Annotated in this window: 54 protein-coding genes and 2 pseudogenes (2 of these 56 running past the window's edge); 32 read left to right on the top strand and 24 right to left on the bottom strand. The window is 55.6% G+C overall.

The features are described 5' to 3' along the window. Positions 1–1,497 carry the 5' portion of a molybdopterin oxidoreductase family protein gene (locus tag HB779_RS12035; protein WP_188345899.1) on the bottom strand. The gene continues 615 nt to the left of window position 1, outside the view, so the window shows 1,497 of its 2,112 coding nt (coding positions 1–1,497); it begins with the start codon at positions 1,495–1,497; its stop codon lies beyond the left edge, outside the window. Positions 1,498–1,673: 176 nt separating this feature from the next. On the opposite strand from HB779_RS12035, the gene HB779_RS12030 reads away from it, so the two are divergent. After that, positions 1,674–2,321: a glutathione S-transferase family protein gene (locus tag HB779_RS12030; RefSeq protein ID WP_188342635.1), complete on the top strand. Its 648-nt coding sequence runs from the start codon at positions 1,674–1,676 to the stop codon at positions 2,319–2,321. A 2-nt stretch (positions 2,322–2,323) separates the two neighbouring features. Here the strand turns inward: HB779_RS12030 and HB779_RS12025 are convergent, their stop codons facing one another. After that, positions 2,324–3,166: a DMT family transporter gene (locus tag HB779_RS12025; RefSeq protein WP_188342634.1), complete on the bottom strand. Its 843-nt coding sequence runs from the start codon at positions 3,164–3,166 to the stop codon at positions 2,324–2,326. A 101-nt stretch (positions 3,167–3,267) separates the two neighbouring features. Beyond that, a complete protein-coding gene (locus HB779_RS12020) occupies positions 3,268–3,798 on the bottom strand; it encodes an NADPH-dependent FMN reductase (protein ID WP_188342633.1) in 531 nt (176 codons plus the stop codon). Positions 3,799–3,903: 105 nt separating this feature from the next. On the opposite strand from HB779_RS12020, the gene HB779_RS12015 reads away from it, so the two are divergent. The 4 genes from HB779_RS12015 to HB779_RS12000 all read left to right on the top strand — a co-directional run bounded on the left by HB779_RS12015 (position 3,904) and on the right by HB779_RS12000 (position 6,733). Next, complete coding sequence (locus HB779_RS12015; RefSeq protein ID WP_188342632.1) at positions 3,904–4,764, top strand: 23S rRNA (adenine(2030)-N(6))-methyltransferase RlmJ; 861 nt, start codon at positions 3,904–3,906, stop codon at positions 4,762–4,764. Between the two features lie 59 nt (positions 4,765–4,823). After that, positions 4,824–5,273 carry a hypothetical protein gene (locus tag HB779_RS12010; RefSeq protein WP_188342631.1) on the top strand — a complete coding sequence of 150 codons (450 nt, stop codon included), beginning with the start codon at positions 4,824–4,826 and terminating at the stop codon, positions 5,271–5,273. A 13-nt stretch (positions 5,274–5,286) separates the two neighbouring features. Next, positions 5,287–6,036 carry a ribonuclease gene (locus tag HB779_RS12005; protein WP_188342630.1) on the top strand — a complete coding sequence of 250 codons (750 nt, stop codon included), beginning with the start codon at positions 5,287–5,289 and terminating at the stop codon, positions 6,034–6,036. A gap of 100 nt (positions 6,037–6,136) precedes the next feature. Then, entirely contained in the window at positions 6,137–6,733 is a 597-nt protein-coding gene (locus HB779_RS12000; RefSeq protein ID WP_188342629.1) for a glutathione S-transferase, read from the top strand. A 63-nt stretch (positions 6,734–6,796) separates the two neighbouring features. Here HB779_RS12000 and HB779_RS11995 read toward each other — a convergent pair whose 3' ends face one another. Continuing rightward, positions 6,797–7,438, bottom strand: a complete 642-nt coding sequence (locus tag HB779_RS11995) for an outer membrane protein (RefSeq protein ID WP_188342628.1) — start codon at positions 7,436–7,438, stop codon at positions 6,797–6,799. Between the two features lie 502 nt (positions 7,439–7,940). Between HB779_RS11995 and HB779_RS11990 the strand changes: the two genes are divergently transcribed. The 6 genes from HB779_RS11990 (at position 7,941) to HB779_RS11965 (ending at position 12,678) form a co-directional block, all read left to right on the top strand. Continuing rightward, positions 7,941–8,705 (top strand): SDR family oxidoreductase, encoded by a 765-nt coding sequence (locus HB779_RS11990; protein ID WP_188342627.1) that lies wholly within the window; start codon positions 7,941–7,943, stop codon positions 8,703–8,705. Continuing rightward, complete coding sequence (gene uvrC, locus HB779_RS11985) at positions 8,702–10,804, top strand: excinuclease ABC subunit UvrC (RefSeq protein WP_244642354.1); 2,103 nt, start codon at positions 8,702–8,704, stop codon at positions 10,802–10,804. The genes HB779_RS11990 and uvrC overlap by 4 nt, the downstream gene beginning before the upstream one ends. 122 nt (positions 10,805–10,926) lie before the next feature. Further along, positions 10,927–11,511: a CDP-diacylglycerol--glycerol-3-phosphate 3-phosphatidyltransferase gene (gene pgsA / locus HB779_RS11980; protein ID WP_188342625.1), complete on the top strand. Its 585-nt coding sequence runs from the start codon at positions 10,927–10,929 to the stop codon at positions 11,509–11,511. A gap of 4 nt (positions 11,512–11,515) precedes the next feature. Then, positions 11,516–11,770, top strand: a complete 255-nt coding sequence (gene moaD, locus HB779_RS11975; RefSeq protein ID WP_188342624.1) for a molybdopterin converting factor subunit 1 — start codon at positions 11,516–11,518, stop codon at positions 11,768–11,770. Positions 11,771–11,776: 6 nt separating this feature from the next. Next, positions 11,777–12,250, top strand: coding sequence for a molybdenum cofactor biosynthesis protein MoaE (locus HB779_RS11970; protein WP_188342623.1), 474 nt, complete (start codon positions 11,777–11,779; stop codon positions 12,248–12,250). Beyond that, a complete protein-coding gene (locus HB779_RS11965; RefSeq protein WP_188342622.1) occupies positions 12,247–12,678 on the top strand; it encodes an META domain-containing protein in 432 nt (143 codons plus the stop codon). Before HB779_RS11970 ends, HB779_RS11965 begins: the two co-directional genes overlap by 4 nt. Before the next feature lie 68 nt (positions 12,679–12,746). Here the strand turns inward: HB779_RS11965 and ndk are convergent, their stop codons facing one another. Together ndk and HB779_RS11955 are read right to left on the bottom strand one after the other, a co-directional pair. After that, complete coding sequence (gene ndk, locus HB779_RS11960) at positions 12,747–13,169, bottom strand: nucleoside-diphosphate kinase (RefSeq protein ID WP_077114036.1); 423 nt, start codon at positions 13,167–13,169, stop codon at positions 12,747–12,749. 283 nt (positions 13,170–13,452) lie between these two features. Continuing rightward, positions 13,453–14,142, bottom strand: a complete 690-nt coding sequence (locus HB779_RS11955; protein ID WP_188342621.1) for a glutathione S-transferase family protein — start codon at positions 14,140–14,142, stop codon at positions 13,453–13,455. A 66-nt stretch (positions 14,143–14,208) separates the two neighbouring features. On the opposite strand from HB779_RS11955, the gene HB779_RS11950 reads away from it, so the two are divergent. Both HB779_RS11950 and HB779_RS11945 read left to right on the top strand, forming a co-directional pair. Next, positions 14,209–14,721, top strand: a complete 513-nt coding sequence (locus tag HB779_RS11950; RefSeq protein ID WP_188342620.1) for a DinB family protein — start codon at positions 14,209–14,211, stop codon at positions 14,719–14,721. Positions 14,722–14,950: 229 nt separating this feature from the next. After that, positions 14,951–16,848: pseudogene (locus HB779_RS11945) on the top strand (ABC-F family ATP-binding cassette domain-containing protein). Between the two features lie 118 nt (positions 16,849–16,966). Here the strand turns inward: HB779_RS11945 and HB779_RS11940 are convergent. Continuing rightward, on the bottom strand, positions 16,967–18,400 hold the full coding sequence (locus tag HB779_RS11940; RefSeq protein ID WP_188342619.1) for an MFS transporter: 1,434 nt from the start codon (positions 18,398–18,400) through the stop codon (positions 16,967–16,969). Between the two features lie 118 nt (positions 18,401–18,518). Between HB779_RS11940 and HB779_RS11935 the strand changes: the two genes are divergently transcribed. Beyond that, positions 18,519–19,154, top strand: a complete 636-nt coding sequence (locus HB779_RS11935) for a metalloregulator ArsR/SmtB family transcription factor (protein WP_244642353.1) — start codon at positions 18,519–18,521, stop codon at positions 19,152–19,154. Positions 19,155–19,265: 111 nt separating this feature from the next. On the opposite strand, the pseudogene HB779_RS25730 reads toward HB779_RS11935, so the two are convergent. From HB779_RS25730 to HB779_RS11915, 4 genes and pseudogenes are all read right to left on the bottom strand, one after another. Continuing rightward, positions 19,266–19,682: pseudogene (locus HB779_RS25730) on the bottom strand (GNAT family N-acetyltransferase); the annotation flags it as partial. Continuing rightward, positions 19,682–20,275 (bottom strand): hypothetical protein, encoded by a 594-nt coding sequence (locus tag HB779_RS11925; protein WP_188342617.1) that lies wholly within the window; start codon positions 20,273–20,275, stop codon positions 19,682–19,684. The pseudogene HB779_RS25730 and the gene HB779_RS11925, both read right to left, overlap by 1 nt. Before the next feature lie 3 nt (positions 20,276–20,278). Continuing rightward, positions 20,279–20,728, bottom strand: coding sequence for a DNA polymerase III subunit chi (locus HB779_RS11920; protein ID WP_188342616.1), 450 nt, complete (start codon positions 20,726–20,728; stop codon positions 20,279–20,281). A 108-nt stretch (positions 20,729–20,836) separates the two neighbouring features. Further along, a complete protein-coding gene (locus HB779_RS11915; RefSeq protein ID WP_188342615.1) occupies positions 20,837–22,336 on the bottom strand; it encodes a leucyl aminopeptidase in 1,500 nt (499 codons plus the stop codon). A 292-nt stretch (positions 22,337–22,628) separates the two neighbouring features. Here HB779_RS11915 and HB779_RS11910 point away from each other — a divergent pair, with 292 nt between their 5' ends. From HB779_RS11910 to rsmA, 6 genes are all read left to right on the top strand, one after another. Beyond that, positions 22,629–23,819 carry an LptF/LptG family permease gene (locus tag HB779_RS11910; RefSeq protein ID WP_244642352.1) on the top strand — a complete coding sequence of 397 codons (1,191 nt, stop codon included), beginning with the start codon at positions 22,629–22,631 and terminating at the stop codon, positions 23,817–23,819. Then, positions 23,816–24,904 (top strand): LPS export ABC transporter permease LptG, encoded by a 1,089-nt coding sequence (lptG, locus tag HB779_RS11905; protein WP_188342613.1) that lies wholly within the window; start codon positions 23,816–23,818, stop codon positions 24,902–24,904. Before HB779_RS11910 ends, lptG begins: the two co-directional genes overlap by 4 nt. Before the next feature lies 1 nt (position 24,905). Beyond that, positions 24,906–27,254: an LPS-assembly protein LptD gene (locus HB779_RS11900; protein ID WP_188342612.1), complete on the top strand. Its 2,349-nt coding sequence runs from the start codon at positions 24,906–24,908 to the stop codon at positions 27,252–27,254. A gap of 156 nt (positions 27,255–27,410) precedes the next feature. Then, complete coding sequence (locus HB779_RS11895; RefSeq protein WP_188342611.1) at positions 27,411–28,358, top strand: peptidylprolyl isomerase; 948 nt, start codon at positions 27,411–27,413, stop codon at positions 28,356–28,358. Between the two features lie 15 nt (positions 28,359–28,373). Then, a complete protein-coding gene (gene pdxA / locus HB779_RS11890; RefSeq protein WP_188342610.1) occupies positions 28,374–29,399 on the top strand; it encodes a 4-hydroxythreonine-4-phosphate dehydrogenase PdxA in 1,026 nt (341 codons plus the stop codon). Then, the gene (gene rsmA / locus HB779_RS11885) at positions 29,389–30,216 is read left to right on the top strand and encodes a 16S rRNA (adenine(1518)-N(6)/adenine(1519)-N(6))-dimethyltransferase RsmA (protein ID WP_188342609.1); all 828 of its coding nucleotides are present in this window, start codon (positions 29,389–29,391) and stop codon (positions 30,214–30,216) included. Before pdxA ends, rsmA begins: the two co-directional genes overlap by 11 nt. Before the next feature lie 226 nt (positions 30,217–30,442). On the opposite strand, the gene gmk is transcribed toward rsmA, so the two are convergent. The 7 genes from gmk to fabD form a co-directional block, all read right to left on the bottom strand. Then, entirely contained in the window at positions 30,443–31,060 is a 618-nt protein-coding gene (gene gmk / locus HB779_RS11880; RefSeq protein ID WP_188345898.1) for a guanylate kinase, read from the bottom strand. Between the two features lie 41 nt (positions 31,061–31,101). Beyond that, positions 31,102–31,989 (bottom strand): YicC/YloC family endoribonuclease, encoded by an 888-nt coding sequence (locus tag HB779_RS11875; protein ID WP_188342608.1) that lies wholly within the window; start codon positions 31,987–31,989, stop codon positions 31,102–31,104. A 54-nt stretch (positions 31,990–32,043) separates the two neighbouring features. Beyond that, positions 32,044–33,303: an endolytic transglycosylase MltG gene (gene mltG / locus HB779_RS11870; RefSeq protein WP_371823923.1), complete on the bottom strand. Its 1,260-nt coding sequence runs from the start codon at positions 33,301–33,303 to the stop codon at positions 32,044–32,046. 63 nt (positions 33,304–33,366) lie between these two features. Further along, positions 33,367–34,629 (bottom strand): beta-ketoacyl-ACP synthase II, encoded by a 1,263-nt coding sequence (gene fabF, locus HB779_RS11865; protein ID WP_188342606.1) that lies wholly within the window; start codon positions 34,627–34,629, stop codon positions 33,367–33,369. Positions 34,630–34,743: 114 nt separating this feature from the next. After that, positions 34,744–34,980, bottom strand: coding sequence for an acyl carrier protein (locus HB779_RS11860; protein WP_091880344.1), 237 nt, complete (start codon positions 34,978–34,980; stop codon positions 34,744–34,746). A gap of 267 nt (positions 34,981–35,247) precedes the next feature. Then, positions 35,248–35,985, bottom strand: a complete 738-nt coding sequence (gene fabG / locus HB779_RS11855) for a 3-oxoacyl-[acyl-carrier-protein] reductase (RefSeq protein ID WP_188342605.1) — start codon at positions 35,983–35,985, stop codon at positions 35,248–35,250. A 13-nt stretch (positions 35,986–35,998) separates the two neighbouring features. Continuing rightward, positions 35,999–36,943 (bottom strand): ACP S-malonyltransferase, encoded by a 945-nt coding sequence (gene fabD / locus HB779_RS11850; RefSeq protein WP_188342604.1) that lies wholly within the window; start codon positions 36,941–36,943, stop codon positions 35,999–36,001. A 1,256-nt stretch (positions 36,944–38,199) separates the two neighbouring features. On the opposite strand from fabD, the gene rpsF reads away from it, so the two are divergent. The 11 genes from rpsF to HB779_RS11795 all read left to right on the top strand — a co-directional run bounded on the left by rpsF (position 38,200) and on the right by HB779_RS11795 (position 49,849). Continuing rightward, positions 38,200–38,625, top strand: coding sequence for a 30S ribosomal protein S6 (gene rpsF / locus HB779_RS11845; protein ID WP_091880349.1), 426 nt, complete (start codon positions 38,200–38,202; stop codon positions 38,623–38,625). Beyond that, positions 38,625–38,873 (top strand): 30S ribosomal protein S18, encoded by a 249-nt coding sequence (rpsR, locus tag HB779_RS11840; protein ID WP_027229803.1) that lies wholly within the window; start codon positions 38,625–38,627, stop codon positions 38,871–38,873. Before rpsF ends, rpsR begins: the two co-directional genes overlap by 1 nt. A 266-nt stretch (positions 38,874–39,139) precedes the next feature. Beyond that, complete coding sequence (locus HB779_RS11835; RefSeq protein ID WP_188342603.1) at positions 39,140–40,111, top strand: DUF2232 domain-containing protein; 972 nt, start codon at positions 39,140–39,142, stop codon at positions 40,109–40,111. A 38-nt stretch (positions 40,112–40,149) separates the two neighbouring features. Further along, positions 40,150–40,719: a 50S ribosomal protein L9 gene (rplI, locus tag HB779_RS11830; RefSeq protein ID WP_188342602.1), complete on the top strand. Its 570-nt coding sequence runs from the start codon at positions 40,150–40,152 to the stop codon at positions 40,717–40,719. Positions 40,720–40,910: 191 nt separating this feature from the next. Further along, the gene (locus HB779_RS11825; protein ID WP_188342601.1) at positions 40,911–42,191 is read left to right on the top strand and encodes a cyclopropane-fatty-acyl-phospholipid synthase family protein; all 1,281 of its coding nucleotides are present in this window, start codon (positions 40,911–40,913) and stop codon (positions 42,189–42,191) included. Positions 42,192–42,522: 331 nt separating this feature from the next. Then, positions 42,523–44,022: a replicative DNA helicase gene (locus tag HB779_RS11820; RefSeq protein ID WP_188342600.1), complete on the top strand. Its 1,500-nt coding sequence runs from the start codon at positions 42,523–42,525 to the stop codon at positions 44,020–44,022. A gap of 243 nt (positions 44,023–44,265) precedes the next feature. Beyond that, positions 44,266–45,432 carry an alanine racemase gene (alr, locus tag HB779_RS11815; RefSeq protein WP_244642351.1) on the top strand — a complete coding sequence of 389 codons (1,167 nt, stop codon included), beginning with the start codon at positions 44,266–44,268 and terminating at the stop codon, positions 45,430–45,432. Further along, a complete protein-coding gene (gene radA / locus HB779_RS11810) occupies positions 45,432–46,832 on the top strand; it encodes a DNA repair protein RadA (protein ID WP_188342598.1) in 1,401 nt (466 codons plus the stop codon). The genes alr and radA overlap by 1 nt, the downstream gene beginning before the upstream one ends. 61 nt (positions 46,833–46,893) lie before the next feature. Next, the gene (locus tag HB779_RS11805) at positions 46,894–47,484 is read left to right on the top strand and encodes a CvpA family protein (RefSeq protein WP_188342597.1); all 591 of its coding nucleotides are present in this window, start codon (positions 46,894–46,896) and stop codon (positions 47,482–47,484) included. Between the two features lie 140 nt (positions 47,485–47,624). Then, complete coding sequence (gene purF / locus HB779_RS11800; RefSeq protein WP_244642350.1) at positions 47,625–49,085, top strand: amidophosphoribosyltransferase; 1,461 nt, start codon at positions 47,625–47,627, stop codon at positions 49,083–49,085. An 11-nt stretch (positions 49,086–49,096) separates the two neighbouring features. After that, positions 49,097–49,849 (top strand): SDR family NAD(P)-dependent oxidoreductase, encoded by a 753-nt coding sequence (locus HB779_RS11795; protein ID WP_188342595.1) that lies wholly within the window; start codon positions 49,097–49,099, stop codon positions 49,847–49,849. 182 nt (positions 49,850–50,031) lie between these two features. Here HB779_RS11795 and HB779_RS11790 read toward each other — a convergent pair whose 3' ends face one another. After that, positions 50,032–51,102, bottom strand: a complete 1,071-nt coding sequence (locus HB779_RS11790; RefSeq protein ID WP_188342594.1) for an AraC family transcriptional regulator — start codon at positions 51,100–51,102, stop codon at positions 50,032–50,034. 162 nt (positions 51,103–51,264) lie between these two features. Here HB779_RS11790 and HB779_RS11785 point away from each other — a divergent pair, with 162 nt between their 5' ends. Then, complete coding sequence (locus HB779_RS11785) at positions 51,265–52,263, top strand: alpha/beta fold hydrolase (RefSeq protein ID WP_188342593.1); 999 nt, start codon at positions 51,265–51,267, stop codon at positions 52,261–52,263. A gap of 235 nt (positions 52,264–52,498) precedes the next feature. Here the strand turns inward: HB779_RS11785 and pssA are convergent, their stop codons facing one another. The 5 genes from pssA to HB779_RS11760 form a co-directional block, all read right to left on the bottom strand. Beyond that, positions 52,499–53,350, bottom strand: a complete 852-nt coding sequence (gene pssA, locus HB779_RS11780) for a CDP-diacylglycerol--serine O-phosphatidyltransferase (RefSeq protein ID WP_188345897.1) — start codon at positions 53,348–53,350, stop codon at positions 52,499–52,501. A gap of 10 nt (positions 53,351–53,360) precedes the next feature. Continuing rightward, entirely contained in the window at positions 53,361–54,125 is a 765-nt protein-coding gene (locus HB779_RS11775; RefSeq protein ID WP_256440647.1) for a phosphatidylserine decarboxylase, read from the bottom strand. 256 nt (positions 54,126–54,381) lie between these two features. Next, the gene (locus tag HB779_RS11770) at positions 54,382–56,280 is read right to left on the bottom strand and encodes an ABC transporter ATP-binding protein/permease (protein WP_371823846.1); all 1,899 of its coding nucleotides are present in this window, start codon (positions 56,278–56,280) and stop codon (positions 54,382–54,384) included. Between the two features lie 2 nt (positions 56,281–56,282). Further along, complete coding sequence (locus HB779_RS11765; protein ID WP_188342591.1) at positions 56,283–56,648, bottom strand: helix-turn-helix transcriptional regulator; 366 nt, start codon at positions 56,646–56,648, stop codon at positions 56,283–56,285. A gap of 92 nt (positions 56,649–56,740) precedes the next feature. Continuing rightward, positions 56,741–57,671 carry the 3' portion of a LysM peptidoglycan-binding domain-containing protein gene (locus HB779_RS11760; protein WP_188342590.1) on the bottom strand. It continues 350 nt past the right edge of the window, so 931 of the gene's 1,281 nt are visible here — the last part of the coding sequence; its start codon lies beyond the right edge, outside the window; it ends in the stop codon at positions 56,741–56,743.

The following is a 57,671-nucleotide window of genomic DNA, read 5'->3' as shown; positions in this document are numbered from 1 at the left end:
CATCATGTTGTCGATCAGCGTCTTCGCGTCGAGATCAAATCCCGGCATGTCACCAACACCAAGGCGTTTGGCCAACTCATTGATAACATAGAGGTTAGGTCGTGTTTCGCCGGGGCCATCGATTAGTTTCGGCCCAAGCACGATGTGCTGCTGACCGCCACCCCGATAAATATCGTCATGCTCCATGAACATGGTCGCGGGCAGCACCACATCCGCCATCTTGGCCGTATCGGTCATGAACTGCTCATGCACGACCATGAACAGATCCTCGCGCAGCATACCCTGTTTGATCAAGCGCTGCTGCGGTGCGACATTGGCTGGATTGGTGTTTTGCACCAGCATCGCCATGACGGGCGGGCCGCCATAAAGCGTATCCTTATCACCAGTCAGCGCGAGACCGATTTTGGACTGGTCAATATGACGGATCGAGGGATCGCTGAAAGCCCGGCCTTCAATCTCACGCTTGTCCATGCGGAAAATACCGGAATTGGAATGAAACGCGCCGCCGCCCTCATGTTTCCACGCGCCGGTCACCGCTGCGATACATAAGGCCGCGTGCATATTGACGGCGCCATTGCGCTGGCGCGTAAACCCATAGCCCAACCGGAAGAACGTCTTCTTCGTTGTGCCAACAAGGCGGGCAAATTCTTCGATTTCAGCGACCGACAGGCCGGTCAGAGCTGCTGCCCATTCCGGCGTCTTGTCGCGCAGATGCGCTTCCAGTCCCTCTGGATCGTCAGTGTAGGTATTGAGATAATCCCAATCCGCCAGCCCATCGCGGAACAGTACATGCATGACAGCGCAAGCCAGCGCGCCATCAGTTCCAGGCTTCAGCACAAGCCCGAGATCGGCCTGGCGAACCGTTGCATTTTCATAAATGTCGATGGCAACGATCTTGGCACCGCGTTCTTTACGGGCGCGCACCGCATGGGTCATCACATTGACCTGCGTAGCGGCGGCATTGGTACCCCAGATGACCACGCAATCCGACTTGGCCATTTCGCGCGGATCAACGCCGCCCAGCTTGCCGGTTCCGGCAAAGAAGCCGGTCCACGCCATATTGGTGCAGAAACTGTCGAACTGGTTCGAGTATTTTTTGGCGTGACGCAAACGGTGCATGGAATCACGCTGCACCAAGCCCATTGTGCCCGCATAGATATATGGCCAGATACTTTGCGAGCCATAATCCGCTTCAGCCTTGAGGAACCGCTCCGCTACAAGATCAAGTGCGGCATCCCAACTCGCCTCTTTCCAGACGCCCTCACCCTTCGCGCCAGCACGAATAAGCGGCTTCAGCAAGCGGTCGGGATGATGAATACGCTCGGCATAACGCGCAACCTTGGCGCAGATGACACCCGCTGTATAGGTATTTTCCTTGGCACCGCGCACACGGCCGATCTGACCGGAATCCAGAATTTCAACATCCAGCGCGCAGGTCGATGGACAATCGTGGGGACAGGCTGAATGGCCCGTGCGGAGGATAACGGCTTTGTTCATGGTCAATGCATAGCGCAGTTTAAGCGCCACTGAAATGCCCTCGATAGTACCCGGTTGCAATCAGGAGCGCGCGAAATGTCACGACGATGCTTGACGGGCGATCACCGGGTTGATACTTAAGCAAATACTTTAGTATCTTTAAGCAGTGTCTTTGAGCATGACCGGGAGGTTTGAAAATGTCGCTGAAACTCTATTTCCACCCACTATCTTCGTTCTGTCAAAAGGTGCTGACGGCGCTGTATGAGAATGGCACCGCCTTTGAACCCTGCATTGTCAATTTCATGGATGAGAAAGAAAGCGCGGATTTTGGTAAAATTTGGCCGATCCGCCAGTTTCCGGTTTTGCGCGACGAAGCCAGAGAACTAACAATTCCCGAATCCAGCATGATCATTGAACACCTCGCCCGGCATTACCCTGGAAAGGTGCAGCTTTTGCCTGACGATGCGGAACTGGCATTTGAAACGCGTCTCTATGACCGTTTCTTCGATCTGCACGTGCAGGTGCCAATGCAAAAAATCGTCACCGACAACTTCCGTCCAGAGGGCCAAAACGACGGGTTTGGTGTCGAAGAGGCCAAGCGGAAACTTACGACCGCTTATGGCATTCTGGAGCAACGTTTAAAAGGAAAGGAATGGGTGACCGGAGGCAATTATACAATGGCAGACTGCGCCGCGTCGCCCGCCCTTTTCTACGCCAATTTTGAGGTACCGATTGACAGTAACTACCCCAATCTATCGGCCTATCTGGACCGGCTCATGCATCGGCCGTCTTTTGCCCGCGCGGTAGAAGAAGCCAAACCCTATTTCGATCTGCGGCCGGAATAAGTTCAGGCGAGCCGCATCACGGCGGCACCTGCGGCAATCAAAGCCACGGCGACAAGGCGTTTGGCACCGATGTTTTCCTTGAGAACAAGCGCGGAAATGGCAACTGCGAAAAGAATGGACGTCTCGCGCAGAGCCGCAACAGCGGCAACGGGTGCCATGGTCATCGCCCACAAGGCGAGGCCATAAGAGCCAAGCGTACCGACGCCGCCAATGATTGCGAGCGGCACTCGGCGGATGAAATGTGGCCAGAGTTCGCCTTTGCGCATGACAATGGTCCACAGGAGTAATGGTATAGCGTTCAGGGCAAAAACCCACATTGTATAGGCCGCCGGCGCACCCGAATGGCGCACACCAAGTCCATCAATCAATGTGTAGGTGGCGATAACCAGCGCGTTCAGCAGCGCGAAGACAGTCGTCGCACGATTGGCACCAGCACGTCTGCGCGCCTCCAGCGCAAGAACCAGCACGCCGCAACAGATCACGGCAATGCCGGTCCATTTCTGGATTGAGAGGAATTCACCGACCAGTGGACCGCTGGCAATCGCCACGAACAGCGGCGCAGTGCCACGCATGATCGGATAGGCCTGGCTCATGTCCCCGCTGCGATAGGCGGCCGCGACGAGCGCCAGATAGACAAGCTGGACAATGCTTGAGCCAGCGAGATAAGGCCAGCTTTCGCGTGCCGGAGCGGACAAAAACGGCAGACAAAGAAGGGCAATCACTCCGGCTGCGGTGACCACGATAACCGTATTGAGGAACTTGTCGCCTTCCGATTTAACGACAGCATTCCAGCTCGCATGCAGAAAAGCTGCAAACAGCACGATGAGAACAACGGTTCCAGACATGATCAAATCCCGGCACGCCGGTTGTTTGCGTGCTCTATGCGCTCAATGACATATCTGGAAGGGATCGCAAGTTCGATAAACTGATGTTCAACATCAGAAGTTTACACAGCATTTATTGCATCGATAAAATTGGTAAGGCTTGCGGTCAACGCCGGACCAAATTCCGCATGTTTCGCAATGCCCTCACCGTCCAATTTTTTCCCCTTGAGCGGCAGCGTCAACGACGCATTGCTGACCACTCTTGCGGACATGGTCATCAGCACTTCCATTAGAAGAGGCGTTATGCGTTCCGAATGCGGTGACGTATTGATCAAGAATACCGGTTTTTCCGGAAATTCGACTGAAGACACCAGCCAGTCCAGCATATTCTTCAAACTGCCGGGTATTCCATGAGCATATTCCGGACTGGAAATGATCAGGCCATCCGCAGTGCCAATTGCTTTGCGCAAAGACAATATCTTTTGGGGCGGTTTAGGTCCGTCCAGATCCGGGTTGAATGGCGGTAAACCTGCCAAACCCTCATACATCGAGACACTCACGCCGGACGGTACAAGCTTTTGACATGCCTCAAGCACGGCCTTGTTGACGGAGACGGCACGCAGGCTGCCGGAAACAGCGAGAAGCTTTGTCATTGAATAACCCTTGAGAGACAGGTCTGGGAGAGGGAATCAACTTGAGGAACCAGCATAGCATTGAGACGCTTGCGATAGCGCGAACATCGTGAAACAAGCTGTTTTATGAACTACCGTCACGCCTATCACGCCGGCAATTTTGCCGACGTTATCAAACATATCATTCTCACGCGGATCATCCTTTATCTGCAGCGGAAGGATCAGGCTTTTCGTGTCGTTGATACCCATGCGGGTGTCGGGCGCTACGATCTGCATGGTACTGAAGCTGGCAAGACAGGCGAATGGCAAAGCGGGATCGGGCGTATGCTTGACACCAAATTTGATGCCAATGTTGCCGATCTGATCAAGCCCTATCTGCACATTGTCCGTGCTGAAAACACGGATGGTGCGATACGTCATTATCCCGGTTCGCCAATGATCGTGCGGCATCTTTTGCGCCGTCAGGATCGTCTTTCGGCACTGGAACTACATCCATATGATGCAAAAATGCTCGCCGCGCTGTTTGAAAGCGACGTTCAGGTGAGAGTAATACCACTTGATGGCTGGCTCGCTCTCGGCGCGCATCTGCCGCCAAAGGAAAAACGCGGCCTTATTCTGGTCGACCCACCTTTTGAGGTGGCGGGTGAGTTCGACCGCATGGTCGAAGGACTCATAAAAGCCTACAAGCGATTTTCCGGCGGCACCTATGCATTGTGGTACCCGGTCAAGGACTTGCCGGAAATCAAGCGCTTTGTTTCTGCCCTGCATGCGACAGGCATTCCTAAAATCCTGCGCACGGAGCTGATGATTCGCGGCCCTTCACAGGAGCCACGACTTGATGGCAGCGGCATGATCATCGTCAACCCGCCTTTTACGTTGGAAGCTGAGTTGCGAACACTTTTACCCGCGTTGTCGAAAGTCCTCAGTGACGGACAGAATGCTGGTTTCCTTCTCGATTGGATACGCGGCGAGCAAGTTGGTGCTTGACCGCGGGCATTGGCTGTTCGACATTGGTCGCATATTGATACCTCATGGAGAGTGACCCTATGGCACGCGTTTCCACCCTTCTCGCCACAACACTTGGCGCAGTTCTAGCAATTTCGTCGGTCGCACCGGCTTTCTCGGCCGATTATCTCGAGCAGGCACCCACTCAGCAATATGACGATACATGCGGCAAGTCGGGCGTACTCAACCGCATTGTCAGCCGGTTCTCCTATCAGGTGCATCACGTACCGGGGCTGGAACAAGTCGCCATCAAGGATTTCAGCAACGTTCAGCAGCAGCGCTATGAGCCCAGCGCCGATCCGCAGATGTCAGCCGTTGCACGGCATTATTGCCAGGCCACTGCGCATCTTTCAGACGGCAACCAGCGTCCGGTCTGGTATGTGGTCGAAGAAGGTCAGGGTTTTGCTTCCATCGGCAATAATGTCGAATTCTGCGTTGCCGGTTTCGACCGCTGGAACGTCTATAATGGCGCATGCCGCAGCCTGAAATAAGCCGGCACGTTCGATGTTGATCGGTCGACTGGCCCGGTTTGCCCTGATTGCGGCATTGCTGGGCCTGTCGATTCTGACATATTGGCGCGAACAACAGCCACGGGAGAACGTGGCAACAGAAGCTGTTCCAGTAGCAACTCCAACAAGTGAGCGGCAATCATCAAGCAGCACATCATCCGCTGTGCCGATTGGCAGCGGTTTTGACTTCTATGTCCTCTCCCTGTCCTGGTCTCCCAGCTACTGCGCGGCAGAGGGATCAAACGCCAACAGGCAACAATGTTCGACCGGCCGGCCATACGGCTTTGTTGTGCATGGGCTCTGGCCGCAATATGAACAGGGCTATCCGCAGGATTGTGAAAGCGAAGAGCCACGCGATGTGCCGTTCTCTCAGGCAAAACAACTATCGGATATTATGCCATCGGCCGGGCTTGTGACCTATGAGTGGCGCAAGCACGGGATTTGTACCGGACTGAACCAAAAGGACTATTTTTCCGTGATGCGGCAGGCAGTTGCCCGCGTCTCCATTCCTTCCGCCTACCGGCAGCCAACCCAGCGGGCACCGGTTAATCCGCAAGTCATCGAACAGGCTTTTGTTGCTGCTAATCCCGGGCTCAGTGCCGCGGGCGTTGCAGTTACCTGCGACAGGGATTTTCTGCGCGAAGTTCGCGTTTGCCTGACAAAAGATCTGCAGTTTCGCGATTGCCCGGAAGTCGATCGTTCATCATGCCGCAAGCGTTCGGTCGATATGCCGGGAGCACAGTAGGTTCGGCTGCATAAGAGTGGTGCGAGGTTTGAACGCTTTGCTAAAATCCCGCAGAGGTTTACCGTCCGGCATCGAATCGTAATGTCAGTGGAGCGTCATCGTGACGAAAGTTCTCTATTCCCCCGCCTCGCCTTACAGCACCAAGGTCCGCATGGCCGCCCACTATGCCGGAATGCCGGTTGAAAGCGTGCTGGTCGACACCAATTCGGCACCGGCGGAATTGATCAACGCTAATCCGCTGGGCAAGATTCCCACATTAATATTGGACGACGGCAAAGCACTGCATGACAGCCGCGTCATCACCCAATACCTCAACCGTATTTCCGGCAACAAGATTTTTCCGCGCAATCCGGAAAAACGCCTCGAAGCAGAGCAACTGGAGTCCATCGCGGACGGGCTATGCGATGTCTTGCTGGCACATGTTTATGAACGGCGTTTTCATCCGGAAGAAAAAATCCACCAGCCTTGGCTCGACTGGCAGTGGACGAAGGCAATCCGTGTTCTGGATCATCTGAATGCGGCACCCCCACGTCTTGGCAAGAAACTGCATGGCGGCCACATCGCGCTTGCGGCGGCCCTTGCCTATGCAACGTTACGATTTGAAGGCAAATGGGAAAAGGGCCGTTCAAAATTGAAGCGCTGGCAGAAGCGGTTCGAAGAACTGCATCCTGAATTGGCCGCCCTGCTGCCAAAGTAAAATTTGAGCAATAAAAAAGCCGGACAGTTTCCTGTCCGGCTTTTTTTGGAGGTCAAGACTAGATTAGAACTTGTAGCCTACACCAACACGAACTTCGTTCGTGGTGATCTTGTTCGATACGCTGTCGAGGCCGCCGAGATCATAGTCCTTCTTACCAAAGTCGGTGTAGCGGTATTCAACGCGACCAACGATGTTCTGAGTGATCTTGGCTTCTGCACCGGCACCGGCTGTCCAGCCGACGTGAGTCTTGCTTTCGCTGCCGAGAGGACCGGAGAGCTTGCTATCGGTAAGAGCAACACCGCCTGTACCGTAGAGCAGGACCGGGTCAAGAGCGATACCGGCACGGGCACGGACTGAGCCTTCAAGACCCTGCTTTGCCTTGTAACCGAAATTGCTTTCCTTAGCGCCGGAATAACCGAGGTCAGCTTCCGCACCATATACGAACTGGCCGTTCTGGAGGTTGTAGCCGCCGTAAGCGCCACCCTTCAGGCCATCGGCATTCAACTTGCCGGCATCTGTCTTGTTCTTGTTCCAGCCGTAGCCACCGTAAACACCGAGGTAAGCGCCGGACCAATCAGCCTGAGGCGCCTGGTATGCAGCTTCAGGCGCAGGAGCCTGCTCGGTGATGATGTCAGCAGCGAGAACTGGGGCAGAGAGCGTCAGCACAGCCGCCGAAGCGAGGATCATTGTCTTAAGAGTGCGCATGGCAATCTCCTTGTTTATAAACTCTTTTACACGGAGCGGGCACTGGCCGGGGATATAGACCAAATAAGCGTCCGCTGAACGAGACAAACAATGGCCGGTCATTGTGGCGGCACTTGCGCCGGAGTGTGGAAAGAAACTGTCGAGAAAATGGCAGAAATGCGATGTGTTTTTTATGCAACATCTCGAATTTCCAAACCATTTCAATAGGATAAAAATAACCCAACAAAATAGAATTCGTTCAATATTTCGATAAATTTTATTGCAAAGTGGCAATTATCCCGACTCCAATATAGTATACTTAACCATTACTTAAACTGTTCATTCTTCTTGACCCCTCAGCGATTTTTCTGACGCTATACGTACTTTTAGGCAACGAAACCCAACCAACAGCAACGAATGACTATGTTACCGCATTTGTCAGCACACCCGCCGTCCTACCCTCGCGCTTTTCGCTGATCGCACCTATATTCCCCCAGTGAATCACAGCATCAGGGAGAGTCGCTTGCACACGGATAAGACAGTTGTTCTTGTAACGGGCGGCGCAAAGCGCGTTGGCAAAGCGATTGTTGAAAATCTGGCTGCCGACGGATTTGCCGTGGCGATTCACTGCAATCATTCGCTTGATGAAGGCGAAGCGCTGCTGAAAACAGTGGTTGCCACGGGTGGTACGGCCGTGCTGGTCCAGGCAGATCTCACAAACAGCGATGCGGTACGTCGCCTCGTTGGCAGCACGCAAGATGCGCTCGGACCGGTGCAGATTCTTGTCAATAATGCTTCGATCTTTCACGAAGATGGGTTTGGTTACTTTGATGATGAGCGATGGGACCGGCATTTTACAATGCATGTAAAAGCGCCGGTCTTATTGGCGGATGCGATGCAATCTGCCCTGCCCGAAGGCCAAAATGGGCTCATCGTGAATATTGTTGATCAACGCGTCTGGAAACTGACGCCGAAATTCATCTCCTACACGTTGTCAAAAGCGGCTATGTGGACCGCAACCCAAACGATGGCGCAGGCGCTTGCCCCGCGTATACGCGTCAACGCGATAGGTCCCGGCCCCACTTTGCAGGGCGAGCGTCAGGAGAAAGCCGATTTCCAACGGCAAATCGACGGTCTTCTGTTGAAACGAGGTCCCGATCTGGCAGAATTCGGCAACACGATCCGCTATCTCTGGCAGAACCAGTCCATTACCGGACAAATGATTGCTTTGGATGGCGGGCAGCATCTGGCATGGGAGACGCCGGATGTCACAGGAATGGCAGAATGAGCAAGACTTCTAATCATCAATCAATCGATCTGGTACAACCTCTTTCTGTAGATGCGGATGAGGTTGATATCGATGTCGCTGGTGAGGATGAAGACACTGTTAAAATTGATAATAGTGAGCCGATCCGTGACCTCGCTGCGCTGATCGGTGCGATCGAGTGGGATTCAAGTATCGAAAGTGACGGGACCAGCGGCGCCGATGTTATCGCCGAACTGGTCAAGCGTCTGCCGAATAAACCCGGTGTCTATCGCATGTTCAATCAGGACGGCGTTGTGCTGTATGTGGGTAAAGCCCGCAGCCTGAAGAAGCGTGTTTCGAATTATGCGCGCGGACAGGGACACAACAATCGTATCGCTCGGATGATCCGCGAAACCATGAAAATGGAATTTGTGGTCACGCGCACCGAAACCGAAGCCCTGCTTCTGGAAGCGAATCTGATCAAGCGTTTACGGCCGCGCTTTAACGTATTGATGCGGGACGATAAGTCGTTTCCCTACATTCTGCTGACAGCTCCAAAACAGACGGATCGCCGTCTCGCTCCCGGTATTTTCAAGCACCGGGGCGCGCGATCATCAAAAGGCGATTATTTCGGCCCCTTCGCTTCCGCGGGCGCGGTTGGACGCACTATCAACGCCTTGCAGCGCGCCTTTCTGCTGCGGACCTGCACGGATTCATTTTACGAGAACAGGACGCGTCCCTGCCTGCTCTATCAGATCAAGCGTTGCTCCGGTCCGTGCACCGGCGAAGTCAGCGAAGCTGATTACAATGAACTTGTAACCGAAACAAAAGCCTTTCTTTCCGGCAAGAGCCAGGCGGTGAAGACACATTTGGCGGATGCCATGCGCGAAGCATCCGCGGAGCTCGACTTTGAACGCGCCGCCGTCTATCGCGACCGTCTTTCGGCGTTGTCGCATGTTCAGTCGCATTCGGGGATTAATCCGCAATCAGTTGAAGAAGCTGATGTCTTCGCCATCTATCAGGACGGTGGCACCACCTGTATTCAGGTCTTCTTCTTCCGGACTGGGCAGAACTGGGGCAACCGCGCCTATTATCCCAAAGCCGATTCATCCCTTTCGACTGCCGAGGTTCTGGGTGCGTTTCTGGCGCAGTTTTACGACGACAAGCCCTGCCCTTCATTGATCATGTTATCGGAAACGGTAGAAGATCAGGAACTGCTGGGTGTGGCGCTGACGGCCAAATCGGACAAGAAAGTCACCATCACAGTTCCACAGCGCGGCGAGAAGAAGGAATTGGTCGAGCATGCGCTCAGCAATGCGCGTGAAGCGCTTGGCCGCCAGCTTGCCGAAACCTCTTCGCAATCGCGCCTTCTCAAGGGTGTGGCCGAAACGTTCGGCCTGGAGAAGACGCCGCGCCGTATTGAAGTTTACGACAACTCCCACATCATGGGCACCAATGCCATTGGCGGGATGATCGTCGCGGGTCCGGAAGGTTTTGTCAAAAACCAGTACCGCAAGTTCAACATCCGCTCGACCGACATCACGCCTGGCGACGATTTCGGCATGATGCGCGAAGTGATCGAGCGGCGCTTTAGCCGGCTGGTGAAGGAACATGGCACCCCTGAGAGCAAGGATGTGCCGGAGACCGACAGCGAGATTGACGAATTTGACGATGATTCCGACGCGTTTCCAGCATGGCCGGACATTATCCTGATCGACGGCGGTCAGGGACAGATGAGTGCCGTTCGGGGCATCCTGCAGGAAATGGGGCTTTCCGATAAGGTAACAGCCATCGGCGTCGCCAAAGGTGTCGACCGGGATGCGGGCCGCGAGCGGTTTTTCATCGAAGGCAAACAGGCTTTCACCTTGCCGCCGCGTGATCCGGTTCTCTACTTCCTGCAGCGTCTGCGCGACGAGGCCCACCGGTTTGCTATTGGCACACACCGTGCCAAGCGCAAAAAGGAAATGATCAAGAATCCGCTGGATGAAATTGCCGGTATTGGCCCATCGAGAAAGCGGGCTCTCCTTCATCAATTTGGTACTGCGAAGGCGATATCACGGGCCGCTGTCGAAGATTTGATGAAGGTGGACGGTATCTCGGAAGCAATGGCCATTACAATTCGCGATCATTTCCGTACTTAACATTGGAACCGGCGTACTTACTTATTGATAACGGGACATAATTGCGCCTGACTCCACGACGATGAGCTTGACGTTTGATGGACAAGCCCGTTTGATCGGCACTGATTTGATTGGTTGGAAATATGCCCAAGAACAACGCCTACTCTTTGCCGAATTTATTGACTTACGGACGCATCCTTGCGGTTCCGCTGGTGGTTCTGTGTTTCTTTCTGGAGGGCAGCTTGCAATCGAGCGACGCGGCCCGTTGGGGTGCACTTGTAATCTTTGCGATTGCCAGCATCACCGACTTCTTTGACGGCTACCTCGCGCGCATCTGGAAACAGACCTCGACCATTGGCCGTATGCTTGATCCCATTGCTGACAAGCTGCTGGTTTCGGCATGCCTGTTGTTGCTGGCTGCGGACGGAACAATCGCCGGCTGGACGCTGTGGGCGGCAATTATCATTCTTTGCCGCGAAATTCTGGTTTCCGGTCTGCGTGAATATCTGGCTGAACTGAAGGTCAGCGTTCCAGTCAGCCAGTTGGCAAAATGGAAGACAACCATCCAGATGTTTGCCGTGGCTATTCTGCTTGCTGGCCCGGCTGGCGACAAAGTCATACCTTATACGACGCAATTCGGCATCGCTCTTTTGTGGATCGCGGCTTTGGTCACGCTTTATACGGGCTGGGACTATTTCCGCGCCGGTTTGAAACATGTGGTAGACTAAGGTCATGACCAAGCTTGTCTATTTCGCGTGGGTACGTGAGCGCATTGGTAAAGGCGAGGAAGAAATCGAGCTTTCCCCGTCGATTGTTACTGTTGACGATTTGCTGAGCCACCTCAAGACACGCGGCGAGGAATATGAAGCAGCGCTGGAATATCAGGATGTTATCCGCGTTGCCATCAATCAGGAACATGTTGATCACAAGACACCCATCCGTGGCGCGCACGAGATTGCCTTGTTCCCGCCCATGACCGGCGGTTGAGCTGAAATGGCCAAAATCGATCCGCTTATTCTGATCCAGAGCGACGATTTCGATACTGCGGCCGAAATTGCCCGGCTGACGAGCAGCCGTCATGACATTGGCGCCGTCGTCACCTTCAGCGGCCTGTGCCGCGACGAGGCAGGCACCCTCTCCGCGCTTGAAATTGAACACTATCCCGGCATGGCATCCTCTGAAATTGGTAGAATTGCCGACGAGGTTCTGGAGCGCTGGACGTTGACGGGGCTTACCGTCATTCACCGCTATGGCATGATCCGGCCCGGCGAGAATATTGTGCTTGTTGTTGCAGCCTCGGCGCACCGCAGCGCGGCGTTTGAGGCAGCCTCCTTTCTGATGGATTACCTGAAAAATGCCGCTCCGTTCTGGAAGAAAGAACATCTTGCCAATGGCGCAACCAGCACATGGGTTGAAGCCAAGACCACCGACGCGGATGCGTTGAAACGCTGGCAGCTGCAAAAATGAGACGCCTCGCCATCTTCTCGCTGGTTATTGGATTTATTGGCGTCATTGCTCTGTTCGTGCTGTCATTTTCAGCGCGCAGCGCGGAGCGAACGCCCATTCTAACAGATGCGAGCTGGCTGGCTGAAGACATTAACGGCGGCGGCGTGATTGATTTTGCCCAGACGACGCTAACCATCAATCGTGATGGATCGGCCATCGGCTCCGGCGGTTGCAATCACTTCCGGACAAAGGCAGCTTTGAAGAAACAAAAACTCCGTTTCAAAGCCGTGGCAGCAACCCGCATGGCCTGCGCCCCTGCCCTGATGAATCAGGAGCAGAAATTCTTTGCCGTGCTGGAACGAACCCGTTCGTTTGCCATCATCGAGGGCAAGTTGTTCCTGCGTGACAAGGCAGGCAAATCAATCGCCCGGCTGACACGTCAGAACTGATTTCAGCTTCGTCAGAATACAAAAAAGCCGGGACATGCCCGGCTTTTTCATTGGATGTGTCGAGCCTATCAGCCAACAACTTCGGTGCCGGAGAACCAGTAAGCGATTTCTTCCGCAGCGGTTTCAGGTGCATCCGAACCGTGAACCGAGTTTTCACCGATCGACAGAGCAAATGTCTTGCGGATCGTGCCTTCGTCAGCATTGGCCGGGTTGGTTGCGCCCATGACTTCGCGGTTGCGTGCAATGGCGTTTTCGCCTTCCAGAACCTGAACGATGGTTGGAGCAGAGGACATGAATTCAACGAGTTCGCCGAAGAAAGGACGTTCCTTGTGAACTGCGTAGAAGCCTTCAGCTTCGCGGCGGCTCATCCAGACGCGCTTGGAAGCAACAACACGAAGACCAGCCTCTTCCAGCTTCTGTGTGATGGCACCGGTAAGGTTACGACGCGTTGCGTCGGGCTTGATCATCGAGAAAGTGCGTTCAATCGCCATGGAATAATACCTTGTCATTAGGAGAATTGGATGGCGGCTCTATACCGTCAGGCGGCTCCTTTGCCAAGGGGCGGGAGCAAGAAACAGGGCAATCATATTTCGAGCTGCATCCCCATGGCGCGTGGTTCGACAAGCTCACCATGAGGGAAAGCGTAGCTGCAAGGCTCATCGGGAATATTGCAGGATATGGCTCCCTGCAATCCTCACTCTCCCTCATGGTGAGCTTCCTGAGCTTGTCGAAGGGCGAACCACGCACTCTGTTCGGGCAACTCACTATTCGTCACTAGGCAGCGCTGATCTCGCGGGCAATACCGCCGTGCAAATCAAGGCAACGCTCGAACCAGTCATAAACCGGATCTTTCTCATCCAGCAGCTTGAAGGGCGTCAGTACACGCACCCATTGAAATGCACCGAACACGATATAATCGCTGAACAATGGGCCTTCGCCGCCAATGAACGGCTGTGAAAGCAGCATCTTGCGCATAGGTTCGAGGCTCTTGGTGAATGCGTCATGTCTGGCGTCGCGTTCAGCCGCAACGTCCTCAAGCGGGCGCCCGAAGATTTTCTCACGGCTCTCGCGAAAATAGGCCTTGTTCGGCTCATCGAGAATATCATGCACGGGCATGAGGATGACCACGTTGATATACGGATGGAGGGTCATCTGTGACCAGCCTTCAACGAAACGGGCCATGGCGCGGCCACCCTCACCTTTGAACAGCGATGGCCGGTCCGGATAAGCGTCTTCAAGATAAAGCGCAATCTCGAACGAATCTGTTACGCACTTGTCGCCGTCGCGAATGATGGGAACCTTGGGCGAAAATGCACCTTCGAGCTCGGGAATGCCTCTGAACGATACACGGTTACGATTGAACGGAAGGCCCTTGTGCGCCAATGACATGACGGTTTTCCAGCAATGCGGGCTGAATGGACGGTTCATATCCGTACCAACGAGCTCGTGCAGAATGATTCCCATGGAAAGACGTCCTTGTTCCGATATTATGGCAACAAGACTGACTCATTCCCGCAGAAAGTCAATTTGATGGAACAGCATTTTCGCATGCTTGCGGCTTATAACCGCTGGGCGAATGAACGGTTGTATGAAGCCGCTCTTGCACTTGATGACGAAGCATATCGCCGCGACATGGGTGCCTTCTTCAAATCCATGCATGGAACGCTCAATCATCTCCTTGTCGCGGATCGCATCTGGCTGCATCGCTTCACCGGTGAAGGTGATGCGCCGAGGGCGCTCGACACTATCCTGTTCGAAAATTGCAATGAATTGCATACAGCGCGGATGAAGGAAGACGCCCGACTGATTAAATGGGTCAATCATCTGGATAGCAATGACATCGCCGGGCGCTTTACCTACACAACGATCAGCGACATGCGCACGATTAGTCAGCGCATTGCGCCTGCCCTTGCCCATATGTTCAATCATCAGACACACCACCGGGGGCAGGCCCACACCATTCTGACGGCACTCGGCGTTTCTGCACCTTCCCTCGATCTGATGCACTTCCAGAGAACGGAAGAAGGCAGGCCCTACGCTTGAGTATTGCATGAACAGCGTGCGTGGTTCGACAAGCTCACCATGAGGGAGAGGGAAGATTGCAAGGAGCTGCTTTCCGCGGCGGCGCCGATTGGCTTTGCAGCTACAATCACCCTCATGGTGACCTCGTCGAACCACGCACACTATTTTTGCAATCCATCATCATGCAATTATCGCTATCAACTCCAAGCACCGCTTGCGAAATGTGCATTTCCCGTGCAAAAGCGCGGCCATGCTTATTCTCAACGATATATCCGTGCGTATGGCCGGACGTCTGCTGATTGATCACGCCAACCTGAATCTGCCATCCGGCACGAAGGCAGGTCTGGTCGGACGCAATGGCGCAGGCAAATCAACACTGTTCAAAGTGATCACGGGAGAACTGCCGGCAGAAACTGGCGACTTCTTCCTGCCGAAGAACATCCGCATTGGTCAGGTGGCGCAGGAAGCGCCCGGAACCGAAGATTCCCTGATCGAAATCGTGCTTGCTGCCGATCTGGAGCGCACTGCGCTTTTGGCTGAAGCAGAAACAGCCACCGATCCCCACCGGATCGCTGAGATCCATATTCGTCTCGTTGATATCGATGCCCACTCCGCCGAAGCGCGGGCCGGTGCCATCCTTTCCGGTCTTGGGTTTGATTCCGGGGCGCAGAAGCGTCCCGCTTCATCTTTTTCGGGCGGCTGGCGCATGCGTGTGGCTCTGGCTGCGGTGCTGTTTGCGGAACCCGACCTGCTGCTGCTCGACGAGCCAACCAACTATCTCGATCTGGAAGGCACGTTGTGGCTGGAAGATTACGTGCGGCGCTATCCGCACACGGTTATCCTCATCAGCCATGATCGCGACCTGTTGAATTCCGCCGTCAATTCGATCGTGCACCTTGAACAGACAAAGCTGACGCTTTGGCAGGGTAATTATGACCAGTTCGAGCGGTTGCGCAGCGAAGCGCTGGAATTGCAGCAGAAGCAGCGCACCAAGCAGGAAGCACACCGCAAGCACATGGAGGCGTTCGTTGAGCGTTTCCGTGCCAAGGCGTCAAAGGCCAAGCAAGCGCAGTCACGCCTGAAAGCCCTGCAGAAGCTGAAGCCGATTTCCTCTGTTATCGAAGACCACGTGCAGCCCTTCCACTTTCCGGAACCGGAAAAGGTCGTGGCTTCGCCAATCATCGCCGTTGAAAGTGGTGAAGTTGGCTATACGCCCGGCAAGCCTGTGCTCAAGCAGCTTAATTTCCGTATCGATGCCGATGACCGGATTGCACTACTCGGCTCGAACGGTAACGGTAAATCCACACTTGCCAAACTGATCAGTGGCCGTCTGCCCCTGCAAAATGGCCGTATGACCGTTGCGCCCAACCTGAAGATTTCGTTCTTTGCCCAGCATCAGCTTGACGATCTGATACCGGAAGACAATGCCATTGAGCATGTGCGCAAACTGATGCCGGAAGCGCCGGAATCCAAGGTGCGCGCACGCGTCTCGCAAATGGGACTTGCCACGGTCAAGATGAATACGGCCGCCAAGGACCTTTCCGGTGGTGAGAAAGCGCGGTTGCTGATGGGTCTTGCAACCTTCCAGGGTCCCAACCTGCTCATTCTCGATGAGCCGACCAACCATCTGGATATCGACAGCCGCGAAGCCCTGATGCATGCCCTGAACGATTTCGACGGCGCTGTGATCCTGATTGCCCACGACAGGCACTTGATCGAGGCAACCATGGACCGGCTTTGGCTGGTGCGTGACGGCGGGGTTGCGCCTTACGATGGCGATCTCGATGCTTACCGCTCACTGGTTCTGGCGGATGCCAAGGCCGAGCGATCCGGCAACAGCAAGATATCTGTCGATGAAGGCCAGAAGCTGACCAAGGCCGAGCAGCGCAAGCTCTCAGCGCAAAAGCGCGAAGCCCTGAAGCCGTTGCAGAAAAAATTCAGGAAGCTGACGCCATGGTGCAGCGTTTCCAGAAGAAGATTGAATCCTTGCAGGATCAACTGTCCGATCCGATCATTTACAGCCGTGAGCCTGCCAAGGCGACACAGATCGGTAAGGAAATTGGTTATGCGAAATCCTCTCTCGCCCGGGCGGAAGAGGAATGGCTGACGCTTTCGACGGAATATGAAGAAGCGATGGCCGACCTCTAGGAATCGCAAGAGAGGGGATTTGCAGGTCGAAATCCTCCCCTCTCCTGGATTTTCCGAGAGCTTGGCCATGCGGGCCCTCGAAATATTGCTCCGCCGTCAATGCACGGCGGAGATATCGTCAAAGCCCGGACAGGTCTGTTGCCAGTATTGTTTTCCGGCGCATTGGCAAGGCAAACACCGCGATCAGGCCAGCAAGGCCGATCATTGTCGAGACAGCGAAGATCGTCATTGTCGCGTTGCGTAATGCCTCCGCACTTTCCGCCTGCGGATAGTTGACGGAATTCGCAACCAAACCTGCCACGGCTGCACCGATCGCGTAACCGGCCGATTGCAATGTGGGGAGTAGCGCCGATGCCCGGTCACGCTCGCCTTCTTTCGCGGCTTCCATGACGGTCTGGCTCAAAAAGCCCCAGCTTATGCCAAATCCAGCGCCGATGCTCATCTGGCCAGCAAGAACGACCAGCGGCAGATCAGCCGAGAAGCCGAGAACGAGCACCCCCAGACCTGTGACCAGCAATGTCGGCCCAAAGCGGATCATCCAAGAGCGCCGGCGCGGGTCCTGCACATTTGCAACGAGAATGGCAATCGTGCTCCAGGCGACGGCAAAGCTCGCACTGAAAGCACCAGCCATGGTCGGACCGTACCCCCAGAGATTCTGCAGCGTCATGACCAGATAGACAGAGGTCGATGCCTGAGCCACTGGCATAAGCAATACGACCCACAGACCGATCCCGACAGTTGAGGTCAGGGAGAATGCATCGGATGGAAAGAGCGGTATGCGGCTACGCCGGTCCACCAGCACGACAACGGCGAGAACTATGGCAGCTGCGGCAACAAACAATATTTCCATCGACAATGTCTGCATGATGCTGGCAAGCGCCACGAGCATGATCCCACCGCCAATGGCTCCCAGACGCAGGAACGGCACTGACAATCCCTCTACAAGGTTGGTTGAACGCGGCACGATCCTGAAAACGAGCGCAATGAAGATCAATGCCATCGGTACGTTGACGAGGAAAGCCGCGCGCCAGGACACAGTCTCGGTCAGGATACCAGCCACGAGTGGTCCGCCAAACGCAGCGACCGCCCAGACCACGGCTTCTGCGCCAAACACCTTGGCCACAAGCCTTGATGGAAAAAGGTCGGGGATGAGTGCGTAACATATAGCGGCGATGACACCCTCACCTATGCCCTGCAAGGCACGGCCGATCAGCACTTCGGTCATTGATGAAGCGAATGCTGCGATTAATGTTCCGGCGAGAAACACCAGAGCTGCTCCTACAAGCGCCCGGCGCGGCCCGAGCCTGCCTTTCAGCAGCGCACCACTGGCACCCCCGACAATGGAGAGCACAAGATAGAGTGTGAATGCCCACGAAATGAGCTGCAACCCGCCGATCTCACGCACCGCCGTTGGCAAGGACGTAGAAACAAGAAATCCGTTGAACGCAAACAGCGCCACGCCAAGGCAAAGGGTTGTCGTCGCGGCTGAGAATTGCGGACTGATCAGTTCGGACCACCGGCCATCGCCGGTTGTTTCCTGGGGGTCATGCATGGTGTCACCTTAATTAAACAAGTTTTGTATTTTTATATTCTGCCCAATAAAATAAGCAATGGCTTTTTAAAAACATTCTCGTTATTCTCACAATATGCAAGATCGCACGACAAACCGCATGCTCTATTCGCTCAAGGTCAGCGGAACGCAGACAGCTGCATCGCTGGCGGATCGCCTCGGCATTACTTCGGTAGCAGTGCGTCAGATGCTCGGACGGCTGCACGAAGACGGTCTGGTGGACTTTGAGGACAGCCGCGAGTCGGTCGGCCGGCCAAAGCGTTTCTGGCATTTGACCGAGAGCGGCAACCGGCAATTCCCTGATAATCACGCGGTGCTGACGACCGATATTCTGGCTTCGGTTTCTGCGGTGTTTGGCAAAGAAGGTCTGGACCGGCTGATTTCACACCGTGAGGCAGCAACGCTCAATCACTATCGGAACGAATTGGCTGGGGTAAACACCATTGAAAAACGTGTCGAGCGGCTGGCGGAAATACGTTCAGCTGAAGGCTATATGGCGGAGACAGCCCGCGACGGTGATGGTGCTTTTGTCCTCATCGAAAATCATTGCCCGATCTGCGTGGCAGCCAAAGCATGCCAAAATCTTTGCCGTTCCGAGCTTGATGTATTTCAGGCGGCCTTGGGACCGGATATCGAAATCAAACGGTTTGAGCATATTCTGAAAGGCGCCCGGCGTTGCGCCTATCGCATCACCGAGAAGAAATCGGATGATTCTCAGCTGGTAATGAGGCTGTAAAGCATCGGGCTGAGATATGTCTTCCCGACACGCCAGTAGTCGCGCATGGGTCCCCCCCTCGCATTGAAAGCCCAGCCGCTCGGCCAGCCTGATTGATGCTGTATTATCCGGATGGATAATTGCAGTGATGCGATGCGCTTTGAGATTTGCCACACAATGTTCGATGAGCGCCTGAACTGCCTCCGTCATCAGCCCTCGCCCATGCCACTCACGGCGCAGGATATAGCCAATCTCCAAGCGGTGATTGCTGACCTCGCGGTGATGGTAGTTGACCATACCGATGCACTCGCCACTGTTTTTGTCGGCGACAGCCCAGGCAATGGAGTCGTATGGCGACGTTGTCTTGGTGAGAAGGCGCAAACAGCGGCGTGTTTCTTCAATGGTTTCACAGGCGGTGAAACCCCAATATCGGGTCAACTGCTCGTCCCCGAGGCAGGCATGCAGACCCGCCTCATCCCGAGAGTCGAACTGGCGCAAGGTCAAACGCGGTGTGATCAGCGTCGGGCAAGAGCTGGATGAGTGTGCCATCACCGGCCCCATTTGGGTGGAGGCGGCATGTCAGGTGTCGCAATCCTGCGCCTGCGGCCAAGACGGATCAGGCCAAAAAGGCTGACCGCAATCATGGTGAGGCCTGCCGGTATAATGCGTTTGTCCACCGTGGCAGCGCCTTTCCGCAGAACCACATCAACCTGCGCTACCTCAAGGCCATCAACATCGCCCGGCCCGATCGCGATTGTATAGTCACCGGCTTCTACCGGATCGATATCGCCGATCCTGTCGCGATAGACGCGTGGCCCTTGCGGTGATCCGCGGTTGGTCGCCTTTGCATCGGCATAAGAAAGTGTTTTGACCAGCACATCCTTGCCGCCACGCGTGACAATCGAGGTCAATGCTGTACGCCCTTCGGCCGGAATGAAACTGCGCAGCGGTTGCATATCCGCAAAAATCCGAACCGGTCCATCGCTCGCCTTCAACGGCACGGTAACAGGCTTATACGGACCGGGTCGATCAAAGACCCGCCATGAGCCTATCTCCACACCGGAAAAATTGTAGACGTACCAAGGGTATCCAATACCAAGCCCAACACCCGCAATCAAAAGCAGCAACAACAGCTTGCGCATGGTTCAGGCCTTCTTTTCCCAACGGCCCTCGGCATTCTGCTGCCAATAGGTCAGCGCATGCCCTTGCGCCTTCAGAAGCTTCCATTGCGCGCGCGCCTGTTCCAGCTGCTGCTGATCATGACCGTCAAACATCAGGACAAGCCGCTCATAGGATTCGACGTTTGCCGGTTCCGCACCATCAACCAGAAAGCGTACCGTCGCTCCATTCGGGTTGCCCTCGCCTGTCGTCAGGATAACAGGCTGTTCCGCCGGATGCGGTTCCTGATCTGTGGCATGGGCAAGAAAGGAAGCATCCGACCAGGTCCACAGATGATTATCCAGCGTATCGCGCCGTTCTTCCGATCCGGTCTGAATGACGACTTTCCATTGGCGGCTGAGCGAACGCTCGACCAGACCCGGCAGAGCACTCTCCAGGGTCGATTCGGTCAGGTGATAGAAGAGGATATCAGTCATTGTCGCCTGTCAGGTGAGCTTCGCGTCGTCCGTTATCGACTTGAAAGCACTGTTACGCCGGAGCGACGCCAGATACAATTATCCGGCATCGCCTTAAACTGGCTGATATCAGCCTTCGAAATTATCGTGGACCAGCCGGTCAAGCAGACGAACACCGAAGCCGGACGCCCAAGACTGGCTGTATTCCGTTGCTGGAGCCCCCATGGCTGTGCCAGCAATATCGAGATGCGCCCAAGGGGTTTCGCCAACAAAGCGCTTGAGGAACTGGGCAGCGATGATAGCGCCGCCATAACGGCCGCCAATATTCTTCATATCGGCGTTCTTGGTGTCAATCAGCTTGTCATAGTCAGGACCAAGCGGCATGCGCCACAACTTTTCACCCGTGGACTGGCCGGCGTCAAACAATTGTCCTGCAAGCGTGTCGTCATTGGAAAACAGGCCTGCATGATGGAGACCCAACGCGACCATGATTGCTCCGGTCAGCGTGGCGAGATTGATCATGAACTTCGGATTGAAGCGTTCATTGCAATAGTAAAGCGCATCTGCAAGCACGAGACGGCCTTCCGCATCGGTGTTGAGCACTTCGATAGTCTGACCCGACATGGAGGTTACAATGTCGCCCGGCCGCTGTGCATCGCCGTTGATCATGTTCTCAACGAGCCCAACAACACCCACAACATTCACTTTGGCCTTGCGCGTTGCCAGTGTGTGCAAAAGGCCGGTGACGGCTGCCGCGCCACCCATATCGCCCTTCATTTCCTCCATGCCCGCCGCCGTCTTGATGGACAGACCGCCGGAATCGAACACTACGCCCTTCCCGACAAAAGCAATCGGCGCATCTTTGCCCTTGCCGCCCTGCCATTCCATGATGGCGAGGCGTGCCGGACGTGCGGAACCCTGCGCCACTCCGAGCAGCGAGCCCATGCCGAGCTTCTTCATATCCTTCTGATCAAGGATTTCGACTTTGACGTCCAGCTTCTTCAGCTCTTCGATTTGTTCGGCAAATTCGATCGTTCCAAGAATGTTGGCAGGCTCATTGACGAGATCACGGGCGAGAATGACGCCTTCCGCTACAGCTTCGGCATGGGCAAAGGCCTTCTTTGCCGCATGGGGATCAGCAACGAGAATAGTGATCTTGGCTGAGGACTTTTCAATCGAGGCGTTTTCGGTGGGCTTGCCCTTTTTTGTTTTGTATTTATCGAAACTATAGGCGCGAAGGAGAACACCCAAGGCAAAATCCGCAGCGTTTTCGGCTGAAACGTCACCGCCCGGCAAAGCAAGAACGACAGAGACATGTTTCGCCTTGCCGATTTTTGAGAATGCTGCACCACCAATTTTGAGCCAGTCATCAGCCTTCAACTTGGCTGGATCGCCAGTACCCACAAGCACAAGACGCTCAAGTTGCGTGTCAGCAGGCGCAATCGTGCTCAGGCCTGCGGCAAGTTTTCCCTTGAAATCCGAGACATCAATGATACGCGACAGCAATGCATGCCCGACCACAGATTCGGCTTCGGCGGCAGCTTTGCCTTCAGCGGCCAAAAGCAATACTGCGGTTCCCTCTTCAACGGCGGCGAACTTAGCAAAACTGATGGATGGGCGTTTAGACATGATATCTCCACATTGAACAAATTGTGACTTCCTTATTCATCGCAGTTGATGAATGAAGTGAATAATGACGATGACCGTTTGCTAACACCTTGTTAACCAGCTTTCTTCGCCTATTTTTAGCCAAGCCTGACTAGATTGAACATATAACGGGTTCGTCCCATAGTGCGGCAAAATAATGCCATGGATCCCATGGCATAAATCAAAGGTCGGTCATTCGTGAGCGGCAAGTCGACAAACAAGGTGGCGGAACTCTTTTGCGAAACACGATATGCGCCTGATTGAGATATACATCTTGCGACGTATCGTCGTCATGTTTTTAGCTGTTCTGCTGTCCGCAGTCGGCATTACATGGATCGTACAGGTGCTCCAGCGGATCAACTTCCTGACCACGAGCGGCCAGTCGTTTCTGTATATTCTCAAGTTCAGCTCCAACCTTTTGCCCTCTGCATTTCCGGTTGTGATGCCTTTTGCGCTGGTTATCGCCGTCACACAGACGCTATCGACAATGAATCAGGATTCGGAGCTTGTCGTTATCAATGCGTCCGGGGCGCCGCGAACGGCGGTGATCAGGCCGGTGATGCTTTTTGCATTTGTGATTGCGATCAGCTCGTTTTTGATTGCAAACTTCATTGTTCCCTACTCGCAGCTGAGCATGCGGCAGATGATTGCCGATGCCCGGTCTGACGTGATCAATCTGGTCGTCCAGCAGGGCTCGTTTCAGCGCGTGGACAAAGATCTTTATCTGCAGGTTGAAAGCCGCGATTCAAACGGCGCAATCAAGGGCCTTTTCGTTTCTGATTCTCGCGATCCTACAACCGATCTCTTGTACTACGCGAAAGACGGCCTCGTCGTTGATACGGGCAATCAGAGTCTGCTGGTTATGAAGGATGGTGAAATCGATCGCCGCGATGTAAAGACCGGTAACGTATCCATTATCAAATTCAACACCTACGCACTTGATCTTGCCGAATTTCTGTCGGCCGATGACAAGGATAGCGTTAAAATATTTCCGAAGGATCGCCCGCTGGACTACCTCATGAATCCAGATCCGAACGATCCATACTTCCAGACACAACCGCAGCGTTATACGGCCGAGCTGTCAAAACGCCTGACGGATTGGTTGTATCCGATCGTTTTTGCCTTGATTTCACTGGCGGCCGCAGCGGACTCGCGTTCGCACCGGGAAGCACGCATTTCTGCATCGTTCACTGCCATTACCCTGAGCATGATCGTCTTCTGGATCAGCTATTCCAGTGGTCAAACTGCAGAAAAGAATGCGGATGTCATACCATTCCTCTTCATTTTCCCGGTTCTGGTTTCTGCCGCGGCGATTTATGCGCTGGCAACAAACCGCCAGATTGGCGTTCCGGCAACACTCAGCAACCTTTTCAAGAACGGTGCAATCACCCCACAGGCGGCACTTGCGGGCGTGAAGAAGACGCTGCTCAATCCGCGCTCGGAAAATGGAGCGCCCAAAGAATGATTGGCTGGACACTCGGACGCTATTTCTTTCTGCGCTACGTGACGATCACCTTCTATTTCCTTTTGGGAAGTTTCGCACTGACGCTGATTCTTGATTTTACCGAATTGTCGAGCAAGCTCGCGGCCTTGCCGGGCTACTCGGCCATTCAGGCTTTTGGCCTTTCGCTGTTGCGCGTCCCCAACATCATGCAGCAGGTGTTTCCGTTCATCGCGCTGTTTGCCGCAATGACGACACTCATTTCGCTCAACCGCAAATACGAGCTCGTCGTCGCGCGCTCAGTGGGCGTTTCTGCCTGGCAGTTTCTTCTGCCTGCCTGCGCAGGCGCATTCCTGTTCGGCCTGTTTGCTGTCCTCGTCGTCAACCCCCTCGCCGCTTACGGTACAGAAAAGAGCGACGCTGTTCAGGCGGCCTGGCGCAGCGGCAAGATGAACGATACGCCGGATGACCGCGTGCCATGGCTTCGTCAAAAGACCGACGAGGGCGAGACCATTATCGGCGCCAAGAGCATCATCAATCGCGGTCTGCGGCTCGTCGATGCATCCTTTATCCGGCTAGATAAGAATAAGGACATTATCGAGCGTCTGGATGCCAAGAATGCCGATCTTGAAGACGGCTACTGGCAACTGTCAGATGTGACGAGATTTGTGCTTGGCGAGACACCTACTTCGCCAGGGGATGTGCGGATTCCAACGCACCTTCGCCCTGAATTCGTTGAAGAAAGCCTCGCCCGGCCCGAGACAATTCCTTTTTTTGAGCTGCGTAACAAAATTGCCGCAGCTCGCTCTTTTGGCTATCCAGCCAATGCTTTTGACATGCATTTCCAGTCTTTGCTGGCTTTGCCTGCACTTTTAATGGCGATGACCCTAATCGCTGCGACAGTTTCTCTCAAATTTGTTCGCTTTGGACAATCCGGAACCATGATTCTGGGTGGCGTCCTTGCGGGCTTCGTGCTTTATGTCGTCACAGTTGTGGTCAAGGCATTCGGAAATGCGGGCTTCGTTCCGCCTTTCGTTGCCGCTTGGACTCCGGTCCTGATCGCAACTTTTTTTGGGGTCTCCTTTCTGCTGCACAAGGAGGATGGTTAGAGTGGGATTGAATGTAACGCGCTCGGTGTTGCCGACGTGGCTCGCACGGCTTATGTGCGGGACGGCCGTGCTATGCCTTGCAGGCGGGATTTCGTTCCCGGCCTTGGCCCAGACAAAAGATGCCCTCGCGGGTAATTTCAAGACGAATCCAAATGCGCAAATGCTGCTGGAATCGGATGAGCTTGTTTATGACATCAACGCCAAGACGATTTCTGCCGTCGGTGGTGTAAAGATTGATTATGACGGCAACCGTCTCGTTGCCCGGCAAGTCACCTATGATCAGAAGACCGGCCGCCTGAAGGCCATGGGTAAAGTCGAGATCGTCGAGAAAGACGGCAACCGCATCTATGCGGAAAATCTCGATGTCACCGATGATTTCAAAGAAGGCTTTGTCAACACGCTGCGCGTTGAAGCAGCTGACAATACCCGTTTTGCTGCTGAAAGCGCTGAGCGCATCGGCGGCGAGATTACAAAATTCAACAACGGTATCTATACTGCCTGCGAACCATGCCGCGATAAACCCGGCAAGGCCCCGCTGTGGCAGGTGCGTGCCCAGAAAATCATCTGGAACGGCAAGAACAAGACCATCCGGTTTGAGCGCGGCCGCTTTGAGCTGTTTGGCATGCCTTTGGCTTTCCTGCCTGCATTCGAAATTGCCGATCCGACGGTGAAGCGGAAGAGCGGCTTCCTGATGCCGAGCTATCGCTACGAATCCAAACTTGGATACGGCATCAGTGTCCCCTATTTCTGGGCTTTGGCTCCGAACTATGATCTGACGCTGACCGGCACCGGGTATACAAAGCAGGGTTTCCTGGCCGAGGCTGAGTGGCGTCATCGTTTGGAGAACGGCGAATACAGCATCAGAGCTGCTGGTATCAGCCAGAATGACCCGAAGGCATTCGACATTGGACAGGATCAGGAAGACCGCGATAATACCGCTCGCGGCATGATTGGTTCGAAGGGCGCGTTCCAGATCAATCCTCGCTGGTCTTTCGGCTGGGATGTGATGGAGCAATCCGACAAAGCTTTTGCTTATCGCTATGGTATTCAGGACTATTCAAACTACAACAAGACAGACCAGATTTATCTGACAGGCTTGCACGACCGTAACTATTTCGACTTACGGCTCTACAAGTTCCATGTGCAGGAAGGCTGGAGCGATTCCAATCCCAATTCCTCTGAACCGAAGCAGCCTTGGGTTCTGCCCTCGCTTGATTATGCTTATACACCGACACAATCCATTGCTGGCGGTGAGCTGAATTTCAACCTCAACCTGCAAGCCTTGAGCCGCGATAAGACAGATTCTAATGCCGGATACACAGGTTTGCCGCGCTCCGGTTATCTATCAGGTGTCAAAGGGACCGACGGACGAATAACAGGTGAAGCCGAGTGGAAGCGTACATTCATTACCGATAGTGGTCTTGTGATTACGCCTCTCCTCGCCTTGCGTGGCGACGGCATGTATGTTGACTCGAATGACCCTGGCGTCAATCGCGATCAGGCATTCCGCGGGATGGCCACTGCGGGACTTGAAGCCCGCTATCCCATCCTGTTCACCGCAGCCAACTCCACCCATGTTCTTGAGCCAACTGCTCAGTTGTTTATCCGCAACAACGAGTCCTATGCGGGCCAGATGCCGAACGAAGACGCACAGAGCTTTGTCTTCGATGCATCGAGCCTGTTCGAACGGGACAAGTTCTCCGGTTACGACCGTGTTGAAGGCGGTACGCGCGCTAATCTCGGTCTGCGCTATTCCGGTACGTTCAACAGCGGCTGGTCACTCAATGGTATTGCCGGTCAGTCATTCCAGCTTGGCGGCGTGAATTCCTTTGCATCGCCTGATTTTGTCAATGCCGGTGCAGAATCCGGACTGGAATCGGCACGCTCTGACTATGTTGCAATGATTGGTGCCAATAAGGGTGCATATACACTGACGACAGGCGGACGTTTCGACAAGGATACGTTCGAAGTTCGCCGCGCCGAAGTTGCTGCTACTGCCGCCGGGAAATACGGCACTGCTTTCGTCAAGTACGCATTCATTGATGCGCAGCAAACTTATGGCTTCCCAACGGACAGGCAGGAAGTAACGCTTGGCGGCTCCGCCAAGGTTGCACCGAACTGGCGTGTTCTGGGCTCTGGAACATACGATCTTGTTTCGGAAACATTGGTCAAACGAACCGCTGCTCTTGCTTACGATGACGAGTGCTTCACATACCAGATGTACTACACGCAGGAACAGCCAGTTACCGGTTTGGGTACGCGTGGTGACAAGACAACAACCTTCGGCTTCAATATTTCCTTCCGTACTCTGCTGGAATTTGGCAAACCGGTCGATATTGGCGGCATTTAAATCAAGTCTTTTCAACTGGCCGCACTTGCGGCCAGTCATGCTTTTGCCTTAGTAAAGCGGCAAGAGGGCGGATAGCAGATTTACGGGAATGGATTTTTCCGGCCATTTTTGTCAAAATGGCTGCATAAATTCACAAATGATCGGACAACGTGAGACATGATGGTGAGGAAGCATATTCTTGCGGCGGCGATCGTTACCGCTTTGGGTTCCGGCATTGCTGCAGGCATATCCCTGCCCGCGCAGGCCAGCGACGTCAAAGTCATCGTCAACGGAACGCCCATCACCGATTATGATATTTCCCGGCGTGCAGCCTTTCTGAAATTGCAGCACAAGAAGGGCAATCTTGTTCAGATGGCCCGCGAAGAGCTCACGGACGAGATGCTGAAGCGCCAGGAAATGCGGCGTTTGAATATCACGGTTTCCGACACTGAAGTGACCGATGCGTTCAATCGCTTTGCGACAAACAACAAGATGACCCTTGCCCAGTTGACCGGGGTTCTCGACAAGGCAGGCGTTACAGCTGACCATTTCAAAGAATATATCCGCATGCAGATGGGTTGGGGCCGTGCTCTTGGTACCCGCAACCGGTCGCAGGGCGGCACCCGCGTTTCTGAACAGGATGCCGTACAGCGCATGTTGAAAGACGGCGGCAAAAAGCCCGTCTCGACTGAATATACGCTGCAGCAGGTTATTTTTGTGGTTCCGGCCAGTGATCGCGGCAATCTTGCCAAGCGGCGCAATGAAGCCAATGCCCTGCGGGCACGTTTCTCCGGCTGCGAGACCACACGCGACATGGCAAAGGGCACACTGGATGTGACCGTGCGTGACCTCGGGCGTTTTGTTACACAGGAATTGCCGCCAGAATGGTCCAAGCAGGTACAGGCAACCTCTGCCGGTCATGCGACGACAACGCTGGATACCGATAAAGGCGTGGAATTCCTGGGCGTTTGTGCGTCGCGTCAGATTTCTGACGACCGCGTTGCCCGTCTCGTCTTTTCACAGGAAGCTGCTGCAGCCAATGGAAAGCCGGATGCCAGTGCCGAAGCAATCAACAAACAATATGTTGACGACCTGAGGAAAAAGGCAACCATCGTCAATCGATAATGGTATTGCCTGTCCATGAACAATATTCTTGCCGTCAGCTCTGGTGATCCGTCCGGAATTGGGCCGGACGTTGCGCTTAGCGCATGGCTGCTGCGCCAATCAACACGTTTACCAGCCTTTTTCCTGTTGGCAGATCCGGATCTGATCGCAGCGCGCGCCAAGCAATTAGAACTCAATTGCCCCCTCGAAATCACAACCCCTGAAGACGCGTATCGTGCATTTGATCGCGCTTTGCCCATCGTGCCGCTCACCAACCGGCAGACCAATGCTCCGGGCGTCCCTCTTGCTGCCAACGCTGCGGGAACGATCGAGGCAATCGAGACGGCTGTCGCGCTGACGCTGTCGGGACGCGCCAGCGCCGTTGTGACCTGCCCCATCGCCAAGAAACCACTCTATGATGCTGGTTTTCGCTTTCCGGGTCATACGGAATTTCTGGCGCACCTTGCCGAAGAGCATCTGGGTCAAGCGGTAACGCCGGTCATGATGCTGGCAGGACCGCTGCTGCGCGCTGTTCCGGTGACCATCCATATTGCACTGGCCAGAGTTCCCGAGGTTTTGGACATGGCCAAGATTCTGAGCATTTCGCGTATCACCGCCGAAGCGCTCAAAAACCAGTTCGGCATCGCAAATCCACGCTTGGCAATCGCCGGTCTCAATCCGCATGCGGGTGAAGACGGTTCCATGGGGTTGGAAGACGAGGAAGTGGTCCGGCCTGCGGTCGATATCCTGCGTTCAGAAGGCATCGATGCACGCGGGCCCTTGCCAGCGGATACGATGTTCCATCCCGCTGCGCGAGCCACGTATGACGCCGCCATCTGCATGTATCATGATCAGGCATTAATTCCGGCAAAGACCCTTGGGTTTGATGATAGCGTCAACGTCACGCTCGGCCTTCCCTTTGTTCGCACGTCGCCAGATCATGGTACGGCATTCGACATTGCGGGATCGGGCAAAGCCAAGCCAGACAGCCTGATCGCGGCACTGCGTTTGGCGGATGAGCTTGCATCCCATCGCGCCAGACAGAAGAATAATGCCGCATGAGTATCGACAGCCTCCCCCTTTGCGTGATGTGATCGAACGTCATGATTTGATGCCGAAGAAATCGCTCGGCCAGAATTTTCTGTTCGATCTGAACCTGACGGCTAAGATCGCGCGTCAGGCCGGTGATCTGCAGGGGCAGACGGTTATTGAAGTTGGTCCCGGACCGGGTGGCCTCACCCGCGCCTTGCTCGCACAAGGTGCCAATGTGATTGCCATTGAACGGGACGAGCGATGCCTGGCCGCCTTGCAGGAAATTTCCGATCATTATCCCGGCCGTCTCAACATCGTTCCCGGCGATGCGCTGGAGGCCGATTTCAAGGCATTGGCGGGCAATAACAGGGTAAAGATTGTTGCCAACCTTCCCTACAATGTCGGCACACAATTGCTGATTGGCTGGCTGCTCAGCGAGCCATGGCCCCCGTTTTACGATTCACTGACGCTTATGTTCCAGCGTGAAGTGGCAGAACGCATTGTGGCAAAACCTTCAGCCGATGCCTATGGCCGTCTTGGCGTACTGGCAGGCTGGCGGACTGAAGCAAAGATTACTTTCGACGTACCACCACAAGCCTTTACGCCACCACCCAAGGTGACATCGTCGGTTATTCACCTCGTCCCGCGCGCCACACCGCTGCCATGCGATGCCACCACCCTTGGGCGCGTCACTCAGGCCGCGTTCGGGCAGCGGCGCAAAATGCTGCGCCAGAGCATCAAACCGCTGGGCGGTGAAGCGCTTCTGGCAAAGGTTGGGATTGATCCCACACGCCGTGCCGAAACATTGTCTATCGAAGAATTCGTGGCGCTGGCAAACGCGGTTTAATTCTACTTTGGAGGGTATAGGTTGAAGACACCCCCCTCTGTCCTGTCGGACATCTCCCCCACAAGGGGGGAGATCAGCCTTCATGACGGTTTTGAATAGTTCTGAGACATTGCATTAAAAGCAAAAGCGTTGATGTCGATGGGATCTCCCCCCTTGTGGGGGAGATGTCCGACAGGACAGAGGGGGGTGAGTTTCTAGATCAACTCGCTACCTCAGCCTCTATCGGTTAATCGATCTTCTCGTCCAACAATGTGCTGACGAAATCAAACAGGCCGGGGCAACGGTCGCGGCGAAGACGCTCGGCTGTCACAATCGACTGGACCTGATGATAGGCGCGATCCAGATCTTCATTGACGATGACATAGTCATAGGAGCGCCAGCGCTCGATCTCGTTGCGTGCGTTGCGCAGGCGGACGTCGATAACTTCTGCGGTGTCTTCGGCCCGCCGATGCAAGCGATGCTTCAAGGCAGCCATTGAGGGTGGCAATATGAAGATGCTGACAACATCGCCCTTCATCTTGTCCTGCAATTGCAAAGCGCCCTGCCAGTCGATGTCGAACAGCATGTCCTGACCATCAGCAAGGGCATTCTCCGCAGCTTCGCGTGGCGTGCCATAGAAATTGCCGTGAACTTCCGCCCACTCGATCAGCTCATCACTGTCACGCAGGCGTTCAAATTCGCGCACCGAAATGAAATGATAGTGGACACCTTCAATTTCGCTGGCGCGGCGCGTACGGGTGGTCACGCTGACCGACAGAGCCAACTCAAGTTTCTCTTTGTCATTGAGCAACAGCCGGGCAATCGTAGACTTGCCGGCACCGGATGGGGACGACAAGACCAGCATGAGGCCGCGTCTTTTGATGCTGTTCGATGCGTTGAGCATGATTACTCCAAATTCTGTATTTGCTCGCGCAATTGATCCACAACCGCCTTCAGGTCAAGCCCAATCGACGTGATCGAGGCTGCGTTGGCCTTTGAACACAATGTATTGGCCTCACGGTTAAATTCCTGTGTCAGGAAATCGAGCTTGCGTCCGACGCCATTGCCATCGCGCAGCAGCGTCCGTGCAGCAGCGACATGCATGTCCAGCCGGTCAAGCTCTTCCTGAATATCAGCCTTGGTTGCAAGAAACGCCGCTTCCATGTGCAGGCGCGCTTCATCCAGCGCAGGCGACGCCTCGAGCAGCAAGGTTACCTGTGAAGCCAACCTAGCTCGAACCGCATCCAGCGAGCGGCTGGGATCGAGCCTTGCCTGCTGGGTCAGCACTTCCACCGCATTGACCTGCGCGCTCAGAATATCGCCAAGGGCCTTGCCTTCCGTCTCGCGATTGCGCTTCAGCTGCAAGAGCGTTTCATCGAGAACGGCCAGCACGGCCTCTTCGGCCTCTGCCTGGCCCTCTTCCGTCAGAACATCCTGCGGCGCTTCCAGCACGCCGCGCAGGGCCATCAGGCCCTCGGGTGTAGATGGCGCCAGATTGAAGTCTTCGCGCAACTGTTCGGCAATGCGCGCCAATTGTTTCAAAAGCGGTTCGTTGATCAGTGCCTTGGCATCGCCGGCATTACGATCCACGGTCAACGCAGCTTGAAAATTCCCGCGCTTGAAATACTGGTTGAACAGCGCACGCGCCTTCGGCTCGATGGTTTCCAGCCCGGCGGGCAGCCGAAACCGCACGTCGAGGCCCTTGCCATTAACGGATTTGATTTCCCATGAAATCTGCGCCCCGGCACTGTTCCGGAGGTGACGGGCGAAACCCGTCATGCTTTGCAAAGACATATTTCCCCCAAGTCCAAAGGACGAAGGCCTGATCGCAGTCAGGCCTTTTCTGAATTATTGCTGTACCGGTGCGTCGTCGCCGTCATCAGCGTTCGGCGTCGCATTCTTGTCGCCGGTAGCAGCCTTTGCGGCTTCATCGACACGGTTTTTCTCAACCTGCCGCCAACGTTTTACGTTGTCGTTGTGCTCGTCAAGCGTCTGGGCAAAAACGTGTCCGCCCGTACCATCGGCAACAAAATAAAGATCCTTGGTCTGCGATGGATGGGCAACAGCTTCCAGTGCATCGCGGCCCGGATTGGCAATAGGTCCCGGCGGCAGACCATTGACCGTATAGGTGTTGTAAGGCGTCGGCTTTTCCAGATCCGACTTCAGGATAGGCCGGTCGGCAGGTTTGCCCTTGCCACCAAACAAACCATAAATGATCGTCGGATCGGACTGCAGACGCATCCGCTTGTTCAGCCGGTTGATGAACACGGCTGCAACGCGCGGACGCTCGTCGGCCTTGCCTGTCTCTTTTTCGACAATCGACGCCAGCGTGACGAATTCCTCGATCGTCTTGAGCGGGATGCTTGGATCACGGCGGGCCCAGATATCCTCCACGAGTTTTTTCTGGTCGGCCTGCATCTTCTTGATCAGTTCTTCACGCGTGGTGCCACGGGAGAAGCGCAGGGTGTTGGCGAAAAGTGTTCCTTCGCTCGGCATCGCTGCAGGCAGCGCGCCCACCAGCACATCGTCTTCACTCATGCGTTGCAGAATCTGGTCGACGGTAAGACCCTCTGGCACTGTCAGCGAATGCAGAACGGACTTGCCGCTGCGCAACAAATCCATGATATCGCGCATGGAAGCCTGCGCCTTGATCTCGTATTCACCGGCCTTCATGTCGCGCTGATAGCCGTAGGCCTGAACGCCATATTTGAAAACACGCGCATCGGTGATGATGCCGCGACGTTCCAATCCATCGGCGATTTCGACGATACCCGCTCCGGGCTTGACCAGATAATCGGTCGTCACCTCGGTCGGGCCAGGTTCATTGAACGCAACTTTACCGAAATAGACGGCGGCTCCGGCGGCGATAACCACCAGTACGACCAGCGACAGCATAAAATTGGCAAAGACAACGATCTGGCTGCGCGCGCGGCGCGACCGGCGTTTTGGCGCAGGCGGCGGCGTGCCGGGTTCAGGACGCAATGCTTCAGAGGCCGACTGCGGAACAATCGGTTTGCGCTCCGGCGCATTCGCGGCGGCTGAACCGTTCGTCTCTTCAGACTGCTGATCTGAGCTCACGCAAACACCTCGGGCATGTTTTTCCGACAGAATGCCGGTAAATTTGATTGTGAATGTGGCGAAAGCGCGAAAAACGCTTCCGCCACTATTCAATCACTGTTGAAAACGCCGCAAAACCAGCGAAGCGTTGGTCCCACCAAAGCCAAACGAGTTGGACAAGGCGATATCGATCTTGCGATGCCGTGGCTTATGCGGAACCAGATCGATCTTCGTATCGATGGAGGGCTTATCCAGATTAAGCGTCGCCGGTGCGACATTGTCACGAATGGCAAGGACGCAGAAGATGGCTTCGGTCGAACCAGCTGCCCCAAGGAGGTGGCCGATGGACGACTTGGTCGATGACATCGATACTTTCGAAGCGGCATCGCCTACAACGCGTTCGACAGCGCCGAGCTCGATTGTATCCGCCATGGTCGATGTGCCATGCGAATTGATGTAATCGAGATCATCAGGTGTAATGCCTGCACGCTTCAATGCCATTTCCATCGAACGCTGAGCACCTTCGCCGCTCTCTGATGGAGCAGTGATGTGATAAGCGTCGCCGGACAGGCCGTAACCGATGACTTCGGCATAAATGTTCGCGCCGCGTGCCAGAGCATGTTCGAGCTCTTCAAGCACAACGATGCCAGCGCCCTCGCCCATAACGAAACCATCACGATCATCGTCATAAGGACGCGAAGCGGCAGTTGGATCGTCATTGCGTGCGGTCGACAGCGCCTTGCAGGCGGCAAAGCCCGCAAGCGAGATACGGCTGACAGGCGATTCGGTACCGCCTGCGACCATCACGTCGGCATCGCCGAAAGCAATGAGACGCGATGCATCGCCGATTGCATGTGCACCGGTCGAGCACGCTGTGACCACCGAATGGTTGGGGCCGCGCAGCTTGTGCTTGATCGATACCTGGCCGGAAGCCAGATTGATCAGACGGCCGGGAATGAAGAATGGGGAAATGCGCCGAGGGCCCTTGTCGCGCAGCGTATAGCCCGCTTCAACGATGCCTTCGAGGCCACCGATACCAGAACCGATAAGAACACCGGTACGGATCTGATCTTCGTCGCTTTCCGGTGCCCACTTGGCATCGGCAAGCGCCTGATCGGCAGCAGCCACAGCGTAAATGATAAAGGGGTCAACCTTGCGCTGGTCCTTGGGTTCCATCCAATCATCCGGATTGAACGTGCCATCAGAACCATCGCCAACCGGGATACGGCAAGCGATCTTGCAGGGCAGATCATCGACTTCAAATTCCGTCACGCGACGGGCGCCGCTCTGGCCGGCCAAAAGCCGTGACCATGTATGCTCAACACCCGATGCAAGAGGAGAAACCAGCCCAAGGCCGGTTATGACAACGCGCCTCATGGCCGATCCTTCAATGTCATATGCAGCATGATAGTTTCCGACGGCCCCGCGCACGCACCGAAAGAGGCAAGTCGCCTCATTTCACGATCCATGCGCTGCCGGGCCGAATGAAAATCAGGCAGATGCTTTGTCGATGAACTTGACGGCATCGCCGACTGTCAGAATCGTCTCAGCAGCATCGTCCGGAATTTCGACGCCGAACTCTTCTTCGAAAGCCATCACGAGCTCGACTGTATCAAGGCTGTCTGCGCCCAGATCGTCGATGAAGCTCGCACCATCGGTGACTTTCTCGGCATCAACGCCCAGATGCTCAATAACGATTTTCTTGACGCGTTCTGCAGTATCACTCATGTGGAAACCTCAACCTGTTGTTTTTCTCCATGCCTTGGTTAGCGGCACGGATGACTCTAATCAAGCAATAAGATAGCAGGTAAGCCGTGTTTAACAGCTAAAACCCTCATCTTTGCCACTTATTCCTCGCGGAATGGAAAAGGTATCAAATCGATTTGACACCCTGACTTCTGCGCGACTTATCATGCTTTATTCGCCGTCTCAATCGCATAAATGTGATTGCGACGTAAACGCCCGGCGCAAAGTTGCAGCCGGGCATCCGCTGCATCAGATCATCGCCATACCGCCATTGACGTGGATGGTCTGTCCGGTGACGTAAGACGCCTCGTTGCTGGCGAGATAGACCACCGAGGATGCAACCTCTTCGCCCGTACCCATGCGGCGCATCGGGATGGCCGACATGATGCCTTCCTTCTGCTTGTCGTTGAGCTTGTCAGTCATGGCCGATTCGATGAAACCCGGGGCAACGCAATTGACCGTGACATTGCGGCTGGCGATTTCCGCAGCCAGTGCCTTGGAAAAGCCGATCAGGCCGGCCTTGGAAGCCACATAATTTGTCTGGCCGGGATTACCGGTTACACCGACGACGGACGTGATGTTGATGATACGGCCATAACGGCGGCGCATCATCGGATGGGTCAGCTCACGGGTCAGGCGGAACACGGCGGTCAAGTTGACCTCAAGCACATTGTCCCAATCGGCGTCGCTCATGCGTACGAACAGGCCGTCCTTGGTAATACCTGCATTGTTGACAAGGATTTCCACGCCTTCGAGATCGGCTTCGGCCTTTTCGCCCAGTGCCTTGACCTCATCGCGGTTCGACAGATTGGCCGGGAAAATCTTGACCCGCTCGCCAAGCTCGTTGGCCAAAGCTTCAAGCTTTTCGACGCGCGTGCCGTGCAGACCAACGATTGCGCCCTGCGCATGCAAGGAGCGGGCAATCGCCTCGCCAATACCGCCGCTGGCACCAGTAATGAGAGCCTTGCGGCCTGTCAGGTCAAACATTGCCCGTTCCCTTTCAAACGTTCAGCGCAGCAACAGCTGCATCAATATCGTCCGGGGTGCCGACGGCAACACCGGATATGTCTTTATTAATACGGCGGGCAAGACCAGTAAGCACTTTGCCTGCGCCAATTTCATAGAGTGTCGATACACCATTGTCACCAAACCACTGGACGGTTTCGCGCCAGCGCACCTGACCTGTGACCTGTTCGACCAGCAATGCAGCGATCTCATCGGCGGATGTTACCGGCGCCGCGCGCACATTGGCGATCAGCGGAACAATGGGATCATTCTTGGACACATTGACAAGGGCGGCGCGCATGGCGTCAGCGGCCGGTTCCATCAGGGTCGAATGGAATGGCGCGGAGACCGGCAGCATGATGGCGCGCTTGGCGCCCTTGGCCATTGCCAGCGCGGCAGCGGCCTCCACCGGCGCCTTGGCACCCGAAATCACGATCTGGCCACCGCCATTGTCATTGGCGATCTGGACGGGACCCTCGAGCGCGGCATCGGCGCAAATGGCTTCGACATCTTCATGCTCAAGGCCGATAATCGCGGCCATGGCGCCAAGACCTGCCGGAATAGCCTGCTGCATGGCGTTGCCACGGATACGCAACAGCCGCGCAGTATCAGCGAGTGAGAATGTACCGGCAGCACACAGCGCCGAATATTCTCCCAGCGAATGGCCTGCCACAAACGCCACCTTGTCCTTGATCGAAACGCCTTTGGCTTCCAGCACCCGGATAACGGCGATGGAAACCGCCATCAGCGCCGGCTGGGCATTGGCTGTCAGTGTCAGCGTTTCTTCAGGGCCATCCCAAATGGTGGATGACAGCTTTTCGCCGAGTGCCTCATCGACCTCATCGAACACGGCTTTGGCCTCGGCAAAATTGTCAGCCAGAGCCTTGCCCATACCAACCGCCTGACTGCCCTGACCGGGAAAGGTGAATGCAATGGACATGAGGGGCGCCTCCAGATTTTGCTTTATAGTTGTCAATCTGCCGCGCGATGTGCCTATCAGCAAGCCCGAAGTCAAGCTTTCATGCGCAGTTGGCCCTATACATACACATGATAGCAGGGGCCGTTGCCACGCCCGCTGATGCGTCTGGCTGTTGAAAGGTGGGAAAGACGGGCGGTCCTTGGAACGCGGTCTTGGATTGGTAGAATGGGGGTTTGCGATCTTTCGGACCACCCGCCCGGCGATTTCTGTTTCCGTCCGTTCCACCGTGGCGCACTGACCGATATCAGGCATTTTCGCCTGATTGGGACATTTGCGTCCCGTATCGCGCGACTTTGCCGCGAGTGTCCGTCAAGACACATGCCGGCCATAGTACCGGCCCTGGAACATTGGACGGAACCTCCCCGGAGCTTCGGGTTCCGTCGACCCGAAGCGCGGAGGCGCCGGTCCTTTCCGACTTTCGAACGGTTCCGGAAGCATTCCCGCCGGAAAGGACATGCGGATAATATAACGGGTTTTGGCAGCGTGGATAAGTTTGCAGATTATTTTTGGGTGAGCGCAATTTTCTGCGTATTTGCAATGGTTTACAGAAGTTGTAGAACCATTGTGCGTGGTTCGACAGGCTCACCATGAGGGAGAGTGAGGGTTGCAATAACGACCGCACTGACGGTCAAAAGGCAACTCTGTTATCTCCCCCCTTGCGGGGGAGAAAGCGATTTCAGCATCTTAGCGAGCGCAGCGAAGCTCAAGTGCTAGAAATCGCAAGAGAGGGGATTACCGCTAAAATGATTCCCCTCACTTGGATTTTCTAAGGATTTAGCAAAGAGGCTAAATCCAAGAAAATCCTTTCTCTCCCGCAAGGGGAGAGATAAGGCGGCATCATCTGTTGCACGAACCAATCATCTGCAGCCGACAAGCTCCCTCATGGTGAGCTTGTCGAACCACGCACAATGCTCATGGAGGCCTGTTCAATTGAAGTGGTAAAATACCACCACCACTGCACTGCAATATAAAACCACTCTTTGGGTTGCGTCTTTGAATAAATGCCCGTATAAGCCGCCCGTTCATTGCTCGGCGTCAGCTGGGGGCTGAACGGAGGGCCGGATTTCGATCCGTGGAAGCGTCAAAGCTTCAGCCTCCCGTGTCTCCGCTCTCGATCGTCTCCATCAGCGTCCTTTCTTCGCCGGTCTTCCGGCAGAGAGATTCGCAGAGGTTTACCGTTGATTCCGGGCAATATTAACGAAGAAAGGCAAAAACAAATGGCTCTTTACGAACATGTGTTCCTTGCTCGACAGGACATTTCGCAGCAGCAGGTCGATGCGCTTGTAGAACAGTACAAGGGTATCATCGAGGCCAATGGCGGCAAAGTCGGGCGTATTGAAAGCTGGGGCCTCCGCGCCCTGACATACCGCATCAACAAGAACCGCAAGGCGTATTACTCGCTTCTCAACATCGATGCTCCGGCAGCTGCTGTTGCAGAAGTTGAACGCCAGCAGCGCATCAATGAAGACGTTCTGCGCTTCATGACCGTTCGCGTTGAAGAGCACGAAGAAGGCCAGTCGGCCATGCTTGCACGCCGTGACGATCGCCGCGAACGCGACGACAAGTTCGGTGGCCGTGATGACGATCGTCCGCGCCGTCCACGCCGCCCGCGTGACAACGAAGCCGGTGAAGGAGCAGAATAATGGTTGATATCAATCAGATCCCGACCCGCCGTCCGTTCCATCGCCGTCGCAAGACCTGCCCGTTCTCGGGTGCCAATGCGCCGAAGATCGACTATAAGGACATCAAGCTCCTGTCGCGCTACATTTCCGAGCGTGGCAAGATCGTTCCTTCCCGTATTACAGCTGTCAGCCAGAAGAAGCAGCGCGAACTCGCCCAGGCGATCAAGCGTGCCCGTTTCCTCGGCCTGCTGCCTTACGTTGTGAAGTAAGACGTTTCGAAGGCGGCAGGATTTATCCCGCCGCCTTCAGCCCTTTCCGGGCACACTATGCCTGCCGCGATGGGCGCGGTTATGGCAAACCCAAAAACCCAAGTTGAGGGATTGGTTGAAAAACCACCTCTAACTGCTCGTTATTGCGCCACACGTCTTCTTGGACGTGTAAAGGACGCAATAACATTTTGAATGGCGCATAATCCTTATCCAAAAATTAAAGACGATTTTTGGGGTTATGCGCAATAAGCAGGACAGCGAGCGAAATGAAACCGACTGGAACAGATATCGGCGTTGGAGTGTTGGCAGGCCTTGCGGCCGCGCTGCTCACGGCTGGCGTTATCGCAAATTCCAGCTTCGCGATGCTTCTGCTGTTGATCTCGCCGCTTCCCATTTTTGTGGCAGCGCTCGGCTGGGGTACAGCCTGCGGCTTTATCGCCGCATTGACAGTCGCCGTTGCCGTATCGGTTATCGCTGCGCCTACTGTCGCAGTTGTTGTTGTTCTCATCACCGCTCTGCCCGCCGCTGTCGGCGCGTATTTTATCGGTCTTGCCCGGCCAGCCGACGAAATTGGCGGTCCTAAGGACGTTTACGTCTGGTATCCCCTTGCCGATGTGCTGCTCCGCCTTTCGCTTGTCGTTGCCGCGAGTTTTATCGTCATCGGCATGATGATCGGATATGGCGAAGAACTCGCAACGCAGCTGGCGCAGGCTTTGAGCCAGCAGATTGTTGCAACCAATCCGGAGCTTGGCACCAATCCCAATCTGACCAAAGAAACGATTCAACTGGTTATCCGGGTGCTGCCAGCTTTGCAGCCAGCCGTCTGGCTCACAATTATCATCGCCAATCTGTACATCGCCCTGCGCCTGACGGCAGCATCGGGCAAACTGCGCCGTCCAAGGGACGACTGGCCGCGTGCACTGCGCATGCCACGTCCGGCACTTGTCGTCTTCGCTGTTGCCTGCGCCATGGCTTTTCTGCCGGGCGGTATCGGCTATGCGGCGACAGCCGTTGCCGGTGCTCTCGGGGCAGGTTTCATCATGGCCGGCTTTGGCATGCTGCATGCCCGCACGCGTGGCGCGCCTTGGCGTCCATTCGCGCTGTGGTTCGCTTACCTTGCAGTGCTTCTCTTTGTTTTTGCGCTTCTCGTCTTCCTTCTGGCCGGTCTGTTTGACACATCGCGCAACGCGCCGGTTTCGAAGGCTGTGAATACAACACCACCCAATAACGACAATTAACCCGATAACGACCAATTGAACTTGAAAGGAAAACTCAAATGGAAGTCATTCTTCTCGAACGTATCAGCCGCCTCGGCCAGATGGGCGAAACAGTCAAGGTAAAGGACGGCTTTGCCCGTAACTTCCTGCTGCCACAGGGCAAGGCTCTTCGTGCCAACGAAGCCAACAAGAAGAAGTTCGAAGGCCAGCGCGCACAGCTCGAAGCCCGTAACCTCGAGCGCAAGACCGAAGCTCAGTCCATTGCTGACAAGCTTGACGGCAAGTCCTTCGTCGCCGTTCGTTCGGCTGGCGAAACCGGCCAGCTCTACGGTTCAGTTTCGACCCGTGACATTGCTGAGCTGATCACGGCTGAAGGTTTCTCGATCAACCGCAACCAGGTTGAACTGAACACACCGATCAAGACAATCGGCCTGCACAAGATCGTTCTGACTTTGCATCCGGAAGTTGAAGCAACGGTTACCGTGAATATTGCGCGTACAGCCGAAGAAGCCGAACGTCAGGTAAAGGGTGAAGACCTCACCTCTGCCGAAGCGATCTACGGCATCGAAGAAACACCGCTTTCTGACGAATTCTTCGATGAAGACGAAGAAGGCGAAGAAAACGCCTGATTTTAAAGCACAAACCACTTCACAAAGTGGTGTTTGCTTTACCATAAAACACCCGGCAGAGATGTCGGGTGTTTTTTTGCTTTTCAGAATCAAAAAAACGGGTACATTTATTTATCCTACCCACGCCCGACCTTGGCTCAATCCCGAGCCTCACAATGGCCGAGCTCTATCGTCAATGATGGAGATTGTTCATGAATGCCATTCTTAAGGCTGTTCTTTCGCGACTTATTCATACCGGCACACTTGTTGTCACGGATCCCTCCGGCCAGAACCGAACCTTTGGTGACGGTACGGGAGAGCCAATACACTTCCGCATCAATACCGCTGCGGCCGAACGGCGGATCGCTTTCGATCCGTCCCTGCATTTCGCCGAAGCCTATATGAACGGTGAACTGGATGTTCTGGACGGCGATATCTACGACGTCCTGAAGATGATCTTCGAAAATACCGGCGCATCGGTCGCCCGTGAACCGTGGATGCTGGCGCTGGAGGGCATTCGCCGTGCCACCCGACGCCTGCATCAGATGAATAATCTTGCGCGCTCCTCCAACAATGTGCACAGGCACTACGATCTGTCGGAGGACCTCTACCGGCTGTTTCTCGATACGGACATGCAGTATTCCTGCGCCTATTTCGAGCATCCGGATGCGACGCTCGAAGAGGCGCAACTGGCGAAAAAGCGGCACATTGCTGCCAAGCTGCTGGTTGAAAAGGGTCACCGCACCCTCGACATCGGCTGCGGCTGGGGCGGCCTTGGCCTTTATCTTGCCCGTCACCTTGATGCTGATGTGATGGGTGTAACCCTGTCGCATGAGCAGCATGGCATCGCCAACAAACGCGCCATCGACGAGGGTTTGTCGACCCGTGCCCGGTTCGATCTGCGCGATTACCGGACGATTGAAGAGAGTTTCGACCGGATTGTGTCAGTCGGCATGTTCGAGCATGTCGGCGTTGGTCATTTCGGTGAATACTTCCAGCATACGGCGCGGCTTTTGAAGAAGGATGGCGTCTTTCTTCTGCATGCGATCGGCCGTTCCGACGGCCCATCATACACCAACGCCTTTATCCAGAAGTACATTTTCCCGGGCGGTTATATCCCCGCCCTTTCGGAAGTGCTTCCGCATATCGAAAAGGCCGGGCTCATTGTGACTGATATCGAGATCCTGCGCCTGCACTATGCCGATACGCTGCGCATCTGGCGTGAGCGTTTCATGGAAAACCGCGACAAGGCCAAGGCGATCTATGACGAACGCTTCTGCCGCATGTGGGAATTCTATCTGGCAGCGTCGGAAGCAGCGTTCCGCTGGCAAAACCTGATGGTGTTCCAGATTCAGCTGGCACACCGCCAGGAAGCGGTCCCGCTGACACGCAGCTATATCGAGAAAGAAGAAAAACGGTTGAAGCGCCTGGAAAGCGAGCGCAGTTGCGCCAATACCCAAGTTGATAGCCGGGAATCGGCTGTCGGACGGTAAGTCCGGCTGGATTTTCTATCAAATGGATTTGGCCCGCCGTGATTGTAATGATTGCGGCGGGCCAATATTTTATAGCTGGAATGATCCCCGTAGCAGACCAGGATGTGCCCTACCTCATAATGCCTAGTGGACATTGGCAGGAGAACGCGCATAAGGCTCCCTTCCGGCTGCCAGATGGCCTAGAATCATCGCGGCGCGAATCACGCAAGACACAAAGCCAATCTTTTTCCCGTCTGTGGATAGCGGGGTATAAGACGGCGCACCGCCGTTGTTCCATTGCTTAAGATTTGCGCCACAGGCCATAGTCAATTCGAACGGGAAACACATCACGATGGCTGAGGCAGCACGGAAATTTCTTGAGGTACGCGACAGCGGCGACAAGCTCTACCGCGAAGCACCCAACAACATTGAGGCCGAGCAGGCGCTTCTGGGCGCTATTCTCATCAACAATGATGCGTTTTACCGCGTTTCCGACTTTCTGAAGGCTGTGCATTTCTACGAACCGCTGCACCGGAAGATTTTCGACGTCTCATCCGACATGATCCGCATGGGCAAAATGGCCAATCCGGTCACGCTCAAGACCTTTTTGCCGACAGATGAAAAAGTCGGCGAGATGACGGTGATGCAATATCTCGTCCGTCTGGTCACGGATGCGGTTACGGTCATCAATGCGGAAGATTATGGCCGCGCCATTTATGATCTTGCCACACGCCGCGCGCTGATCACCATCGGCGAAGACATGGTCAATATCGCCTATGACGCACCGGTCGACGTGATGCCGCAAGGGCAGATCGAGGATGCCGAGCGCCGCTTGTTCGAACTCGCCGAAACCGGCCGTTACGATGGCGGCTTCCAGTCATTCACCGATGCGGTCAAAACTGCCGTCGATATGGCCAATGCCGCCTTCATGCGCGATGGCCATCTGTCCGGCGTTTCCACCGGCATTCAGGCGCTTGATAATCGCATGGGCGGCTTGCAACCATCCGACTTGATCGTGCTTGCGGGACGTCCCGGCATGGGTAAGACGTCGCTTGCCACCAATATCGCGTTCAATATCGCGGCAGCCTATGAGCCTGAGCAACTGGCCGACGGTACAATGAAAGCCAAGAATGGCGGCGTTGTTGGCTTCTTCTCGCTCGAAATGTCGTCGGAACAGCTCGCCACCCGTATTATCTCCGAGCAATCGGAAATCAGTTCGTCGAAAATCCGCCGTGGTGAAATCAACGAAGCCGAGTTTGAAAAGCTGGTTGCCTGTTCGCAGCACATGCAAAAAGTGCCGCTCTATATCGATCAGACCGGTGGTATCTCCATTGCACAGCTCGCAGCCCGCGCGCGGCGTCTGAAGCGTCAACGCGGCCTTGACGTTCTGGTCATCGACTATATTCAGCTGATGCAGGGGTCTTCGAAGAAAGCCTCCGAGAATCGCGTGCAGGAAATCACCGAAATCACCACCGGCCTCAAGGCGCTTGGCAAGGAGCTGAACACGCCGATCATTGCGCTGTCACAGCTCTCGCGTCAGGTGGAAAGCCGCGAAGACAAACGCCCGCAGCTCTCCGACTTGCGTGAATCGGGTTCGATCGAGCAGGACGCCGACGTTGTGATTTTCGTGTATCGCGACGAGTATTACATCAAGAACAAGGAGCCGAAGGAAGGCACCGAAGAGCACTTCAAGTGGCAAGCCGATCTCAAGGAAGCCACCGGCAAGGCGGAAGTCATCATTGCCAAGCAGCGTCACGGCCCAACAGGTACCGCCCGGCTTGCTTTCCAGGCGGAATTCACCCGCTTTACCGATCTTGCGGAAGATTCACACCTGCCGGAACGCTTTGAGTAGAGTTGGGGTTCAGGGTGCGTGGTGCGTGGTTCGTGGTTCGACAAGCTCACCATGAGGGAGAGTGAGGCTGCATGCTGATTGCCAACGTTGCAGAACTTCGCTCCTTGAAGTCCGCCCATCTCCCTCATGGTGAGCTTGTCGAACCACGCACCACTCCCGTCAGCAGCACGTGATTTTGCTCCTAGTATCCAAACGAAAAGCCTCTTACCATTTCGAAGATCAGTCAGTCCGGACCTTATCATTTTGACCAGTAAACACCCTCATATCACCACCGCAGGCGCTGATTCCCGCCTTGCGGGCGGACGGCTTACCATCGATCTCGATGCACTCGTTGCCAATTGGACGTTGCTTGCCGAGAAATCAAAACCGGGGCAAACCAGCGCCGTGGTCAAGGCCAATGCCTACGGACTTGGTATCGAATACGTGGTGCCGGTTCTGTGGGATGCCGGGTGCCGGACGTTTTTCGTGGCACTTGTGGAAGAAGGCCTTCGCGTCAAGGCAATCGTGCCGGAAGCGAGGGTCTTTGTGCTGAACGGCTTGTTTGCCGAAGCGCGACCGGTTTTTGAAGAATCCGGACTTATCCCCGTGCTCGGCTCTCATTATGAAATCGACTTGTGGACCCGTGCCAATGCCGAGAGCGGATCGAAGCTGCCCTATGGTCTGCACGTGGATACCGGGATGAACCGGTTGGGTTTGACCGTGGCGGAGGCGCTCGCGTTTTCTGCAGAAACCCGGGACATGCCCGTTCTGCTCATGACACATCTGGCAACGGGCGACGAGCCGGGTCATCATCTCACACAGCGCCAAATTGAGTCATTTCAAAAGCTTCGCATTGCTTTTGCAGGCATTGAATCAAGCGCTTCCAATTCGTCCGGCATTTTTCACGCGGTCCACAATGGCGGTGAGCTAAGCCGGCCTGGTATCGCCATGTATGGCGGCGAGCCGCTGGCTGGGGTCGCCAACCCCATGCGCCCGGTTGTGACGCTGGAGGCCCGTATCGTCCAAATTCGAACCAGTCTCGAGGGCGAAACAACAGGATATGGCGCGACGGCGCTGCTCGAACGCGACACGCGCATTGCCGTTTGTTCGGCGGGATACGCGGATGGCTATCTGCGCTCGGCCTCGGGCAGCGGCACACCCTTGCGCATTGCCGTGCAAAAAGGCGGCGAAGGTTTTGTCGCGGGTCACAGAGTGCCGGTTATTGGCCGGGTGACCATGGATTTGACCTCGTTTGATATCAGCGACGTCCCCGAAGACGCGATCAAGCCGGGTGACTATATCGAGCTGTTCGGACCCAACATTGCGCTCGACGACGCCGCCCGCGCGGCAGGGTCCATCGGCTTCGAATTGTTGACCGGCCTTGGCAACCGCTATCACCGCCGCTATCTCTACTCCGGAAAAGGCGATTGATGGCCAAGTCAAGAATTCAATTCATCTGCCAGAACTGCGGAGCCGTGCACACACGCTGGGCCGGCAAGTGCGACGCTTGCGGCGAGTGGAACACGCTTGTCGAAGAAGGCACGGCGGGCGGTATCGGCAGTGGCCCCGGCAAATTATCCGGCCGCAAGGGCCGCGCCGTCGCCCTCACCTCGCTCTCCGGTGATATTGAGGATGCACCGCGCATTCAATCGGGGATCAGCGAACTGGACCGGGTAACCGGCGGTGGATTTGTGCGTGGCTCGGCCATTCTGGTGGGCGGCGATCCCGGCATCGGCAAATCGACATTGCTGACACAGGCAGCCGCTGCTTTGGCGCGGCAGGGCCACAAAGTCATCTATGTCTCGGGCGAAGAAGCGGTGGCGCAAATCCGGTTGCGGGCGCAGCGCCTGCATGCGGCCGATACCGATGTGCTGCTGGCGGCCGAAACCAATGTCGAAGATATTCTCGCCACAATTTCAGAGTCCAAGCGCCCCGACCTGATCATTATCGATTCAATCCAGACCTTGTGGACGGATGCGGCCGATTCGGCTCCCGGCACCGTGACGCAGGTTCGCGCCGGGGCGCAGGCGATGATCCGCTATGCCAAACAGACAGGCGCGGCGGTTGTTCTGGTCGGGCACGTGACCAAGGATGGGCAGATCGCCGGTCCGCGCGTTGTCGAGCATATGGTCGACGCGGTGCTCTATTTCGAGGGCGAAGGCGGTCATCACTATCGCATCCTGCGCACCGTCAAGAACCGTTTCGGACCGACAGACGAGATCGGCGTGTTTGAAATGTTCGACCGGGGATTGCGCGAAGTTGCCAATCCGTCCGAACTTTTTCTTGGTGAGCGCAATGACAAATCGCCCGGCGCAGCGGTATTTGCCGGGATGGAAGGCACGCGTCCCGTGCTTGTCGAAATTCAGGCACTTGTCGCGCCTTCTTCGCTCGGCACCCCGCGCCGCGCGGTCGTGGGATGGGATGGCAACCGGCTTTCGATGATTCTCGCCGTGCTTGAGGCGCATTGCGGCGTACGGTTCGGCCAGCACGATGTTTACCTCAATGTGGCGGGCGGATACCGGATTTCTGAGCCTGCAGCTGATCTTGCGGTTGCATCTGCACTGGTTTCATCCATTGCTGGTATTGCCCTTCCCGCAGATTGCGTCTATTTCGGCGAAGTCAGCTTGTCTGGCGCCGTTCGCCCGGTGGCGCATGCGGTGCAGCGGCTGAAGGAAGCAGAGAAGCTTGGGTTCAAGCAGGCAGTTCTTCCCAAGGGAAGCAATGACGTGCCCAAAGGACGCAATGCCCATCTGACCGAGACGGCTTCGCTGCCGGACCTTGTGGCCCGGATTGCGGCGTCGGGACCCGGTAAACGACAACGCGACGACTGATCAGGACGGCCATTTCTCTGACGGCCACGCGGTCAGATTTGGATTAGGGACGAAAAGTAAAATGCCTATTACGTTGCTAGACGGAATTCTTCTGGGCATCACCCTTGTTTCGGCGGTTCTTGCCATGGTGCGCGGCTTTTCGCGCGAAGTGTTGTCCGTCGTATCATGGGCAGCGGCTGCAGCGGCCGCTTACCTGTTCTACAAGCCTGTCGTCCCCTTCCTGGCGCCCTATATCAGCAATGAGACTATTGCCCAGATCGCGGCTGCCGGTATCGTTTTCATCGTCACACTGATCATCGTTTCTGTCATCACCATGAAGATTGCCGATTTCATCATCGACAGCCGCATTGGTGCACTGGATCGCACACTTGGCTTCCTTTTTGGTGCAGCGCGCGGCGTTCTCCTCGTTGTTGTCGCCATGCTGTTCTTCAACTGGCTCGTCACGGACAATCAACCCGGATGGATCGCCAACGCCAAATCCAAGCCAATGATCGACTCACTGGGTGCTAAGCTGGTCAGCCTGCTGCCGGAAGACCCTGAATCAACCATTTTGAAGCGTCTGAAGCCGGGCTCTGCGCCTGCAACAGACCCGACGACGACACCTGAACCCAAGGAAGATGTTCCGCCGGAAGGCACAACACCCAAGCCTTGAGGTGCGACAAACGGTTAACTTGGCGTTTGCGTGGTAATACCCCACATAGTGTGGCATAATGGAATGACAGATCTTACAGTTGAATCTGCGGCGAAAGGCTTGCGGTAATGACCGACATTTTTCGTGATGAGACCCCTCTCATGTCCCTTGATGACGACACACTGCATGAAGAGTGCGGTGTGTTTGGCATTTTGGGGCACTCCGATGCCGCAACGCTGACAGCGCTGGGACTTCATGCCCTGCAGCACCGTGGACAGGAAGCAGCGGGTATCGTCTCCTATGACGGCAACAAGTTCTGCTCTGAGCGCCGCATGGGTCTCGTTGGCGATCACTACACCAACCCGGCTACATTGGCACAATTGCCCGGCGACCGTGCTATCGGCCACGTACGCTATTCCACGACAGGCGATGCAGCGCTGCGCAATGTGCAGCCGCTTTTTGCCGAACTGGAAATCGGCGGCATTGCCATTGCCCATAATGGCAATTTCACCAATGGTCTGACAATGCGCCGCAAGCTCATCGCCGAAGGCGCGATCTGCCAGTCGAATTCCGATACGGAAGTCGTTTTGCATCTGATCGCCCGTTCGCGCAGCACGTCGTCCAGTGACCGTTTCGTGGATGCAATCCGCCAGATGGAAGGCGGCTATGCCATGCTCGCCCTCACCCGCACCAAGCTGATTGCCGCACGTGATCCCATCGGCATTCGTCCGCTTGTCATGGGCGATCTCGACGGTAAGCCGATCTTTGCCTCCGAAAGCTGCGCACTTGATATTATCGGCGCCAAGTTTGTACGCGATATCGAGAACGGCGAAGTCGTCGTTTGCGAAATCCAGAGCGACGGCACGATCAGCATCGAAGCCTTCAAGCCGCAGAGCCCGAAGCCTGAACGAATTTGCCTGTTCGAATATGTCTATTTTGCCCGCCCCGATTCTGTTGTCGGCGGACGCAATGTTTATAACGCTCGCAAGAATATGGGCGTCAATCTCGCCAAGGAAGCACCACTGGAAGCTGATGTGGTGGTCCCGGTTCCCGATGGTGGCACGCCTGCGGCTATCGGCTTTGCCCAGGCAAGCGGTATTCCCTTCGAGCTTGGCATTATCCGCAATCACTATGTCGGACGCACGTTCATCGAGCCGACCCAGTCGATCCGGGCATTCGGCGTCAAGCTGAAACATTCCGCTAACAAGGCCGTCATCGAAGGTAAGCGCGTGGTTCTGGTGGATGATTCCATCGTGCGCGGCACCACGTCGATCAAGATCGTGCAGATGATCCGCGATGCCGGTGCGCGTGAAGTGCATATCCGCGTTGCCAGCCCTATGATCTATCATCCGGATTTTTACGGCATCGACACGCCCGATGCGGACAAGCTTCTGGCGAACCAGTATACTGATCTTGATGCGATGTGCGCGTATATCGGTGCGGATTCGCTGGCCTTCCTGTCAATTGACGGATTGTACAAGGCAGTGAGCGGAGCGCCGCGCGATGCAAACTCGCCGCTGTTCACCGATCACTATTTCACTGGCGATTATCCGACCCGGCTGGTTGACCGGGACGGTATCAGCAATGTGCGCCAGTTCGCGCTTCTCGCAAACAACGGTTGAGTTTTCATACCATGATTTCTGACGGCAGTTTTCGGCTGGACGGCAAGCTTGCGCTTGTCACCGGCGCATCCCGTGGCATTGGCTACTTTCTTGCCAAAGAACTTGCTGGCCGCGGTGCCCATGTCATTGCCGTTGCCCGGACCGTTGGCGGTCTGGAAGAACTCGACGATGAAATCACGGCAGCGGGCGGCACGGCAACGCTGGTTCCGCTCGATCTGACCGACATGTCCGCCATCGACCGGCTCGGTGGTTCGATCCACGAGCGTTGGGGCAAGCTGGATGTGCTGGTAGCCAATGCGGGCGTTCTGGGCACGATTTCGCCAATTGGCCATGTGGAAGCCAAAGTCTTCGACAAGTTGATGAACATCAACGTGTCCAGTGTCTGGCGGCTAATCCGCACCACAGATCCGCTGCTGAAGCTCTCAGACGCGGGACGGGCTATTTTGCTGTCATCGGGCGCCGCACACTCCGCCCGCGCCTACTGGGGCCCCTATGCGGCTTCCAAGGCCGCTGTCGAGGCCCTGGGGCGCAGCTGGGCCGATGAAACGCGCCAGACCAGGTTGCGGGTCAATTCGGTCAATCCGGGTGCGACGCGCACAGCCATGCGCGCGCAGGCCGTGCCGGGGGAAGACCCTGAAACATTGCCGACACCGGCCGAGGTTGCTGCCAAGATTGTGCTGCTCGCCGATCCGGCGCTCGATGCAACTGGCAAAATCTATGATGTGCGTGCCGACAAGCTACTGAGCTATAATAATCCGAGCTAGGGTAACTCTTAAATGAGTTGCACTACCATGGTGCGTGGTTCGACAAACTCACCATGAGGGATATGGGCTTGTTGCATAACCAATCGGCACCATCGCAGAATGCAGAATATAGCTCCCGCAATCCTCACTGTCCCTCATGGTGAGCTTGTCGAACCACGCACAATCTTGATGCAGTAGAACGCTCATCCAGCGAGGCGAATGACCGTTGCGCTGGATTTGTTTGCAACTGCAGAGCGTGCACGCCATGCCTTTGGGCTCATGCCAGTGACACGCAAAAACTCCCGGTTGAAGTTCGACTTGGTCTGGAAACCGGCATCAAACATGATCCGGGTGATAGCCTCATCCGTATCAGTCAGCAGGCGGCATGCCGCTTTCACCCTGAAATCATTGACATATTGCGAGACGCTCATCGCCTTCACCCGGTTGACCGCAACGGAAACCTGCCGGGCTGACAGACCCATCTTGCGCGCCAGCCGATTGAGATTGAGATCGACATCCCGATAAAGCGCCCGCGATTGCATCAGATGATCCAGCGCAGCGGCGATTTCGGCATCTTCCTCACTGGGAGAAACCATCACAACCGTCTCCTCCACCGCACGCCCGCCGATTTCATCCGCTGATGGACGGCTGCTTCCGGCAACCGCTGCAGCTCCGCCCAAAATCAACAGAGCAAGGACATTGCCGGCCGCCACAATAAGCCCCGAATAAATCCCGCCGGTCTCGGCAAAATCGAGGCTGATAATGACATCCACCACGGCTGACGCGGAAATGGCAAAGGCGGTGATCTGGAGAGCCCGGTATGAATTGATGACGCCATCAAGCCGTGACGAGCCCAGCGCATCCGGCCCGCCCCAAGCAAGGCGGTTCAGTGCCATGCCGTAGCCGGTGAAAACCAGAATGATGAACAGGGAAATGGGTGCGGGCCAGAAAGCCACAAGACCAATGATGATCAATGTCGGCACGACATGCAGAAGCAGCCAAGGCCGCTCCGAGAGCGGGCGTTCATCGCGCAAGTCATCAAAACTGAGCCATGACAGTGTGGCGACAATAACCGCCAGCACCCCCTGAACGGGCAAAACTTCCAGCATATTGTAGCCCCAGCGCAGGCCAATCACCACCGATTGCACCACGTAGACGGCAACCACAGCCATAAAGAACGGATTGGTTTCATTGTCGCCGCTCCGCCTGATCATCTGAATCAACAGGATCAGAAGCAGAAGCGCGACTACGAAAGGCAATGGCACAAAAAGCATGAGGCAACGACCCGGTGAACTGACTGAAACCATTATGTCCTGAAACGCGATCCCGGACGACCTGAATTGTGATCAAGGTCGAATCTGCGCTGAAAAAGCCGATCCTTTGAGCCTCCAACGATCCTCTGTCTCCCTTCCTCATAGCCATGAAAAGGAGTTCTCATGAAAATGTTCAAGCTCGCAGCTCTTTCCGCCATCTTTGCCTTGGGCACACTGCAAGTGGTGCAAGCGGCGGGACTGCAGCTTATCGAAGTTCCACAAGATAGCCGCGGGCCGGCGATTACCGGCGCGGTGTGGTCGCCGTGTGCCGACAGCCCTGCTGCAGTCAAAGTCGGATCTTTTGATATGAAAGCCGTCATGAACTGCCCGATAGTTGGTAGCAGGCATCCGCTGGTGGTTGTCTCGCACGGCGCTGGCGGGTCACTGGGTAATTATCACGAGCTTGCCGAATTGCTTGCGGACAAGGGGTTTATTGTCGCCGCCATCAATCATCCGCTGGACAGCGGCCAGTCCAAGATACGCAATCCCGGCGACATCGCCTCGATGATTCAGCGTCCAATGGACATATCGCGCCTCATTGATTTCCTGTTCTACAATTGGCCTGCAGGGCGTGCCATTGATCCCGCACATATTGGTTTTGTGGGATTTTCAAGAGGGGCTTTTACGGGGCTGGCCTTGGCTGGTGCCAATCCCGAGTGGAAATATCTGCTAAACAATTGCCCAGTCTACCCCGGCAATCGCTTCTGTGAGCAGATCCGTTCAGGGCCCATATCTCCCATGGTCCACGACGCAAGAATTAAGGCAGCCGTCATTGCGGATTCACCTGCGGGCCCTCTGTTCACACAGGCTGCATTGAGCGGCGTCTCAATACCATTGCTATATTGGGCGTCCGAACGTGGGGGCGATGGCGTATCACCTGATGACGGCCCGATGATCGTGAAGAACCTTCCAGTTAAGGCGGAATTCCACGTCGCGCCAAATTCCGGGCATTTCTCGTTCCTGCCGCCGTGCACACCAGAGTTTGCGGCATTGATCGCTGACGATGAACCTGAGCTTTGCACTGATAAGGCTGGTTTTGACCGGGCCGCTTTTCATCGGCAGCTCAATACGGAAATCCTTGGCTTTCTGAGCAACCATCTTATTGAGGCAAACCGACCATGATCTCGAACCCAACGCCGGATATATGTGACTGGGATTAGGCGGTAGCAAAAATGCTGCAATGATATTGTGCGTGGTTCGACAAGCTCACCATGAGGGAGAGTGGGGATTGCAGGGGAGCTATATTCTGCAATATCTCCGATTAGCTTTGCCGCCAACACTCTCCCTCATGGTGAGCTTGTCGAACCACGAACCAAGGGTCTTGCAACCCAGCACGAAGGGTCTTGCAACCGGAGGATCAACGAACCGATGAGGAACTTTCATCGGTACTGGTAGCCAAAGCATTGGCCACAGCAGCATCAGCGGCCTCATGGCGCTTCCAGGCTCGTGCGCTGAACGGAAAGGTGAGAAAGAAGGCGATGGTCGTCAGGGTCAGCGTTTCCCACGTATAGCTCATCAGGAACGCCACATAGACAACGATGAACAGGAAACTCGGCATGACCCAGTCGGAGCGCAGCCTTGTTCCAGCCGCCTTCCCACTGAAAACCGGCAGGCGGCTGATCATCAGGACCGCCACGCCGACCGTGTAAGCGGCGGCAGCGAAAGCCAGCGGGCGCGTTGGTGCAAGGCCGAGAAAGCCGAGATAGACCGGCAGCATGACCAGCATGGCACCGGCCGGTGCCGGAACACCGGTGAAAAAGTTGTTCTGCCAGGCGGGCTTGCCGACCACATCCAGCATCACATTGAAACGGGCAAGGCGCAGGCAGCAGGCGATGCAGTAAAGCAGCGCGGCAATCCAGCCGAACGAGCGGGCCTGATCCAGCATATAGGCATAGAGAACCAGCGCCGGAGCAACACCGAAATTGACGATGTCGGCAAGCGAATCCATCTGCGCGCCGAATTTCGTAGAGCCCTTCATCATGCGGGCAATGCGCCCGTCAATGCCGTCAAGGAAGGCTGCAAGCAGCACCATGGACACGGCCAGTTCAAACCGGTTCTCGAAAGCCAGCCGGATACCGGTCAGACCGGCGCAGATGGCCAGAACCGTGATCACATTGGGAATGAGATAGCGCATCGGAATGCGGGAACCGGTTGGCTCCTGCACCTGACGCTTTTCGTCAAACAGCGGATCGTTCTCCGGCTCGCTCATACCGCGCGCCTCAGCTGATGCGGACCAGCGGAGCACTTGGCTCGCCGCCAAATTCCGCCAGCACACTTTCACCGCCAATGGCTGTCTGGCCGACTGCAACGCGCGGCGCAAAACCTGCAGGCAGATAGACGTCAACGCGTGAGCCAAAACGGATCAGACCAAAGCGTTCGCCAATGGAGATGGAATTGTTTTCATCGGCCCAGCAGACGATACGGCGGGCGACGAGACCGGCAATCTGTACCACAGCCACCTGTCCGTTCGGGCTGTCGATCAACAGGCTGTTGCGCTCGTTCTCAGTGCTGGCCTTATCGAGTTCGGCATTGAGGAACTTGCCCGGCTTGTGGATGATCGTCGTGATGCGGCCACGCACCGGAGCGCGGTTGATGTGGCAAGAAAACACATTCATGAACACGGAAATGCGGGTCATTTCCTTGTCGCCGAGATTAAGCTCACGCGGCGGAATGGCCGGACCAACTGCGGAAACAAGACCATCGGCCGGACTGATGACCAGCTTGTCGTCGGTTGGCGTGACACGCTGCGGATCGCGGTAGAAATAGATGCACCAGGCCGTGAGGATGAGGCCGATCCAGAACAGGGGTTCCCAGAAATAGCCGAGAATGACCGTTGCGCCAGCGAAACCGGCGATGAACGGATAACCTTCCCGGTGGATGGGTACCAGAGTGTTGCGGATGGAATCGACAAGGCTCATTGGTTTGTTCCTGACAGCGTCGTTTTCTCGCCCGGCAGCATACGACCGGAATTGCGCGTTACTTATCGGAGATTGCCAGCGGGGGCAAACCTTTCAAACCGGCTTGACCCGTTCATCTGCAAATTATTCACATCGGATTTTTGCTGTATGCGACGTTTTCACGGTTCGACGGCGACGTTGAGAGCAAGGGATGGTCAAATGAAGCCGTTCTGCCGGAGGGCATTTGTGGACAAGGTCAAGGGGTTTGAAGAGACCGATGTTTACCCATCGGGCGACGTCGAAGCCCGCAGGAATGGGGCCAAATTCACCCGGCAGAATGGCTTCATTTGACCATCCCTTGCTCTAATGCTGGTTTTCCACGCACGACAACGCCGAGATCATCCTCTTCCTGCACCTTGCGCAGACGCTCTTCGGCTTCCGATGCTTCGCGCTGGCGGTTCCACATGGAGGCATAGAGGCCGTTCTGATCGAGAAGCGATGTATGTCTGCCGCGCTCGGCAATGACGCCGTCCTTCAGCACAATGATCTCGTCGGCGCCGATAATGGTCGATAGCCGATGGGCAATGACCAGCGTCGTACGGTCACGGCTGACAAGATCGAGCGAAGCCTGAATTTCATGCTCTGTGGCACTGTCGAGCGCGGATGTGGCTTCGTCGAGAATGAGGATCGGCGGCGCCTTGAGAATGGTACGCGCAATGGCGACACGCTGCTTTTCGCCGCCTGAAAGTTTCAGTCCGCGCTCGCCAACCATGGCATTGTAGCCTTCCGGCAGGCTCTTGATGAAGCTGCCGATCTGCGCCAGTTCCGCAGCATTGTGCACTTCTTCCTCGGTGGCCGTGATGCGGCCATAGCGGACATTGTAGGCAATGGTATCGTTGAAGAGCACCGTATCCTGCGGCACCATGCCGATCACGGCGCGCAGGCTCTCCTGCGTCACATCGCGGATATCCTGACCGTCAATGCGGATCGCGCCGCCCTGAATATCATAGAAGCGATAGAGCAGACGCGACAAGGTGGATTTGCCCGCACCCGATGGGCCGACAATCGCTACAGTTTTACCCGCAGGCACTTCGAAACTGACACCTTTAAGGATCGGACACTTCGGATCATAGGCGAACACGACATTGTCAAACTGGACCGTACCGCGATCAATCACCAACGGTTTGGCATCGGGCTTGTCGGTCACTTCCTGTTCCACGTCGAGCAGGTCGAACATCTGTTCGATATCGGTCAGGCCCTGCCGCACTTCGCGATAGATGAAGCCAATGAAATTCAGCGGAATGGAAAGCTGCATGAGCATTGCATTGATGAACACGAAATCGCCGAGTGTCTGGGTTCCGGCCAGCACTTCCCTGCCCGACATGATCATCATGACAGCCATGCCGATGCCGAAAATCACTGCCTGGCCAAAGTTGAGCCAGCCGAGCGATGTCCAGATGCGGGTTGCCGAGATTTCATAACGTGCCATCGCCGCGTCGAAACGGCTGGCTTCCATCTGCTCATTGCCGAAATATTTGACCGTTTCGAAGTTCAGGAGCGAGTCGATCGCCTTGGTATTGGCGTCCGTGTCGGAATCGTTCATGTCGCGGCGGATGTTGATGCGCCAATCGCTCGCCCGAATGGTGAACCACGTATAGACCACAACGGTTGCAACCACGACGCCGAGATAGGACAAGCCATAGGCGAAGGCGAAAATGACTGCGGTCATCAGGAATTCAATGATCGTCGGCGCGGTATTGAGGATGGTAAAGCGGACGATGGTTTCAATGCCCTTGGTGCCGCGTTCGATAATCCGCGACAGACCGCCGGTGCGCCGCTCAACGTGGAAGCGCAAGGACAGATTGTGCATATGCACGAAGGTCTTATAGGCGAGCTTTCGCACGGCATATTGCCCGACACTGGCAAACAGCGCATCACGCAGCTGGTTCAGGCCGCCCTGCACGATACGCGCCGCATTATAGGCCGCGACCAGCATCAACGGCCCGACCAGAATGAGCGGGATCAGATCGGAGGCGACGAATTTTCCATTCAGCGCATTGGTGGCCCACTTGAAGAAATAGGGCACAAGAATGAGCACAACCTTGGAAATCAGCAGATAAACCGAGGCCCAGACAACCCGCATGCGCAGATCGGGGCGCTCGTTCGGCCACATATAGGGCCAAAGATTGCGGATGGTCTGGAGCGTTTTGCCAGACTCGGCGGAGACAGTTTTTTCAGCCACGTCTATTCCTTGATCGCCGCAGCGTTTTCCCGCGCTGCCGGTACAATGGTATCGGGCGGACAGCAGAGATTGGCCATATCGCTGACAAGAGCGGCGACATCGGCAAATGCGTCCGGATTGATGCTGTAATGTGAACTCTGGCCTGACTGCCGGAAATTAACGAGACCGGCGTCAACGAGAATCTTCAGGTGCTGCGATACGGTCGACTGGGCCAGATCCAGTGTCGCAACAATATCCTTGCAGCAGGAGGCATTGTGCCCAGCCAGCTGACGGATGATGCGCAGGCGTGCCGGATGGGCAAGCGCGGCGAGTATCCGCGCGGTTTCCGTATCCGAGATGGCCTGTTGAAATCGATTGCTGCATTTCATCGTTCATCGGCGATAAACGATATATTCTTCTATTGCAAGGATAAAACAAAGGCGGCTTTTGCGCAAAAGCCGCCTTTGTCAGCGCAATTATCCTACTGCTGGGTCTTTTCCGGCAGATTGAAAACCTGACCGGGAAAGATCATGTCCGGGTTCTGGATCTGCTCTTTGTTGGCAAGATAAATCGTTGTGTAGCGTGTCCCCTCGCCATAGGTCCGGCGGGAAATCGTCCACAGATTGTCACCGCGGCGGATGATAACGGAACCATCAACGTTCTTGAGCGGTGTAGCAGTATCCGCGCTCTGTGGTTGTTCTCCGGCTGCCGGAGCAGTTGATGCACCGGGCGTAGTGGCTGTTGCTGCCGGTGCCTCTGCTGCAGGTGCCACAGCGGAAACTTTCTCGCCGGCTTCACGCTTGAACGGAACAGCTGCCCTTGCAATGACCGTCACACCATCCCTTTCGACCATATCGGCACGGATGATATAATCACCGACCGGCAAGTCGCGGGTGGTCTGGACGAGGAAATGGCCGTCCGGCGAAGTCTTGGTCGAGCCCAACAGGTTGTCATTGGCGTAAACCTTGACGGTCGATCCGGCATCGGCGGTGCCCGCGATGAAAATCTTGTTGCCCTCGATTTCAACAGCTTCGACAGCAATGCGTGCTTTGAGAGCCTGTGGCTTCACCGGCTTGTCGCCGGTTGGAGCAGCTGTCGTGGCCGGTTGGTTCGTTGCTGTTTGTGCGGGCGCTTCCGGTTTGGTGATCATGCGGCTCGGCTGGCCTGACTGTTCGACCAGCGCCAGAACCTGACCGCCCTTGTTCTCGGGGATCGAGACAATGCCTGTCTCGAGCGAGGTCATGGCGGTGCCGTCAGGCGCTGTCGAGCGCAGAACAAGCTGATAATCGCCGGGCTTCAGCGGCTCGTCGAGCACGATAACAAAATCGCCGCTTGGCGAAGCTTTTGTTGTACCGATGACATTGGAGCGCGACAGAAGATCGACCTTGGCGTCGCTTGCCGCTTTGCCCGCA

It is taken from the genome of Phyllobacterium sp. 628, from assembly GCF_014189505.1.
In the GTDB taxonomy this organism is placed as follows: Bacteria; Pseudomonadota; Alphaproteobacteria; order Rhizobiales; family Rhizobiaceae; genus Phyllobacterium.
This window is presented reverse-complemented; position numbering and strand designations above follow the sequence as displayed.

Excerpts from the sequence above, each read along its gene's own strand:
- purF (WP_244642350.1), top strand. The coding sequence starts at position 47,625 with ATGTCCCTTGATGACGACACACTGCATGAAGAGTGCGGTGTGTTTGGC.
- rsmA (WP_188342609.1), top strand. The coding sequence starts at position 29,389 with ATGCCGCATGAGTATCGACAGCCTCCCCCTTTGCGTGATGTGATCGAA.
- fabF (WP_188342606.1), bottom strand. The coding sequence starts at position 34,629 with ATGAGGCGCGTTGTCATAACCGGCCTTGGGCTGGTTTCTCCTCTTGCA.
- HB779_RS11970 (WP_188342623.1), top strand. The coding sequence starts at position 11,777 with ATGGCCAAAATCGATCCGCTTATTCTGATCCAGAGCGACGATTTCGAT.
- HB779_RS12010 (WP_188342631.1), top strand. The coding sequence starts at position 4,824 with ATGGCACGCGTTTCCACCCTTCTCGCCACAACACTTGGCGCAGTTCTA.
- HB779_RS11955 (WP_188342621.1), bottom strand. The coding sequence starts at position 14,142 with ATGGGAATCATTCTGCACGAGCTCGTTGGTACGGATATGAACCGTCCA.
- radA (WP_188342598.1), top strand. The coding sequence starts at position 45,432 with ATGGCCAAGTCAAGAATTCAATTCATCTGCCAGAACTGCGGAGCCGTG.
- HB779_RS11935 (WP_244642353.1), top strand. The coding sequence starts at position 18,519 with ATGCTCTATTCGCTCAAGGTCAGCGGAACGCAGACAGCTGCATCGCTG.
- fabG (WP_188342605.1), bottom strand. The coding sequence starts at position 35,985 with ATGTTTGACCTGACAGGCCGCAAGGCTCTCATTACTGGTGCCAGCGGC.
- HB779_RS11875 (WP_188342608.1), bottom strand. The coding sequence starts at position 31,989 with ATGTCTTTGCAAAGCATGACGGGTTTCGCCCGTCACCTCCGGAACAGT.
- HB779_RS12025 (WP_188342634.1), bottom strand. The coding sequence starts at position 3,166 with ATGTCTGGAACCGTTGTTCTCATCGTGCTGTTTGCAGCTTTTCTGCAT.
- pssA (WP_188345897.1), bottom strand. The coding sequence starts at position 53,350 with ATGAGCGAGCCGGAGAACGATCCGCTGTTTGACGAAAAGCGTCAGGTG.
- HB779_RS11805 (WP_188342597.1), top strand. The coding sequence starts at position 46,894 with ATGCCTATTACGTTGCTAGACGGAATTCTTCTGGGCATCACCCTTGTT.
- rpsR (WP_027229803.1), top strand. The coding sequence starts at position 38,625 with ATGGTTGATATCAATCAGATCCCGACCCGCCGTCCGTTCCATCGCCGT.
- HB779_RS11995 (WP_188342628.1), bottom strand. The coding sequence starts at position 7,438 with ATGCGCACTCTTAAGACAATGATCCTCGCTTCGGCGGCTGTGCTGACG.
- pdxA (WP_188342610.1), top strand. The coding sequence starts at position 28,374 with ATGAACAATATTCTTGCCGTCAGCTCTGGTGATCCGTCCGGAATTGGG.
- HB779_RS11920 (WP_188342616.1), bottom strand. The coding sequence starts at position 20,728 with ATGACTGATATCCTCTTCTATCACCTGACCGAATCGACCCTGGAGAGT.
- HB779_RS12005 (WP_188342630.1), top strand. The coding sequence starts at position 5,287 with ATGTTGATCGGTCGACTGGCCCGGTTTGCCCTGATTGCGGCATTGCTG.
- HB779_RS12015 (WP_188342632.1), top strand. The coding sequence starts at position 3,904 with ATGAACTACCGTCACGCCTATCACGCCGGCAATTTTGCCGACGTTATC.
- HB779_RS11965 (WP_188342622.1), top strand. The coding sequence starts at position 12,247 with ATGAGACGCCTCGCCATCTTCTCGCTGGTTATTGGATTTATTGGCGTC.
- HB779_RS11950 (WP_188342620.1), top strand. The coding sequence starts at position 14,209 with ATGGAACAGCATTTTCGCATGCTTGCGGCTTATAACCGCTGGGCGAAT.
- HB779_RS11925 (WP_188342617.1), bottom strand. The coding sequence starts at position 20,275 with ATGCGCAAGCTGTTGTTGCTGCTTTTGATTGCGGGTGTTGGGCTTGGT.
- HB779_RS11820 (WP_188342600.1), top strand. The coding sequence starts at position 42,523 with ATGGCTGAGGCAGCACGGAAATTTCTTGAGGTACGCGACAGCGGCGAC.
- rplI (WP_188342602.1), top strand. The coding sequence starts at position 40,150 with ATGGAAGTCATTCTTCTCGAACGTATCAGCCGCCTCGGCCAGATGGGC.
- HB779_RS11765 (WP_188342591.1), bottom strand. The coding sequence starts at position 56,648 with ATGAAATGCAGCAATCGATTTCAACAGGCCATCTCGGATACGGAAACC.
- HB779_RS12030 (WP_188342635.1), top strand. The coding sequence starts at position 1,674 with ATGTCGCTGAAACTCTATTTCCACCCACTATCTTCGTTCTGTCAAAAG.
- HB779_RS11790 (WP_188342594.1), bottom strand. The coding sequence starts at position 51,102 with ATGCTTTTTGTGCCATTGCCTTTCGTAGTCGCGCTTCTGCTTCTGATC.
- fabD (WP_188342604.1), bottom strand. The coding sequence starts at position 36,943 with ATGTCCATTGCATTCACCTTTCCCGGTCAGGGCAGTCAGGCGGTTGGT.
- HB779_RS11895 (WP_188342611.1), top strand. The coding sequence starts at position 27,411 with ATGATGGTGAGGAAGCATATTCTTGCGGCGGCGATCGTTACCGCTTTG.
- HB779_RS11835 (WP_188342603.1), top strand. The coding sequence starts at position 39,140 with ATGAAACCGACTGGAACAGATATCGGCGTTGGAGTGTTGGCAGGCCTT.
- gmk (WP_188345898.1), bottom strand. The coding sequence starts at position 31,060 with ATGCTGGTCTTGTCGTCCCCATCCGGTGCCGGCAAGTCTACGATTGCC.
- uvrC (WP_244642354.1), top strand. The coding sequence starts at position 8,702 with ATGAGCAAGACTTCTAATCATCAATCAATCGATCTGGTACAACCTCTT.
- lptG (WP_188342613.1), top strand. The coding sequence starts at position 23,816 with ATGATTGGCTGGACACTCGGACGCTATTTCTTTCTGCGCTACGTGACG.
- ndk (WP_077114036.1), bottom strand. The coding sequence starts at position 13,169 with ATGGCGATTGAACGCACTTTCTCGATGATCAAGCCCGACGCAACGCGT.
- moaD (WP_188342624.1), top strand. The coding sequence starts at position 11,516 with ATGACCAAGCTTGTCTATTTCGCGTGGGTACGTGAGCGCATTGGTAAA.
- HB779_RS11795 (WP_188342595.1), top strand. The coding sequence starts at position 49,097 with ATGATTTCTGACGGCAGTTTTCGGCTGGACGGCAAGCTTGCGCTTGTC.
- pgsA (WP_188342625.1), top strand. The coding sequence starts at position 10,927 with ATGCCCAAGAACAACGCCTACTCTTTGCCGAATTTATTGACTTACGGA.
- HB779_RS12020 (WP_188342633.1), bottom strand. The coding sequence starts at position 3,798 with ATGACAAAGCTTCTCGCTGTTTCCGGCAGCCTGCGTGCCGTCTCCGTC.
- HB779_RS11825 (WP_188342601.1), top strand. The coding sequence starts at position 40,911 with ATGAATGCCATTCTTAAGGCTGTTCTTTCGCGACTTATTCATACCGGC.
- HB779_RS11940 (WP_188342619.1), bottom strand. The coding sequence starts at position 18,400 with ATGCATGACCCCCAGGAAACAACCGGCGATGGCCGGTGGTCCGAACTG.
- HB779_RS11860 (WP_091880344.1), bottom strand. The coding sequence starts at position 34,980 with ATGAGTGATACTGCAGAACGCGTCAAGAAAATCGTTATTGAGCATCTG.
- rpsF (WP_091880349.1), top strand. The coding sequence starts at position 38,200 with ATGGCTCTTTACGAACATGTGTTCCTTGCTCGACAGGACATTTCGCAG.
- HB779_RS11915 (WP_188342615.1), bottom strand. The coding sequence starts at position 22,336 with ATGTCTAAACGCCCATCCATCAGTTTTGCTAAGTTCGCCGCCGTTGAA.
- HB779_RS11785 (WP_188342593.1), top strand. The coding sequence starts at position 51,265 with ATGAAAATGTTCAAGCTCGCAGCTCTTTCCGCCATCTTTGCCTTGGGC.